The organism is Micromonospora sp. NPDC093243 (assembly GCF_044753725.1).
Lineage (GTDB): Bacteria > Actinomycetota > Actinomycetes > Mycobacteriales > Micromonosporaceae > Micromonospora.
Genome location: NZ_JBIVNT010000014.1, coordinates 1 through 56,510 on the forward strand (window position 1 = coordinate 1; position 56,510 = coordinate 56,510).

At 69.7% G+C, this 56,510-nt stretch carries 52 protein-coding genes and 9 pseudogenes; 34 read left to right on the forward strand and 27 right to left on the reverse strand.

Annotation, left to right across the window (positions count from 1 at the left end; genetic code table 11):
* Both ACIP9D_RS31825 and ACIP9D_RS31830 read right to left on the reverse strand, forming a co-directional pair.
* Nucleotides 1-243: pseudogene (locus ACIP9D_RS31825) on the reverse strand (hypothetical protein); the annotation flags it as partial.
* A 450-nt stretch (nt 244-693) separates the two neighbouring features.
* Nucleotides 694-1,998 (reverse strand): hypothetical protein, encoded by a 1,305-nt coding sequence (locus ACIP9D_RS31830; RefSeq protein WP_350877087.1) that lies wholly within the window; start codon nt 1,996-1,998, stop codon nt 694-696.
* A 474-nt stretch (nt 1,999-2,472) separates the two neighbouring features.
* Here ACIP9D_RS31830 and ACIP9D_RS31835 point away from each other — a divergent pair, with 474 nt between their 5' ends.
* A complete protein-coding gene (locus ACIP9D_RS31835) occupies nt 2,473-2,640 on the forward strand; it encodes a hypothetical protein (RefSeq protein WP_350877085.1) in 168 nt (55 codons plus the stop codon).
* Here ACIP9D_RS31835 and ACIP9D_RS31840 read toward each other — a convergent pair whose 3' ends face one another.
* The 3 genes from ACIP9D_RS31840 to ACIP9D_RS31850 form a co-directional block, all read right to left on the reverse strand.
* On the reverse strand, nt 2,641-2,862 hold the full coding sequence (locus ACIP9D_RS31840; RefSeq protein WP_350877083.1) for a hypothetical protein: 222 nt from the start codon (nt 2,860-2,862) through the stop codon (nt 2,641-2,643).
* Nucleotides 2,863-3,096: 234 nt separating this feature from the next.
* A complete protein-coding gene (locus ACIP9D_RS31845; protein ID WP_350877081.1) occupies nt 3,097-4,131 on the reverse strand; it encodes a CU044_5270 family protein in 1,035 nt (344 codons plus the stop codon).
* The gene (locus ACIP9D_RS31850) at nt 4,131-4,685 is read right to left on the reverse strand and encodes a sigma-70 family RNA polymerase sigma factor (RefSeq protein WP_350877079.1); all 555 of its coding nucleotides are present in this window, start codon (nt 4,683-4,685) and stop codon (nt 4,131-4,133) included. The genes ACIP9D_RS31845 and ACIP9D_RS31850 overlap by 1 nt, the downstream gene beginning before the upstream one ends.
* Nucleotides 4,686-4,960: 275 nt before the next feature.
* On the opposite strand from ACIP9D_RS31850, the gene ACIP9D_RS31855 reads away from it, so the two are divergent.
* On the forward strand, nt 4,961-5,272 hold the full coding sequence (locus ACIP9D_RS31855) for a hypothetical protein (protein WP_350877077.1): 312 nt from the start codon (nt 4,961-4,963) through the stop codon (nt 5,270-5,272).
* Here the strand turns inward: ACIP9D_RS31855 and ACIP9D_RS31860 are convergent.
* The 3 genes and pseudogenes from ACIP9D_RS31860 to ACIP9D_RS31870 all read right to left on the reverse strand — a co-directional run.
* Nucleotides 5,269-5,667 (reverse strand): hypothetical protein, encoded by a 399-nt coding sequence (locus ACIP9D_RS31860; protein ID WP_350877075.1) that lies wholly within the window; start codon nt 5,665-5,667, stop codon nt 5,269-5,271. The two genes, ACIP9D_RS31855 and ACIP9D_RS31860, sit on opposite strands and share 4 nt — an antisense overlap.
* Before the next feature lie 319 nt (nt 5,668-5,986).
* Nucleotides 5,987-6,529 carry a SigE family RNA polymerase sigma factor gene (locus ACIP9D_RS31865; protein WP_350877103.1) on the reverse strand — a complete coding sequence of 181 codons (543 nt, stop codon included), beginning with the start codon at nt 6,527-6,529 and terminating at the stop codon, nt 5,987-5,989.
* Between the two features lie 160 nt (nt 6,530-6,689).
* Nucleotides 6,690-6,952: pseudogene (locus tag ACIP9D_RS31870) on the reverse strand (NlpC/P60 family protein); the annotation flags it as partial.
* On the opposite strand from ACIP9D_RS31870, the gene ACIP9D_RS31875 reads away from it, so the two are divergent.
* Nucleotides 6,860-7,195: a Mu transposase domain-containing protein gene (locus tag ACIP9D_RS31875; RefSeq protein ID WP_350877107.1), complete on the forward strand. Its 336-nt coding sequence runs from the start codon at nt 6,860-6,862 to the stop codon at nt 7,193-7,195. The pseudogene ACIP9D_RS31870 and the gene ACIP9D_RS31875 sit on opposite strands and share 93 nt — an antisense overlap.
* A gap of 85 nt (nt 7,196-7,280) precedes the next feature.
* Here the strand turns inward: ACIP9D_RS31875 and ACIP9D_RS31880 are convergent, their stop codons facing one another.
* Nucleotides 7,281-8,597, reverse strand: coding sequence for a protoporphyrinogen/coproporphyrinogen oxidase (locus ACIP9D_RS31880; RefSeq protein ID WP_400451372.1), 1,317 nt, complete (start codon nt 8,595-8,597; stop codon nt 7,281-7,283).
* Complete coding sequence (locus ACIP9D_RS31885) at nt 8,558-10,075, reverse strand: MFS transporter (protein WP_350877100.1); 1,518 nt, start codon at nt 10,073-10,075, stop codon at nt 8,558-8,560. Before ACIP9D_RS31885 ends, ACIP9D_RS31880 begins: the two co-directional genes overlap by 40 nt.
* Before the next feature lie 792 nt (nt 10,076-10,867).
* Between ACIP9D_RS31885 and ACIP9D_RS31890 the strand changes: the two genes are divergently transcribed.
* Both ACIP9D_RS31890 and ACIP9D_RS31895 read left to right on the forward strand, forming a co-directional pair.
* Nucleotides 10,868-11,428 (forward strand): transposase family protein, encoded by a 561-nt coding sequence (locus tag ACIP9D_RS31890; RefSeq protein ID WP_350877073.1) that lies wholly within the window; start codon nt 10,868-10,870, stop codon nt 11,426-11,428.
* A complete protein-coding gene (locus ACIP9D_RS31895; RefSeq protein ID WP_350877071.1) occupies nt 11,428-11,703 on the forward strand; it encodes a hypothetical protein in 276 nt (91 codons plus the stop codon). The genes ACIP9D_RS31890 and ACIP9D_RS31895 overlap by 1 nt, the downstream gene beginning before the upstream one ends.
* Nucleotides 11,704-11,937: 234 nt before the next feature.
* On the opposite strand, the gene ACIP9D_RS31900 is transcribed toward ACIP9D_RS31895, so the two are convergent.
* The 7 genes and pseudogenes from ACIP9D_RS31900 to ACIP9D_RS31930 all read right to left on the reverse strand — a co-directional run bounded on the left by ACIP9D_RS31900 (nt 11,938) and on the right by ACIP9D_RS31930 (nt 18,085).
* Nucleotides 11,938-12,519: a septum formation initiator family protein gene (locus ACIP9D_RS31900; RefSeq protein ID WP_350877098.1), complete on the reverse strand. Its 582-nt coding sequence runs from the start codon at nt 12,517-12,519 to the stop codon at nt 11,938-11,940.
* Nucleotides 12,520-12,570: 51 nt separating this feature from the next.
* Complete coding sequence (locus ACIP9D_RS31905; RefSeq protein ID WP_350877069.1) at nt 12,571-12,936, reverse strand: transposase; 366 nt, start codon at nt 12,934-12,936, stop codon at nt 12,571-12,573.
* A gap of 466 nt (nt 12,937-13,402) precedes the next feature.
* A complete protein-coding gene (locus ACIP9D_RS31910; protein ID WP_350877066.1) occupies nt 13,403-14,539 on the reverse strand; it encodes a tyrosine-type recombinase/integrase in 1,137 nt (378 codons plus the stop codon).
* Between the two features lie 46 nt (nt 14,540-14,585).
* Complete coding sequence (locus ACIP9D_RS31915; RefSeq protein WP_350877063.1) at nt 14,586-14,912, reverse strand: helix-turn-helix domain-containing protein; 327 nt, start codon at nt 14,910-14,912, stop codon at nt 14,586-14,588.
* A 117-nt stretch (nt 14,913-15,029) separates the two neighbouring features.
* Nucleotides 15,030-15,956: a DNA methyltransferase gene (locus tag ACIP9D_RS31920; RefSeq protein ID WP_350877096.1), complete on the reverse strand. Its 927-nt coding sequence runs from the start codon at nt 15,954-15,956 to the stop codon at nt 15,030-15,032.
* A gap of 55 nt (nt 15,957-16,011) precedes the next feature.
* Nucleotides 16,012-16,917 carry a hypothetical protein gene (locus tag ACIP9D_RS31925; RefSeq protein ID WP_350877060.1) on the reverse strand — a complete coding sequence of 302 codons (906 nt, stop codon included), beginning with the start codon at nt 16,915-16,917 and terminating at the stop codon, nt 16,012-16,014.
* Between the two features lie 239 nt (nt 16,918-17,156).
* Nucleotides 17,157-18,085: pseudogene (locus ACIP9D_RS31930) on the reverse strand (IS5 family transposase).
* A 534-nt stretch (nt 18,086-18,619) separates the two neighbouring features.
* Between ACIP9D_RS31930 and ACIP9D_RS31935 the strand changes: the two are divergent.
* Nucleotides 18,620-19,489: a hypothetical protein gene (locus ACIP9D_RS31935; RefSeq protein ID WP_350877058.1), complete on the forward strand. Its 870-nt coding sequence runs from the start codon at nt 18,620-18,622 to the stop codon at nt 19,487-19,489.
* A 219-nt stretch (nt 19,490-19,708) separates the two neighbouring features.
* Here ACIP9D_RS31935 and ACIP9D_RS31940 read toward each other — a convergent pair whose 3' ends face one another.
* Nucleotides 19,709-20,797: a hypothetical protein gene (locus ACIP9D_RS31940; protein ID WP_350877056.1), complete on the reverse strand. Its 1,089-nt coding sequence runs from the start codon at nt 20,795-20,797 to the stop codon at nt 19,709-19,711.
* 489 nt (nt 20,798-21,286) lie between these two features.
* Between ACIP9D_RS31940 and ACIP9D_RS31945 the strand changes: the two genes are divergently transcribed.
* The 25 genes from ACIP9D_RS31945 (at nt 21,287) to ACIP9D_RS32065 (ending at nt 46,147) form a co-directional block, all read left to right on the forward strand.
* A complete protein-coding gene (locus ACIP9D_RS31945; RefSeq protein WP_350877094.1) occupies nt 21,287-21,664 on the forward strand; it encodes a pilin in 378 nt (125 codons plus the stop codon).
* 2 nt (nt 21,665-21,666) lie between these two features.
* Nucleotides 21,667-22,584, forward strand: a complete 918-nt coding sequence (locus ACIP9D_RS31950; RefSeq protein WP_350877054.1) for a conjugal transfer protein TrbL family protein — start codon at nt 21,667-21,669, stop codon at nt 22,582-22,584.
* A 35-nt stretch (nt 22,585-22,619) separates the two neighbouring features.
* Entirely contained in the window at nt 22,620-23,543 is a 924-nt protein-coding gene (locus tag ACIP9D_RS31955) for a PrgI family protein (protein ID WP_350877092.1), read from the forward strand.
* On the forward strand, nt 23,540-25,336 hold the full coding sequence (locus ACIP9D_RS31960) for a helicase HerA domain-containing protein (RefSeq protein ID WP_350877052.1): 1,797 nt from the start codon (nt 23,540-23,542) through the stop codon (nt 25,334-25,336). The genes ACIP9D_RS31955 and ACIP9D_RS31960 overlap by 4 nt, the downstream gene beginning before the upstream one ends.
* Nucleotides 25,333-27,858, forward strand: a complete 2,526-nt coding sequence (locus tag ACIP9D_RS31965) for a helicase HerA domain-containing protein (protein WP_350877050.1) — start codon at nt 25,333-25,335, stop codon at nt 27,856-27,858. Before ACIP9D_RS31960 ends, ACIP9D_RS31965 begins: the two co-directional genes overlap by 4 nt.
* 330 nt (nt 27,859-28,188) lie before the next feature.
* Complete coding sequence (locus tag ACIP9D_RS31970; protein ID WP_400451373.1) at nt 28,189-29,073, forward strand: replication-relaxation family protein; 885 nt, start codon at nt 28,189-28,191, stop codon at nt 29,071-29,073.
* A gap of 498 nt (nt 29,074-29,571) precedes the next feature.
* Nucleotides 29,572-30,390, forward strand: a complete 819-nt coding sequence (locus tag ACIP9D_RS31975) for a hypothetical protein (RefSeq protein ID WP_350877048.1) — start codon at nt 29,572-29,574, stop codon at nt 30,388-30,390.
* 124 nt (nt 30,391-30,514) lie between these two features.
* The gene (locus ACIP9D_RS31980; RefSeq protein WP_350877046.1) at nt 30,515-31,093 is read left to right on the forward strand and encodes a hypothetical protein; all 579 of its coding nucleotides are present in this window, start codon (nt 30,515-30,517) and stop codon (nt 31,091-31,093) included.
* 375 nt (nt 31,094-31,468) lie between these two features.
* Nucleotides 31,469-32,383 carry a hypothetical protein gene (locus ACIP9D_RS31985; protein ID WP_350877044.1) on the forward strand — a complete coding sequence of 305 codons (915 nt, stop codon included), beginning with the start codon at nt 31,469-31,471 and terminating at the stop codon, nt 32,381-32,383.
* A 78-nt stretch (nt 32,384-32,461) separates the two neighbouring features.
* The gene (locus tag ACIP9D_RS31990; RefSeq protein ID WP_350877042.1) at nt 32,462-33,277 is read left to right on the forward strand and encodes a MarR family transcriptional regulator; all 816 of its coding nucleotides are present in this window, start codon (nt 32,462-32,464) and stop codon (nt 33,275-33,277) included.
* Nucleotides 33,278-33,370: 93 nt separating this feature from the next.
* Nucleotides 33,371-33,997 (forward strand): GGDEF domain-containing protein, encoded by a 627-nt coding sequence (locus ACIP9D_RS31995; protein ID WP_350877040.1) that lies wholly within the window; start codon nt 33,371-33,373, stop codon nt 33,995-33,997.
* A gap of 78 nt (nt 33,998-34,075) precedes the next feature.
* Complete coding sequence (locus tag ACIP9D_RS32000) at nt 34,076-34,657, forward strand: hypothetical protein (RefSeq protein ID WP_350877038.1); 582 nt, start codon at nt 34,076-34,078, stop codon at nt 34,655-34,657.
* Nucleotides 34,654-34,917: a hypothetical protein gene (locus ACIP9D_RS32005; RefSeq protein WP_350877037.1), complete on the forward strand. Its 264-nt coding sequence runs from the start codon at nt 34,654-34,656 to the stop codon at nt 34,915-34,917. The genes ACIP9D_RS32000 and ACIP9D_RS32005 overlap by 4 nt, the downstream gene beginning before the upstream one ends.
* Nucleotides 34,914-35,471, forward strand: coding sequence for a hypothetical protein (locus ACIP9D_RS32010; RefSeq protein WP_350877035.1), 558 nt, complete (start codon nt 34,914-34,916; stop codon nt 35,469-35,471). The genes ACIP9D_RS32005 and ACIP9D_RS32010 overlap by 4 nt, the downstream gene beginning before the upstream one ends.
* The gene (locus ACIP9D_RS32015; protein WP_350877033.1) at nt 35,468-36,574 is read left to right on the forward strand and encodes a C40 family peptidase; all 1,107 of its coding nucleotides are present in this window, start codon (nt 35,468-35,470) and stop codon (nt 36,572-36,574) included. The genes ACIP9D_RS32010 and ACIP9D_RS32015 overlap by 4 nt, the downstream gene beginning before the upstream one ends.
* 26 nt (nt 36,575-36,600) lie before the next feature.
* Nucleotides 36,601-37,272 (forward strand): hypothetical protein, encoded by a 672-nt coding sequence (locus ACIP9D_RS32020; RefSeq protein ID WP_350877031.1) that lies wholly within the window; start codon nt 36,601-36,603, stop codon nt 37,270-37,272.
* Nucleotides 37,259-38,473: a hypothetical protein gene (locus ACIP9D_RS32025; protein WP_350877029.1), complete on the forward strand. Its 1,215-nt coding sequence runs from the start codon at nt 37,259-37,261 to the stop codon at nt 38,471-38,473. The genes ACIP9D_RS32020 and ACIP9D_RS32025 overlap by 14 nt, the downstream gene beginning before the upstream one ends.
* Before the next feature lie 136 nt (nt 38,474-38,609).
* Nucleotides 38,610-38,909 carry a hypothetical protein gene (locus tag ACIP9D_RS32030; protein ID WP_350877027.1) on the forward strand — a complete coding sequence of 100 codons (300 nt, stop codon included), beginning with the start codon at nt 38,610-38,612 and terminating at the stop codon, nt 38,907-38,909.
* Nucleotides 38,910-39,177: 268 nt separating this feature from the next.
* Complete coding sequence (locus tag ACIP9D_RS32035) at nt 39,178-40,299, forward strand: AAA family ATPase (RefSeq protein WP_350877025.1); 1,122 nt, start codon at nt 39,178-39,180, stop codon at nt 40,297-40,299.
* A gap of 22 nt (nt 40,300-40,321) precedes the next feature.
* The gene (locus ACIP9D_RS32040; protein WP_350877023.1) at nt 40,322-41,917 is read left to right on the forward strand and encodes a VWA domain-containing protein; all 1,596 of its coding nucleotides are present in this window, start codon (nt 40,322-40,324) and stop codon (nt 41,915-41,917) included.
* Nucleotides 41,918-42,132: 215 nt separating this feature from the next.
* Nucleotides 42,133-43,311 carry an FAD-dependent monooxygenase gene (locus ACIP9D_RS32045; protein ID WP_350877022.1) on the forward strand — a complete coding sequence of 393 codons (1,179 nt, stop codon included), beginning with the start codon at nt 42,133-42,135 and terminating at the stop codon, nt 43,309-43,311.
* 585 nt (nt 43,312-43,896) lie between these two features.
* Nucleotides 43,897-44,436: a hypothetical protein gene (locus tag ACIP9D_RS32050; RefSeq protein ID WP_350877020.1), complete on the forward strand. Its 540-nt coding sequence runs from the start codon at nt 43,897-43,899 to the stop codon at nt 44,434-44,436.
* A gap of 331 nt (nt 44,437-44,767) precedes the next feature.
* Nucleotides 44,768-44,911 carry a hypothetical protein gene (locus ACIP9D_RS32055; protein WP_350877019.1) on the forward strand — a complete coding sequence of 48 codons (144 nt, stop codon included), beginning with the start codon at nt 44,768-44,770 and terminating at the stop codon, nt 44,909-44,911.
* Between the two features lie 56 nt (nt 44,912-44,967).
* Nucleotides 44,968-45,789 carry a hypothetical protein gene (locus tag ACIP9D_RS32060; RefSeq protein WP_350877017.1) on the forward strand — a complete coding sequence of 274 codons (822 nt, stop codon included), beginning with the start codon at nt 44,968-44,970 and terminating at the stop codon, nt 45,787-45,789.
* On the forward strand, nt 45,758-46,147 hold the full coding sequence (locus ACIP9D_RS32065) for a hypothetical protein (RefSeq protein WP_350877015.1): 390 nt from the start codon (nt 45,758-45,760) through the stop codon (nt 46,145-46,147). The genes ACIP9D_RS32060 and ACIP9D_RS32065 overlap by 32 nt, the downstream gene beginning before the upstream one ends.
* Before the next feature lie 148 nt (nt 46,148-46,295).
* Here the strand turns inward: ACIP9D_RS32065 and ACIP9D_RS32070 are convergent, their stop codons facing one another.
* A complete protein-coding gene (locus ACIP9D_RS32070; RefSeq protein WP_350877013.1) occupies nt 46,296-46,511 on the reverse strand; it encodes a hypothetical protein in 216 nt (71 codons plus the stop codon).
* Nucleotides 46,512-46,736: 225 nt separating this feature from the next.
* On the opposite strand from ACIP9D_RS32070, the pseudogene ACIP9D_RS32075 reads away from it, so the two are divergent.
* Together ACIP9D_RS32075 and ACIP9D_RS32080 are read left to right on the forward strand one after the other, a co-directional pair.
* Nucleotides 46,737-47,361 (forward strand): annotated as a pseudogene (locus ACIP9D_RS32075) (transposase).
* A gap of 800 nt (nt 47,362-48,161) precedes the next feature.
* On the forward strand, nt 48,162-48,728 hold the full coding sequence (locus ACIP9D_RS32080; protein WP_350877010.1) for a hypothetical protein: 567 nt from the start codon (nt 48,162-48,164) through the stop codon (nt 48,726-48,728).
* A 364-nt stretch (nt 48,729-49,092) separates the two neighbouring features.
* Here ACIP9D_RS32080 and ACIP9D_RS32085 read toward each other — a convergent pair.
* The 4 genes and pseudogenes from ACIP9D_RS32085 to ACIP9D_RS32100 all read right to left on the reverse strand — a co-directional run.
* Nucleotides 49,093-49,408: pseudogene (locus tag ACIP9D_RS32085) on the reverse strand (PadR family transcriptional regulator).
* A gap of 847 nt (nt 49,409-50,255) precedes the next feature.
* Nucleotides 50,256-51,632 carry an ATP-binding protein gene (locus ACIP9D_RS32090; protein WP_350877008.1) on the reverse strand — a complete coding sequence of 459 codons (1,377 nt, stop codon included), beginning with the start codon at nt 51,630-51,632 and terminating at the stop codon, nt 50,256-50,258.
* 210 nt (nt 51,633-51,842) lie between these two features.
* Nucleotides 51,843-52,142, reverse strand: a pseudogene (locus ACIP9D_RS32095) (IS5/IS1182 family transposase); the annotation flags it as partial.
* Nucleotides 52,106-52,255, reverse strand: a pseudogene (locus ACIP9D_RS32100) (IS256 family transposase); the annotation flags it as partial. The pseudogenes ACIP9D_RS32095 and ACIP9D_RS32100, both read right to left, overlap by 37 nt.
* 156 nt (nt 52,256-52,411) lie before the next feature.
* Between ACIP9D_RS32100 and ACIP9D_RS32105 the strand changes: the two are divergent.
* Entirely contained in the window at nt 52,412-52,900 is a 489-nt protein-coding gene (locus ACIP9D_RS32105; protein WP_350877005.1) for a hypothetical protein, read from the forward strand.
* A 276-nt stretch (nt 52,901-53,176) separates the two neighbouring features.
* Here the strand turns inward: ACIP9D_RS32105 and ACIP9D_RS32110 are convergent, their stop codons facing one another.
* The 4 genes and pseudogenes from ACIP9D_RS32110 to ACIP9D_RS32125 form a co-directional block, all read right to left on the reverse strand.
* Nucleotides 53,177-53,632 (reverse strand): transposase, encoded by a 456-nt coding sequence (locus ACIP9D_RS32110; protein WP_400451374.1) that lies wholly within the window; start codon nt 53,630-53,632, stop codon nt 53,177-53,179.
* Between the two features lie 43 nt (nt 53,633-53,675).
* Entirely contained in the window at nt 53,676-54,896 is a 1,221-nt protein-coding gene (locus tag ACIP9D_RS32115; protein ID WP_400451375.1) for an IS30 family transposase, read from the reverse strand.
* A gap of 51 nt (nt 54,897-54,947) precedes the next feature.
* Nucleotides 54,948-55,607 (reverse strand): annotated as a pseudogene (locus ACIP9D_RS32120) (helix-turn-helix domain-containing protein); the annotation flags it as partial.
* Nucleotides 55,608-55,761: 154 nt separating this feature from the next.
* Nucleotides 55,762-56,373, reverse strand: a pseudogene (locus ACIP9D_RS32125) (MFS transporter); the annotation flags it as partial.
* Nucleotides 56,374-56,510: the final 137 nt, after the last annotated feature.

Consider the following 56,510-nt stretch of genomic DNA (forward strand, 5'->3'; position numbering starts at 1 on the left):
GCCAAACTCCGCTGCCCGCCCCGCCGCACCACCACGAACCGCCAGGCCGTCCTTATCCCCCATCACGAACAGACCAGCCAAAACCCACGACGAAAGACGGTCATTCATGACGGCGTGGGCGCCCAGGGCGTTGACGTCTCGCATCTGCCGTGCCAATCGAGCAATGGTGACCAGGGCTTTCGTCGGAATGCACGTGACGTTGATGCAGCTGCCGCCGGTCATGCCCCGCTCGACCATCGCCACGGTCGCACCCATCCGAGTGAACTCGTGGCAGGGGTCATGCCTGCCTTCCCATCGTCGACCACCAAGAGGTCGACTTGTTCCACCGCATCGACCACCTGCCCACCCCTCCCCTCCGCCGCAATCCGGGTGCCCCATCCCCGGAGCCATGGCACCGGGGGATCACCGGCGCATTGCCGCTGGTGACAGGGGCTTTGTTGGGCTCCCGAATGAGTCGATGAACGCGACGATCAGGCGCATGCACCAGTGCGTGATAGCGGGCGCGCCACAACACCACCCGTCGTCCACCCGCCGGCGACCACCACCCTGCCGACGAACCGGCGCGGGCGGGATCAACGCCGCCGCGCTCCCCCACAAATCATCCAGCGCCCAGGTACAGACCATGGCCTCACCCACGAAAGCAGATCATGACCACAAGTCAACAACCGTCCAAAAGAGACACGCGCTAAGGCATCACCATCGCCAGGCCTTCGGATCAACCCGCGCGTGCAGCCTTCGGACGGAAGCGCGAGCGCGTTGCGTCAGGCGCACTATCAGCGGTGCGGCAAGCCATAGCAGGACTGCTGCGTGCAGCGCTAGTTGGAGTTGCTGGCTAGGACTCAGGTCCGGCTGTTCGACCAGCGGGTACCACAGCGGGCTGAACTCTGGGGTGAAGTGGCACAGCGCTTCCAGCCGGTATCCGTCCTGATAGCAGGTCCATGCCCAAAGGTCGCCGAAAGCAAGGCCGCTACCGGCCGCCCATACCGACAGCGCCAACACGACCAGGGTAATGACGGTCCGGACCGGACTGGCCTGCGCATCGCCCAACCAGACAGCAAGACCAAGCGCCGCCGGCAAAATTGCGATCAGGAAGAAGCGAGGCCCCCAGTACATTCCGCCGTACCATGCCCACCACCGCGCGTATACAACAATTAGACCAACCGTAAACGTCGTCCACAACAGCCACGCGTGCCCAAGGTCGAAGGCCGAGCCGGTCCTGGACGCCGCAGATAATCGCCGCCGGACCGGCAGGAACAGACCGGGAATGAACCACAGCAAACCCTTCCCAAAGGAGAACACGATCGCTAGCACGCCGAGGATCAACGGATAAGAGAAACCGGAGAGCCCGGAGTACGGCATAACAGTCTCGGCACCGTGGTTGTCGGTGTATCCAGTGACGAATGGACCGCCTCGCCGAAGCCAGGCCTCACCGGCAATGAGAGCCGCCGCCGCTACAACGGACACCAGCGGGCCGATGCGTCGGCGGCGGACAGCTTCGAGGCAAGCTACGAACGCTAACCCGACTATGGAGGCAGGAGTGTTTGCCACCCCGAGCACGATCAGTGCCCACGCTCCCGTCCGAGCGCCTTTCGGCGGACGACGCGATGCTAGGGTCAACATTCCGACGCCCAGCGTGCTCAGAGTGAACGTCTCCCCATAAAAGTCCGCCAAATGCGGAGCAATCACACTGCCGGCAATTAGGATGAGGAGAAATCTGCGCAGCAAACCCGCTTCAATATGGCGACGCAGCATCAGGTAAAAGGCGGCGAGCATCAGACAGAACAAGAGCGAGTTGTAGTTGCCGAGCAATCTTTCAGGGTTACCGGCATGTTGACTAAGCCACCACAGTGGTGCGGCGAAGACAGGGCCGATCAAGGAATACGCGGTGTCGGGAATTCGCCGGTGGCCCAACAGATCGATAAGCGCCTGGTAGCGTGCCAATCCGTCGCCCATCATCCGGTGCTCCTGAGTTACCAACAGGACCGCGAGCCCGAGCATGAGCAGGCTAGCCTCGATAATTCTTCTGGCTTTGTAGATCCAGTCGCGGAGTGTCCGCCGTGACCTCGATTGAAGCCGACAAGAGTGGGCGCCTCTGCTCGGATCGACGCCATCGGGCCGCTGTCCATCGATACGCGGCTCTTGAATCTGCTTCGGCGTGAAAACTGACACGAAGCTATGCCTTCCCGGGTAGCCTGGTACGACGTGGAGGTCTTCGGAATCAGCCGCTTAACCAACCTTGCTGGGCAGTACAACTAGCTCCACCGCGACACGCATGCGTTTCAGCTGGCCCACCCCAACGGCGTACACCGATCACCGAACTCATCATCGGCAACGACGAGGCCGGCTGTGCCGAGGCGATTGAGTGGGCCGCTCGGCTGACGCCGGGCCCGCGGGTGTTCTTCGCGTTGGAGTGCTCCCTCCCGCTCCTACGGGATCGGCCCGGCTCGGGCATTGTCCGCAGCCTGGCTGCTCGTGGTCGAGATCGTCCGCCCGCCGCGGCAAGGCATGACTGACCAGATCGACGTCGCCTGGCTGTGCCTGCGGCGCTTCACCCTGGACGCCGACCGACTACCGACAGCTCGCGCCGATGAGGACAGGGAGGCGCTAACGCATCCGGCTCGATGCTCGGCGATGAGCTGACTACCACCCCCGCACAAGGCAAGTTGATTGGCTGCGCGCCTGCTTCTCACCGGTGATGACAGCGATCGGCAGTTGGCCGGTGCTTTCACCGTCGTGCGGCTGGAGGCCGTTGTCCGCCACCGCGGCCGTCGAACCGACAGCCGCGAGCAGCAGGTTCGTCGGGCCGAGGCGCGACGGTTGGCCCATACGGTCCGCCGTGCAGACGTTGAGCTGGCCCGACAACGCTTCTGATCGGAACAGTTGGTGGCCAGACCGGTGCCGGCACCTTGAGGACGAGTCCAAACGTAGGCACGTGAGGCGGGCCAGAGTTCTTCCGAGTCACTCAAGACGCCGAACACCGATCATGCCTGCCGGCCCCGTTCAAGGCCGCAGCCGCAGCCTCACAGAGTTCTAGTCCATCTGGCGGCATCGCGCTGCGCCCGGGCCGCCCAATCGGAACGGCCCGGGCGCTGTCGATCAGCCGAGTTGGTCGCTCCAAGCCGTGTCGAGGATTACCTGGTACGCGCTGATCCGTACGGGTGAGAGCGTAAGCCACTCGTGGGCGAGCAGCGCGCCGGTGTTCGGGTCGAAGATCAGCAGCGACTGGCCGTCATGCTCGCGATCATCAAAGGTGACGGCTACGCCCTTGCGGCCGGCTCGGTCGGTCACCTCGCCGCGCCACACAAAGCCCGGTACGTCCGCGAGGATCCGCAGAACCTCCGCCCGGGTTTCACGCGGAAGGACGTACTGCGCGTACACCGTGCCGACCTCTTTGCTTAGCGCGCTCGCGCCATGGCGGACCTTGAGCATCTCGCTCAGGCCCGCGCGATTCGACGGCAGTGGCGGTCGGCCGTCCGGTGGCAGCGGATAGCTGTCGCCGGGCCGGGCGGTGGCGCCGGGGGAAGCGGCGGCCTTCGGTTGACTGCCCTGCCATTCGCGCTGCCAGTAGGCCTGCGACTCCCGGTCTGGGTACTGCACACCGAGTAGAGTAGTGGCCTGCTTACCGGTCCCGTCGGCTGCCCGCCAGAGCTTCGTCTCGCTCGCGAAGGAGGCATGGTAGCGATCGTCGGGAGATCTCATCACCGCATCACCCCACGCTCTTGTGCGGTGGTACATGTACCGGCCCGTGCGGTTGTCGTACTCCGCATCGGCAAGCCTGCCCGCCAACGCACGCAGTTGGCTCCCAGCATCACGGGTGCCAGAGCCGTACGCCACCGGCACGAGCACCACCCCCGGATCCGCCCCGGGCGGGCTGGCGACCTCTGAGGTGTCCGGGCTGGACGGGCCGAACGTTTGGGCGACTGCTGCGGCGCCGACTGCTGCGGCCAGCGTCCCGGCCGTCAAAACCAGCCTTCGCGTCGGGCGTGCCCGGCGGCGATGGTCGACCGGATCGGGGACAGCCTCAGCGCGGACGATCAGGTCGTGCGCCGAAAGCCGCGGCGGTGCGATGGTGCTGTACCGGGCCGGGTCAGCCGGACCGAGGAGGGTACGCGTTCGCTCTTCTCCGAACATCACATGACCTTTCGAGTGCTCGCCAACACCGGCTGCTGCGCCGGCGGTATAGCTCGGTACGACATCGCTTCGTTGAGGCGCCTACGGGCCCGGTGCAGACGCACCGCAGCGGTGGTACGGGTACAGCCGAGGACCTGAGCGGCCTCGGAAACCGTCAACTCCTCCCAACCGACCAACCGGAGGATCTCCCGATCGAGGTCGCCGAGGGTGGCTAAAGCGGCCTGGAGATCGGCGATGCCCACGCTCGCGTCGGCGCCGGACGAACCCGGCGTCTGCAACAGGCCAGCCTCGGTAATCGGTAGCACATACGGCGCAGCTCTCCGAGCCCGCCACTCGTTCGCAAGCAGGCGACGAGCCACTCCGTACAGCCAGGGCAGGCTGCGGTCCGGGACCTCGCGGCGGCGCCGCCAAGCGATGACGAACACCTCCTGAGCGAGTTCAGCCGCCGCTTCCATATCGGCAAGCCGGCGCTGGCCGTACTTCACAAGATGTCCGTAATCGGCCGCGTAGACACTGGTGAACCAATCCTCATCGCGTTTGCCCGGTGGACCCATCCAAGACTCCCGCCTGGTTGACGAACTCTCACCCTGACTTGTGTCATCTCCGGCCGGGTGATTACCGCCAGCCACCTGCCAACACTTCACGCCGCGGTAAAGCTGCCACCGGAGGCAACGGCTCCGCCAGGTGAAACCGTCGACGCCCCACACGCTCAGGTCTGCTTCCGATGCTTACAGCTCAAGTCCCTGCAGGCTTAACGGATCTCCTCGTCGACCAGTCCGTCCGTCCGGCCTTCCCGAACGGAGGCCATGGAAAGCGCTCTATCGGACGAATGACCACGACCACCCTGCTCAGCGCCTACATGACCGCCGCGGTCCGGCACGTCTTCGCCGACCAGTGCTTCACTGGACGACTCGTCGGCTGGACCCACGACACCGTACGCAGCACACGGGAGATCGCCCGGAAACCCACCGACGAGCGTGGCTTCGCTGTCCATCCACCCCGCGAGGGTGTGGAACACATCCTGGTCTGGCTCACCATCGGCCGCCGTGAGCTGTTGCCCGAGACCATCAGCGCCGTTGCGGGTTTCGTGTCCGACCTCAAGCCGGCCAAGCCCTGGCACCGGCTTCAGCACGGGCCTTAGTCGGCGTCGATCTCGCCGATCGTCGAGGGGTCCGGGTTATGGTAGGGCGGCTCGGTCGCCTGCGGCGGCAGCGGCCCACAGCAGCCCTGCTTGCTGTCGGGACGCTCGACCGCATCGACGCCGGGCAAGCCGGCAACGGCAGTGGCAACCCGGTCGTAGGCCTGCGTCGTGTCGAGGAGGACGAAGAAGAACTGGGGCGTCGTCTTGTCGAAGATCGGCCCGGAACCCGATGACGCGACAATGATCCCACTCCCGTCGGTGGCACAGGTGTCCCGAATTGCCGACTCGAAGTTCTTCGCCGCCGATTCGCTGAGGAACTGCACACCCTTGACACCGACGATCGTCTCCCAGACCGCATCACGCTGGGCGGCGGTGGCGTCGGGACGCAGAGCCACGAGCGCGCTATAAGGATCTAGCGTCACTTCACAATGTGTGGGCCGCGCCGTCACCGCTGCCGAAGGCCGGACCCCTGGACCGGAACCGGCGGAAGGCCCGGCGCTGGGGCCGGCAGCCGGAGCCCACGCCCTGGGGCCCGAGCCGAAGTCCACTGACCAGACGGGTCCGGCCGCGACGACCATCGCCGAAACAGCCGCGACTGCTCCGACGGCTACGCCAGCCTGCCGGCGGCGGCGGCGTTGGCTGCCCCGGGCCCGGACCGCCGATGCCGGCGAAAGCTTTACCTGAGTGAGCGCCATCCCGAGGTCGGACTCCAGCTTACGAAAATGCGAGTGCTTCATCACCGCTCCTTTCCTCCGGCCCGTCCATTTCACCAAGCGCCACCGCCAAGCGGGCCCGTGCCCGGTGTAGATATGCTTTGACACTGCCCACGGGCATGCCAGTACTGTCGGCGATCTCCGCCACGGGATACCCGTAGAGGTAATGCAAGACCACTACCTGCCGCTGCTTGACCGGAAGCTGTCGCAGCGCCCCCATGATCGCTACCCGGTCCGGCCCCGGCCCCGGCGTTGGAGGCGGCTCACCGTGTCGCACCCAGGCCCTCACCCGGCGACGCGCGCTACGCCAACGGTTCGCCGCCAGCCTCCACGCCACCACCCGCACCCACGCCTCCGGGGCGGCGTAAGTACTCACCTTGTGCCAGTGCTGCCATGCCTTCGCGTAGGCTTCCTGAACCACATCCTGAGCCTCGGCCAGGTCGCCATAAACAGCGAACACCTGGCCAACGACGCGGACCGCCGTGACCGTGTAGAACGCATCGAACTCGGCCGTCTCGCGCCCACGTGCCCTTGCCTCGTGCACTTCCACCTCCTTTGCGATCTCCGGTATGAACACACCGCAGCAACCCGGTCGGTTACACCCATTGTCGGACCTAGTTGACATGCCTCGCGGAGCACGAATACCGCGACCACCCATGTCAACAGGTACACAGATGCCTAGATCAGCGCCGAACCTGCGGGCCTTCCCACTTGGCGTAGGCGCCGGGGTAGTCGACGCGTTGGACCGGCTTCGCGGCAGCGGTCAACGCCATGGCCTGCCACCCGTCGACCGCGAGGAGTGCGATGTAGAACTTCCCGGTGGCCTAGCGAGGGCTCTCAGGTTGGGCGGGCGTGCCCAGCCTTAGGAGGGGCGTTGCTGGAGCAGGCCGACGGAGTCGCGGTCTCCGCTGGGAAGGTCGCGCAGGGTGAATTCCTGCATGGCGGTGGCCAGGGCGATGACCCACCCGCTACCGAAGGAATCCCGAACGGTCCGTCGCGGCTCGCACCTGTTCGCCTGTTCGGCCAGCAGGTCAATGTCCATCTGCAAGCCTCTGACCTTGTCGTCTTCGACGGCCGCACCGAGGTGGCCCGGCATGAACGGCTGATGGCCAAGGCCCGATCCAGGCTGAACCTGGACCACTATCTAGGTGTGCGACGGATGGTGATCGTTTACGGCTGGTTCGTGGTCTTCTGCTTGAGCCGTTCGTAGCCCAGAGGGCCGCAGCGGAGCCACTATGTACGGTCGGGCTTGTTGGCCGGTATCGCTGCTCTCGCCCTCCGCCGCCTTCGCGGAGTTAGCGGGAGAGCAGATGGTCGGCGGCCCACCGGCCGTTGAAGGCGGCCGAATCTGTCCATGGGAAGCCAAGGTAATCACCAGCCAGCACTACGGGATCCGTCGGTCGGATACCCCGACGATATGCGGTCACGGCCGCGACGTGTCCGGTCGGCACTGCGGGCATCGCCTGCTCCCATCGAACGATGTGCGCGCCTGTCACCCGATCCTTTAGCTCGGGCAGCAGGGGGGAGAGGGCAGCGACCGCGACACCGTGCAAATCCCTGTCGCTGGCGGACCACCACTGATCGACCGCCGACGGACGAAGCATCACGGTAAGCAGGTCGCCGCTGCTGCCAGCATCGGCGCGCGAACGAACCGCGACTGCGGCCAGCGGAGTGGTGTCGCCGGGGCTGGCCAGAACCCCATACGCGTCACCGACTTCTCCTGCAGCGAGCTGCTCACCCAACGCGAGCCCGATCAACAGGCCGCGGCTGTACGGGACGGACAGGACGGCGGCTTCTTGCGGGGTGGGTTCGGCGAGCATCTCGGTCGTCGGTTTTGCGGGCGTGGCCAGGACGACGGAGGCAGCACGGCGGCGGCCTCGATTGGTGGCAAGGACGGCCCCGCCGGTGCCATCCCGCCAGACCCGTTCGACGCGAACGCCGTACTCCACGTTTAGTGGTCTAGCAAGGGCGACGGCGAGGCGGCCCAAGCCGCCGCGGACGGTGACCGCCTTGGCCCGGCGCGCCTGGAAGGCCGCTAGAGCGCCTGGGATGGCGCCGCTATTGGCGGACAGAGTGAGGAAGTAGAGCCCCAGAACGGTCGGGTTGAGCAGTCGGGCAGTCAGGCCTGTTCCGAACACGGCGGTAGACCAAGATTGCCCATCGATCTGATCGAGGTCCGCCCACTGTCCAATGTCCGCTATGTCCCGGTGAGCCAGCCGGCGAGCGCGCATCATGCCGCGCAGCGCGGGCAGAGCGTCGCGGGCCCGCACGGTACCTCCGCGGACCAGAGTCCCCGGCCGCATTGTGTCGAACGCATGAGAACGACCGCCAAGCAGGACCATCGAACGACCTGACACCGGGACCACTTGATCAGCGAGCCCGGCGACCGACACCAGCTCTGGTATTACGGTGTACCCGGTCGATAGGAACTGGGCACCCCGCTCCATCGGCCCCCCACTTGTTTCCAACGTGGACAGGCGGCCACCCGGTCGAACTTCGGCTTCTAGCACCACAACATCGAGGCCAGCAGATGTGAGGCGGTGTGCGGCTGCTAGCCCGGCGACCCCAGCCCCTACCACCAACGCCTCTGCGTCGTCGTGTTTATCGGCCACCGGCGTCCACCTCCCTGGCGTTGAATAACATGCTTCGACGCGGCCTCAGAATCCAACTCCTCCGGTACCGCTGTAACATCGAGGTCATGCTCCGCTAGCTTTCGCGGAAGTGTCAGCGCAAGTACGGCGGCGACTGCAGCGGCACCGGCGCCAATCCATAGTGCCGCGCTCAAGCCGTCCGCAATGGTCTTCGCGTCGTGGTCTCCGCCGTGGGCGGCAAAGGCGGCGCCTAGGATCGCAATGCCAAGGGTGGTGCCGAGCTGACGGAATGTTGTTCCCACGCCTGCGGCGATACCTTCCCACTCGGCGGGCACCGACTCCAGGATGACCTTAGAAATCTGGCCGAAGAACATGCCAATAGCCACGCCGACGGTCAGCAGACTCGGCAGGATACGTATATAGCTGGCGCCTGGCGCTACGGCCAAGCTGAGCCAACCGAGCCCGATAGCTTGCAGTGCAAGACCCGCGAAAAGCGCTGAAGAAGAGCCGTAGCGCCGGGCAACCAGGCCAGAAAGCGGCGCGACCAGAACTGGCATTGTCGCGGCCGGAACCATCGCCAATCCGGCCTGCATCGGTGTATAACCGAGGGCATTCTGGAAATATTGACTGATCAGGAACAGTGCGCCGAATAGGCCAAAGGTCATCAGTAGGTATAGCACGATCGACGTAGCAAAGGCGCGGCGGCCCATCAGGCGTAGCGGCAGCATCGGCTGTTCCGTCCGGGCCTGCGTGAGAACGAACGACGCCAACAGCGCCACGAACCCGAGGCCAGCGCCCACGATACGCGGATGAGTCCAGCCGAGGTCGTTCCCATTGATAAGCGCGTATAGCAGCATGGCGAACGCGGCACTGCTGAATATCACGCCCAGAACGTCGAACCGGCGGCGCGGGCCGCAGGATTCCTTGATCTTGACCCGGATCAGCGGAAGGATCACCAATCCTACCGGCAGGTTCACGAGGAAGATCCAGTGCCAGGATGCCAAATCCACAAGGACACCACCGACGATGGGCCCAATCGCAATGCCAATGCCGACGATTCCGCTCCACGCTGCTAGGACCATCGCGCGACGTGATCGTGGGGTTGCGTGGGCGATGATTGCCAGCGCTAGCGGGGAAACCATGGCGGCACCCAGTCCTTGCACGGCGCGGGCGCCGATTAGGAGCTGGATTGTCGGTGCCGTGGCTGCGACGCCGGACCCGACGACGAATAGGATGAGCCCGGTGATGAAGACTCGTCGCCTACCGAACCGGTCGCCGGCGGCAGCGCTGGCAAGTTGGAAGACTGCGTAGGTGAGCGTGTAGGCGCTGACAGTCCACTGGAGGCCTTTGATATCCGCACCGAAGGCATGGCCGATCACCGGCAGGGCGGTGACCACCACGAGATTGTCGATGGCCACCATGAAAGCGGACGCCGCAGTGAGCGCGAACGTTGGCGACCAGACGCTTACCCGGTCCTGGTGCTGCGACTTCGTGATCATCACCTGGTTCCACCACGACGAGGCAGCTCTATCGGGTCGTGGGCTTCGATAATCTGCACACGTCCATCTTGACCGGTTCGTAGCTTCCGCATTCGAGCCAGATTGGCGTGTTGAGACGAACGGCCGAAATGCACCAGGTTCCCGAGGACGTGCAGCCCGAGGGGACAGTGTGGTCGGACCGGATTGATCTCACCGTCAAAGAGATAGGCGTCCGCTTTTATCCCTCCACCTTCGGTTACCGCGTCTGGGCTCGGGTAGTCGCGGATCACATCGAACTCTGGGGCAGGAGGCTGGCAGAGACATCTTGAGTGTCCGTCGTATCCACACGACCTCGCCCCGGCGACCGGAAACAGCAACCGCTTCATAGGAGCAGCACCTCCTGATGTATCCGGGATGTGCCTGCGGTGGGTCGTCGTCCACACCCCCCGACCGATGCCAGCACAGCATTCCCGTATTCGACCGACCGGTCGGTCGTTTAGGCGGCTTTGACCGTAGCACGGACTCCTTGGCCCAGGCAATCGCCCTGCAGACCCGTCAGCGCCCCGGTCGTGCCGGCCGCTGCGATCCCCGCGGACTCCCGCCGCCGGCCAGCGCCACAAGTCCGTTGACCCTCGGGCTGTACCCGATCTGCCTAACGACCTCGTGCATGGTTGTGGGTGCCTGGTGGATGGTCTTCCGGCGGTCGGGTCCACTGTGGCGTTTCGTCGTCGTGTCACGGGGTTGCCCGTCGAGGCCATCGCCGAGCTTGTGGCCGAGCTGAATCCGTTGTGGTAGGACCGGCAACAGACCCGGTTGACGGCCCGGACCCGGCAGCGGACGGTCGCTGCCGGCGCCCGCTACCGACTGGTCTTCGTCGACCGGCTGCTGGCCACCCTGGTCTGCCTGCGTCACGGCCGGACCCACGATGTGCTGGCCGCGTGGTTCGGGGTGGATCGCTCCACGATCACTCGGGCGGTGGGCGAGATCCGACCGCTGCTGGCCGAGCGGGGCTGCCGGGTGCCAGGCGGCATGCGGCTACGCACCCTGGCTGACGTGGTTGCCTACCTGGATCATATGCGGGCGCCGGCGTTGATGGACGCCACCGAGATCCGCGTCCGACGTCCCAGCGCCGGCCGGGCCGGCCGACAGCGATTCGTGTCCGGAAAGTCGCGCACCGACGCGATCAAGACCCTGGTCCTCAGCTACACGCAAGGCCGGCTGTTGTTCTGCGGCGTCGCCGCCCGCGGCAGCACCGCCGACATCACCCAAGCTCGCCAGGCCGGCCTGACGAACTGGCTGGCCCACACCGCCGGGGTGCGCATTCTCGCCGACGCCGGCTATCAGGGCCTGGGCGCACAACCGGCGGCCAGGTAATGACCCCGACGCTGCGACATCACAAGAAAGCCCTGGAACGCCCGCCCGGCATCGCGGAACTACGCCATGCCCAGCACCGCGAGCACGCCCGCCGCCGGGCACGCGTCGAACACGCCATCGCCCAGCTGAAGAACTGGCGCAGCCTGACCCGCCACCTCGGCCGCCGCGACAACCTCGACACCACCATCCGCGCCGTCGCCGGCCTACTGTCCGACCACCAACACATCGACCGCGGCAAACCCATCGCCGCCATCACCGCCGCCCCCGCCATGTGACCCCTACCCGGGGCTGGGGGGCCTCCATGCCGCAGGCAACCATGCACGAGGTCGTTAGTCTTACTGGTGGTGATGCCGATGGCTGGCACCTGCCTGGTACCGCTTCGCCGGGTCGGGATCGGCGGCGAGGCGAGCCTCGATCTGTAGCATCAGCTCGGCCGCCCGCCGCCCGGGTGCCGCGCGGCGGGCGGCCGAGCTGTGCCCGGCACCACGGTCGGCCGTGTAGCGGTTCCGTTACTTGTCGCTTACCGCGTCGGCGGCCTGGATGGAGGACCAGAGCGTGTCGTACCAGGGGTCGGCCGGCTGGCTCTTGCCCGTGTCGGCCGGCTTCCCCGCGTCGCGGGTGGCACCCTCGGCGTCGGTGACGACCACGAGCGGGACCTCGCCGGGGCGCACCATGAAGAAGCGCGTGCGGGCCTGGGTCTCGATGTACTTCTTGTCTTTCCAGAGGACCGCCCGCTCGCTCAGGTCGCTGATCTCCTGGCGTTGCTCGGCTTGGGCCTGCTCCATGCGCGCGATGTCAGACCGCTGGGTCAGGAAGACGCGCACCGGGTAGGTGTAGCCGAGCGCGAGCGCGACGAGCACCGCCAGCAGCACGGTGGCGCGGCCGGTGGAGTTGCGCAGCCGCGGCGCGTCGGTGCGGCGGACAGCCGCCCGGCGGGCGGCCCGGCGGTTGGCCCAGCGGCCGGTGTCGGTGCTGTCCTTGGCTTTGGCGCCCCGGGTCACCGGGTGTCCTGTCCGCGCCGGCGCGCCCCGGCGTCGCTGTGCCGGGCGCCGGGCGGGACCTTGCCCGCCCGGCGTAAGCCTTTGCGTCATCACGTCCTCCACGCGCCCCGGGGCCGCCCCGGCAAGGATCTTAGGGCTGTCTCATTTGGTGAGGCGTCGGTAGCAGATCAGGGTGCTGACGATGGTGGCGAAGGCTTCGTAGTGATCGCCTTTGCGGTCGTAGCGGCGGACGAGTCGCCGGTGCCGCATGAGCCAGGACATGCACGATCCGACGATCCACCGGGGGCGGCCCAGGCGGGTGGAGGACTCGACGCCCTTTCGTGCGATCCGTACCGCGATGCCGCGGCGTCGCACCTCGGCGCGTAGGCCACGGCTGTCGTAGGCCTTGTCGGCGTGCAGCTTGTCCGGCCGCCACCGGCGGCGTCCGGCCGGAGTGCGGATCGCGGGCGTGCTGTCGAGCATCGGGAGCAAGAGCCGGCTGTCGTGAACGTTCGCGGCGGTGACCATGACGGCCAGGGCAGACCGGCCCGGTCACAGACGACATGGATCTTGCTGCCCCATTTTGCCTCGGTCCACCGGGCTCGGGCCGGTCAGATCGCCCCCTTTCCGCCCGCACACTGATCGAGTCCACCACGGTCCTGGGCCAGTCGATCCGGGCGTCGGCGCCGAGCCGGTCCAGGGTCGCCTGGTGAAGCCGCAGCCAGAACCCGGACCGAGGGCAATCGCGCACCGGGACACCTGCGGGACTGGTCGTCCCCCGTCCACCTCCATCGACGCGCATCTGAGAACGGCTCGCCAGCGTCATGGCTCTACCTGGCCTCTGGCGGCTGCTCGATGGAGTGGCACGTCTCGTTGCTCGCCGTCGACAACCCCGTCCTACTCCACGACGCCGACGGTTGGGAACCCTCGCGGGGCCAGGGTCCCCACGACGGCCTGCGCCATGCGACCGCATCACTGCCGGCGAGGTCGTTGGTCAGGCGGTGTTGCGGAGGCGGCGAACGATTGTGTCCGGCCGATGGAACTGCGTACTTTCCCACCGCCGTTGTAGGGCGTCGACGAGCTTCTGTTGCATGGTCTCGGTGACGTGGCTGTAGATGCCGCGTACACCGGCGAGGCGGTGACCGAGGCGACGAGCCTGCGCGACCTCGGGAATTTCGTCCTCGATGAGCCAGGTCTTGTGGGTGTGCCGGAGGTCGTGGAAGTGCATACCGGTGAGGATCGGCTCGATGCCCCTGCCGGGGGCACCGCTCACGGCGGGGCTCCAGGCTCTGCGGTTGAAGTTGGAGCGGCGTTGGTAGGCGCCGCGCTCGCCGGGGAACACGGTCGCGTGATGGTGTTCGGTCAAGCCGACGGCGAGCAGGTTGACCAGAAAGCGGGGCAGCATTACGCGGCGTACGGAGTCGTTGGTCTTGGGTGGGCCGAGGAAGAGCTTGCCGTCGACCTCGTGCAAGGCGCCGACCTGGGGGTGGACGTAGATGGTGCCGGCGGTGAGGTCGAGGTTGTCGCGGGACAGTCCGGCGAGTTCGCCCCAGCGCATTCCGGTGTAGGCGGCGGTGAGGATCATCAGGCCGTCGCTGGGGCGGCGTTGGCGGGCGACAATGGCAGCGACCTGCTCGGCGGTGGCGTGGGGACGTTCGGGCTGGATGCCCTTGTGTAGTCGGAGCCCCCGGCAGGGGTTGAAGGGGATGCGCCGGTCTTCGACCGCCTCTTGCAGGACCATCGACAGCACCATGATCACGTCGGCGGTGGAGCGTGGGGCGAGGCGTTGTCCGAGCGTGACCGCGAGGGTTTTGATGTGTTGGCGGCGGATGTCGACCAGGGCGAGGTCGCCCAGGTTGGGCAGGATGTGTATCCGTAGGTGGCTTCGATAGGCCGACCAGGTGGATGGAGCGGCCTGGTGGGTCGCCTGCCAGATGTCGACCCATTCACGCAGCGGGATGCGGCCGTTGCGGGGGTCGATGAAGGTGTCCCGGGCAACGTCGACGTCGATTTCCTTCGCGCGGAGGACCGCGTCGGCGCGGCGGGGGTGGGTGGAGTCGGTGGTGACAGTACCGTCGGGCATGCGGAGCCGGACCCGGAACTTGGTGCCCCGCTTCTCTACCCAGGCCATGGTTACTCCGATCGGTTTGGCTGTTGGTGCGGTCGTGATTGACGCGTCACTTCGCGGGCGGGGGCAAGTCCGGGTCGCGAGGCGGGCGTGGACGTCGGCCCGGGTGCCGGCGGCCGGTGGACGGCTGAGCGGCGGTGGCGATGATGGCGGCGAGGTCGGCTTCGGAGAAGCGCAGGTGCTTGCCGAGGAAGGTGCAGGGGATTTGTCGGCGGCCGGCGCGGCGGCGTAGCCACGATTCCGGGACACGGAGCCGGGCGGCGGCTTCCGCCGGCCTGTACAGGCGCGGGTCCCGGGTGTCCGTCGAAGGGTCTGCGGGGTCGTGCGGGCCGGAGGGGCCGGTGGGTGGCTGGGATCGTCGCGGGTTGGTGGGCATCAGTGGGTTCCTTGCGCTGGTTCGGCTGGCTGGCGGTGATCGGGGTGGGCTCGTCGCGGGAGGGCGGGACCGGACCGGTGGGTGCGGGCCCGCCTCGGTGATGTCTGTTAGGCCCGCTCATGGGCGGCTGGGCCCGTCCGCGTGGCCCGCCTGAGGCCGCCGGAAGATCAACACGTCTTCGTGGATGATCAGGTGCAGTGGGGTGCTGGCAGCGCGGGCCTTGCGCACCCCTTGGAGTTGGAAGAATGATGGGCGGGCGATGAGCTGTCCGTCGCGGACGGCAGCGAGCAGGGCGACGCACCGTTCGGTCGGGGTGAGGCCGGCGCGGATGCCGGCGGCGATGACTGCCGAGGGCAGGTCGACGAGCTGGCCGTTCTTGCGCCACGGTCGTGCGGTGACCACGACAACGCCGCCGGGGCGCAGCAGCACCGCGCAGCCCGCGAGGATCTGCGCGAAGCCGTCGGCGAGGCCGGTCAGGTCCCGATAGGCGAGGTTGCCGCGGTCGGTGCCGTCGTTGTAGGCGTTGTCGAACTTCGCCACCCCGTCCGCGCCCGGGCGGACCAGCCCGTGCACGGTCGGTCCATAGGGCGGCGAAGTGACCACGAGGGCGACCTGCCCGGCGAGGGCGGCGGGCAGCAGCGAGCGCAGCCGGGTGGCGTCGCCGCGGACCACGGACGCCCGGCCGGTGGCACCTTGGGTTTGGGCGTGGGTGACGTTAGCGTCGGCGATGTCGGACCAGCGCGACTCGTACTCCACGCCGATGGCGTCGCGGCCGGCGTGGATGGCCTCGACAAGGGTGGTGCCGATCCCGCACATCGGGTCCAGAACCAGGTCGCCGGGCTGGGTGTAGGCGTCGACGGCGTGCGCGGCGATCGCCGGGAGCATCCGCGCCGGGTGCTTGACTGACTCGGCCACATACCGTCCGCGGCGCTGCACCGGCCCGGTCCGCTGGGCGGTCGCCCACACCGACAGTCCCTGCGTCCCGTCCGACGCCTCATAGCGTGCCGTGGCGTCGCGGTGGCGTCGCTCGTCGGCGCGAGGCAGGCCGCGGGCGCTGTCCCCGCCGGCCGGCTCATCGGGCCTCCGCGGGCTTAAGAAGTCAGCCACGGTGGTCACCGCCCTCCCGCCGTCGCCGAGCGGTGGACGGTGGCGGGGCTGCGCTGAATACGAGGACGTCCGCGTGCACCCGAAGGTGCGCCACCGCCCACTGATGCTCGCTGGCCTGCTGAGCGAGAGTGAGCAGTTCCTCGTCACTGACGTGATAGACGAACGTGTCGGCGTTGGTGTCGGCGGCGACCGCGACGATGTGCTGCAGGTAGCCCAGACCGACTGCTGCGGCAGCGGTGGCGATGGGGGTGAAGTCCTCCGGTTCGACCGCACTGGCGGCGGTGACGATGAGGACGAGGCAGCCGCCGGGGCGCAGCAGTCGCGCGCAGGCGCTCAGCAGCCACGCCAGGCGGACCCTGTTGGTCGCGTCGGCGGGGTCGAGGGGCCAGCAGGCTACGACCAGGCTGGTCGGCGGCTGCGGTGACGTGCCCTCGCGGGCCGGGGTGGCCGAGTCGGCCGGCAGGCCGGGGTCGGGGTCGGGGTCGGTGAGGTCGTCGCCGAACCAGACGCGCATGTCTGGCAGGTCGCTGTCGTCGTCGGGCAGTGGGGTCGGGTCGGGGCGGGTCGACGGGGTGGCCGCTGTGATGATCAGGCTGGAGGCGTCGGTGAACCAGCCTGGGTGGTGCTGGCGGCCGCCTGCGGCGCAGACGGCGGCCAGGGCGTGGTCGCCGGTGAGGTCGACGACGACCTCGCCGGGGCGGCTGTAGGCGGCGACGAGCCGGTAGGCGAGCCGGGCTCCGATGCGGTGCCCGGCGTCCGCGGCGGTGCGGGCGGTGCGCCACACGGTGACCGGCACCGGCGGGTCGCCGGCGACCAGGTCGATCAGTGTCGGGTCGACGCTCTGCGGGTCGACCGGGCGGGCAGGGTCTTGGTGGTGCTGCGGCGGGTGCTCACTCATGTGGTGTCGGCTCCGCGCCGCGCTGTGGTGCGCTGACGCCCTCAAACCGGCGTCTGTCAGCTGCGACGGACATCCCCTGGTCTGGCAGACGTCTGACAGTGCTGTTCGCCGAGCACCGTCACGGTCCGCAAGGCAGGCCGCCCCTGGCGCTGTCAGAGCGGCGCCGCCCGCCGTGGTCGTCGCTGCCGGCACGGCATGACGAAGATTCGTGGCCATGTCGCCGGCGGCTGTCGATGACATCAGCGTGTGGCCGGCACTGCCAGGCCGGCACCGCGCTGTGACAGGACTCGCGTGTCCGCCCTAGGCGGTGTCTTCAAAGGCTCCAGCCATTGCAGTAGCGCGGCGATGGTGACCGTGGCCTGGTACGACGTGGCGGTCTTGTCGTAGCGGGTGGCGACACTGCGGCACTGCTTGACGGTTGAAGCAGCGCTCGACGACGTTGCGGCGCTTGTAGAGGTGCTTGTCGAACACCGGTGGCCGGCCGCCCCGGTAGCCTCGCCGACGGCGGTTGGCCTGCTGGTCTGCGCGTTCGGGGATGGTGTGCCCAATGCCTCGCCGGCGCAGCTCGGCGCGGATGGCCTTCGAGCTGTAGCCCTTGTCGGCGATAACGTGGTCCGGGCGGACCCGAGGGCGGCGGGACCTGAGCGCTCGACACGGATGGCAGTCATGACGTGGGTGAAGCGGGCGCAGTCGTTGACGTTGCCACCGGAGAGCACGAAGGCGAGGGTCCGTCCGAGTCCGTCGCAGGCGAGGTGAATTTTGGTGGTCAGTCCACCTCGAGATCGACCGAGGGCGTGATCTTGTGGTTCGTCCGTTTCTCGGCGCCCCCTTTAGCGCCGGCGGCGTGCTGGTGGGCTCGCACGATCGTGGAGTCGACCGACACCAGCCAGTCGATGTCCCCAACGGCGTCCGCGTCGGCCTGCACCCCGGCGAGCATCCGCTCGAACGTGCCGTCTAGAGCCCACCTGCGGAAACGGGTGTAGATCGACTGCCAGGACCCGTACCGGGCGGGCAAGTCCCGCCAGGCCGCTCCCGCCCGAATCTTCCACACGATCCCGTTGAGCACCCGCCGGTCATCGACCCGCAGCCGGCCACCGGTCACCATCGACGGCAGGTACCTCGACAGCGCATCCCACTCGACGTCAGACAGCTCGTAGCGACGACCCACGCGCTACATCATCCGACACCAAGATCCTTTGAAGACACTCCCTAGGGCGGCGGCGGTGACGGCGCCCTGGGGCCGTGTCATCCGGCCGGTGTCGCTGTCAGATCGTGGTCGGCCGCCGCCGGAGTACTCGGTGGCCGGCAGGATGCCACGGCGGCGCTGTCAGAAGCGGCGCCTGACAGCGGGCCCATGCCAGGCACCGGTGTGACGGCACGGCGGTTTGTCAGACGCTGTCAGACGCCTGCGGCGAGCTCGGACAGGATGTCAGTCACGGCGGCGTGGCGTCGTCGTGGGCGACGTCCCAGTGTCAACGCGCAGGTCGCGATGCGTTTGTCAGACCGCTGTCAGGGGTCGGTGTCTGTTGTCATCGCGTGTTGTGAGGCCGGCGCGCCGGCGCGGGCGCGGTGTCATCCGGACCTGGCCTGGGCTGTCAGAGGTCTGTGAGGTCGCCGTGGCGCAATCGGGGTCCATCGCGCCAGGTGTGACACACCGCCTCGGCGTGTCATCGACGACCTTTCCGAGATGGAGTGTGTGGACATGATTGGGTCCCGCCCGGACTGGCCTGATTCGCCGCTGGACGCCGTTGACGCCGCCTTCGCGGCGCTGACGTGCGACCCCGACCCGATGACACTCGATTTGGACACCCTCGGACCTGACACCGGCCTACCGGGCGGTGTCATGGCACTCCCGGCGCTGCGGGACTGGCTGCTGCGTCACCCACGCGCCTACACGGCGCGTGACGCCGTGTGGCGGCACCTGGTCCGCCGCGCCCGCCTCGACGGCCCGTCCTGGGTCATCGCGGCGGTGGCGATGGCGATGCCCGCCCTGCGCCGCCACGCCGGCCGGCTGCACACCGGCTGGTCCGGTGACGCCGCCGACCTCGACGCCGAGATCCTCACCGGCTTCCTCACCGCACTGCGTGACCGCGTCGACCTGGCCAGACCCGCCCCGTACGCGGCATTGTGCATGGCCGCCTGGCGGGCCGGGTACCAGCTGCGCCAGCGCACCGGAACCACGGTGCCGGTGCAGGACGTCGACCACGTCACCGGCCCTCGCACCCCGCACGTCCCCTACGGCCACCCCGACCTGCTCGTTCGCCGCGCCGCGCGTCTCGGCCTGCTCGAGCACACCGACCTCGACCCCTACATCGACCTGCGACTGGGCCGCCGCGCGATCGAACCCATCGCCGCCCGAATGGGCATCACCGTCGACGCGCTGCGAAAGCGCATGAACGGCATTGACGCGCGCCTCGCCGACGCCCTCGCCAAGGGGCTACTCAGCAGCGTTGTGTCCCCGAAGGCCCGCGCGTACCTACAGGTCCAGTCCGCACACCGCACGCGCACACGTACTGGCCGTGCCACCAGCGGTGCGGGCCAACCGTCGTCTTCGGCGTCCGCCGTCGCCTGACCCGTGTGGGTCGCGCCGCGGGGTCCGACCGTGCCGGCCGGGCCCCGTCACTGGTCTCCGCCGACGTGCATGTCCGCCGAACCAGGGAGGCACCGGACGGCTGGTGTTGACCGCATCCCCACGGCCAGCACGGCAACCGTGCGATCTTCTCCGCGCCACGTGCCGGTCACAGGTAGTACTCTCCCGACTGCCAGGCAGGGTGCCTCTCGCGTGCCTGTCCTACGCGGTTTCCGTCTCTGCACGCCGGCCCAGCTGGTCATGTGACTGCTTTCCCGCGGAGCCGCCACGGTCATGAGGCACCAGCGTGGCGGGGCCTGGTTGATTTGGTACGTCACGGTTTTGACCGCCGGGAGAGCCATCCTCCCCCTGGTTCATGGCGGTGGCCGAGGGCATCGGCGGTGCCGCGAGGACAAGGGCGACGAGCAGCAGGGTCGCCAAAACGAGTTCGACGAAGACCGCCGCAACTATGATCAGTGGGGCGGGTTCTCGCCACCAGTGATCGCTCACGCTGGCGATGACGCCGGCAAGCACCGGGGTCAGCAGGCCATACGTGAGCATCCCGTACACCACGAACGTCAAAGACCTGACGCGCGAGTTTCGGGTCTTGCTCTCTACCGCATGCGGATGCGATTTGCGTCGCCGCCACCGGGCAAAGACCAGGACAGCGATCCTCACCAAGACCGCCACTGGCACGGCCCATACCGCCCATATCCAGACGGTGCTTGGCGCGTCCGCTAAGACAAGTCGCAGGTACCGGTCTGCCGTCATCGCCAAAAGCAGGCTGATTCCCACTGTCACGCCATAGACCATCCCGGCTGCGATGCGCGGCAGGTTGACGATCGCTGGGTCCCGCTGCGCCGCTTGGGTCCGCTGGTCCGTGGCCGTCTGCGCCTGCGCGTCCTTGTGTGACTGTTGGGTTGTCTCGTCTGTGCTTGCATTCTTTGGCGGTAGTTGCTCGGCGTGGGCGTCGAGGTGGGCTGCCAGCAGCCAGCAGATGCTGGACACGACGCCGGCGGCGCCGACGCCGAGCATGCCGCTGGCGAACATCCCGTCGGTCCAGACTCGGGCGCATTCGCCGTCGTTTCCGCTGCCGGTGACGTGGCTGAAGAGGTAGCTGTCGAAGCCGAGCACGATGAATGTCGGGCTCAGCACCGCCAACGCCTGGGTGTATCGACCGCCCCGCATGGCGAACAGCATCACGATGCCGGTGAAGACGAAACCGGCGAGGACGCCTGCGAACTGGGAGTTGGTGGAGGCCGAGGTGATGATGCTCCAACCATGACTTGCGCAAGCTTCGGCTGGATTCATACGGACAGGATCACGAACGAGACTCCCGGGGAGTAGTTGCCTGACCGCTACCTGACAGCCCACTTGGCCGCCTGCCCGCCAGCGGACGAACCTTCGTCGCTGCAAGGCCGTCTGACCGGTGTCAGACATCGTTGCTGCTGTCAGACCCGAGTCAGGTGCTGGGGTGTCCGCCCGAGCTGACAGACGCCGGTTTGAGTGTGCGGAAGTTCCCGTGGTGCGCTGCCGAAGGCGCTGCGGCTTCCGTTCCGCCGCTGGGTCCCGAGGTTGGGGCTGACGCGAGTCGGGCGCCTCGGGTGCCGCGCTGTTTCTGGTGCGCTGACACTCACCGATACCCGCCACACCCGACAGGGAGGACGTGCTCCTCCCGAGGGCCTGTCGCGGCTCGCTGACGCCCTGCCTACGGTGCCCGGCGGCGGCCCCCGTGACCACCGTTTCGACGCCCCCACCCCTCGCATCGACGAGGGGTGGGGGCCGGAGGTGAACCCGCCCGTGTACCGCATCCCCGCACGTCTTCGTGCCCTCACCCGCTCCCCCGGCGTCCGCCGCGCCGCCGCACTGACGGCCACCGTGCTCCTGGTGGTGGCGGCGCCGGCCGCCGCGCACGCCGACCCCGCTTCGTCGGAGGTGGTGGCAGCGAACTCCCTGCCGGTCGTCATCAACAACCTGCAGACGTGGCTGATCGGCATCCTCGCCGCCCTGGCCACCCTGTTCCTCGTCCTGGCCGGGGTCTATTGGGCGACCGCCGGCGGTGACCCCGCTCAGGTCGAGCGGGCCAAGGCCGCGCTGCGCAACGCCCTGGTCGGGTACGGCCTTGCCGTCCTCGCACCTGTCTTGTTGCAGGTCGTCCGCGGCATCGTCGGAGGCTGATCATGGGTTGGCTGTTCGATCAGATCCTGGATTGGCTGGCGGCGGCGATCCTCGCGACCTTGGACGCGCTGATCGGGGTGATCAGCAGTGCGTTGCTGGTCACGCCGAAGGTCACCGCCCTGCCGCAGGTGCAGGCGCTGACCGGCCGTTCGATCCTCGTCGTCGACACCGTCTTCGTCCTGGCTTTCGTTGCCGCCGGGGTGCTCACCATGACCTCCGGCGGTGACGAGCGTTCCCGCTACACCGTCAAGGACCTCATTCCGAGGCTGATCGTGGGGTTCGTCGCCGCGCACTTCTCCCAGTTGTGGTGTGGCATGCTCATCGACCTCGCCAACGCCCTCACCAGCGCCCTCACCACCGACGATGGGGACAGTGCGGGAGCGCTGCGGGCGGTCAAGACCCACGTCGCCGCGGGGCAGGACAAGACAGCGGTGCTGCTGTTCGTGGTGTGCGTGGCGATCATCGCGGTGCTTCTCGCCGGTACGGCGTTCAGCGTGATCGTCCGCTTCGCCGTCGTGCTCGTCCTGACCGCCTTCGCCCCCCTGGCGCTGGCGTGTCACGCGCTGCCGCACACCGACGCGCTCGCCCGCCTGTGGTGGAAGTCGTACGCCGGGGTGCTGGCGGTGCCGGTGGTGCAGGGCTTCACCCTCTACGCCGGGCAGTGGATGCTCACCGACCCGCACCATCTGCTGCCCGTGCTGGGCCTGCCGGTGGAGCCGGGCGGCGTGATCAACCTGTTCGTGGTGATGGTCATGCTCTGGACCACCCTGCGGGTGCCCACCTTGATGCGCCGCTTCGTCTCCGCCGGCACCGGCGGCGGTGCGAACATGATCGGCGCCGCGGCACGGGTGATCGTCGTGCAGCAGGTCACCCGCGCGGTTCCCGGCCTCGGCCGCGGCCTGAAGGCGGTGGGCCGATGACCTCCCGCGATCGGATGGAGGTGGGGCGGGCGCGGATGCCCGCCGATGTTGACGCCCCCGACAAGGTCGCCTACGGCCTGACGTTTCGGCAGCTGGCCGTCCTCGCCGTCGCCGCCCTCGCCTTCTACGGCGCCTGGCAGGCCCTGCACCGGGTCGTGCCGGCGCCGGTTCTCGTCGGCGCCGCCGTGATCCTCGGCGGGCTCGTCTTCGGCATCGCGGTCGGCCGGCGCGACGGCCTGCCCCTGGACGTGTGGCTGCTCGCCGCCGTGCGCCACGCGCGGGCACCGCAAGCGTTGTCGACCACGGACACCACGTCGAAGACCCCCAACTGGGTGCAGGCCCCACCGTCGAAGGTGATGCTGCCGGCGCCGTTGACGCTGCCCGCCGACGCGATCGACGACAGCGGGGAGATCTGCCTCGGTGGGGCGAGGGCGGCGATGGTCGCCGCTACGAACGTCAACCTCGCCCTGCGCACCGCCGACGAGCAGGCTGCCTTGGTCGACACGTTCGGCCGCTGGCTCAACAGCCTGTCGACACCGACGCAGATCGTGGTGTCTGCGCAGCCGGTGGACCTGCACTCCCACGCCCGGACGCTCGCCGCGGCGGCGGGCGGACTGGGGCATCCAGCTTTGGGCGACGCGGCCGCAGATCACGCCCGGTTCCTCGACGAACTCGCCACCCGCCGAGATCCGCTGCGCCGGCAGGTCCTCATCGTCACCCGCACCACCACGGCGGGCGAGCACGCGGCGCGGCGCCGCGCTGACGACACCGTCCGCGCATTGTCCGCTCTCGGTGTCACCACCCGCGCCCTCGATGGGGCGGCGGTCACCGCGGCGATCGCCGCCGCCGCCGACCCGTACCGGCCCGCCCGCCCGGGCGGGCTGGCCGCCCCCGACACCGTCATCACCGCCTCAACACCCCGCGAGCCCGGCCCGCCCGGAAGGAGCCGACAGACATGAGACTGCCCTACCAATCCCGCCCCATCGAGCAGCGCCGGCGGACGCGCGGGGTGGCGGCGAGCGTCGCCCCGGCCGCGGTGGAGGTGACCCCGCGGATGCTGCGCGTCGGCGATGGCTACGCCGCCACTCTCGTGGTGACCGGCTACCCGGCCGAGGTCGGTCCCGCCTGGCTGGAACCGCTGCTGTCCTGGCCGGGCCGCCTCGACCTGGCCCTGCATATCGACCCGCTGCCGGCCCCGCTCGCCGCCTCCCGGTTACGCAACCAGCGTGCCCGCTTCGAGTCGTCGCGACGCGCGGACGCCGACGCGGGGAAGCTGGCCGACCCCTATGTGGAGGCGGCGGCCGAGGACGCCGCCGACCTCGCGCACCGCCTCGCCCGCGGTGTCGCGAAGCTGTTCCGCGTCGGCCTCTACCTGACCGTGCACGCCCGCAGCGAAGACGAACTCCTCGAAGCATGCGCGCAGGTGAAAGCCGCTGCCGCGTCCACGCTGATCGAGGTGCAGCCGGCCACCTGGCGCCACCTCGCCGGGTGGACCACCAGCCTGCCGCTGGCCACTGACTCGCTGCAGATGCGCCGCACCATGGACACCGCCGCGCTCGCCGCGGCGTTCCCCCTCGCCTCCGCCGACCTGCCCGCGCCGCTGCCCGGCGACCCGCCCGCCGAAGGCGGCGTGCTGTACGGGGTCAATCCCGACTCGCAGGGCATCGTGTGGTGGGACCGGTGGGCGCAGGAAAACCACAACTCTGTGGTGCTGGCCCGATCGGGCGCCGGCAAGTCGTACTTCGTCAAGTTGGAGATCCTGCGCAACCTCTACCAGCAGGTGCAGATCTCGGTCATCGACCCCGAAGACGAGTACCTGCGCCTGGCCGATGCGGTCGGCGGATCGGTGCTCCGGCTGGGGGTGGCCGGGGTGAAGGTCAACCCGTTCGACCTGCCCGCCGGGGACACGCGCCCCGACGTGCTCACCCGGCGCGGGCTGTTCCTGCACACCCTCATCAGCGTGCTGTTGGGTCAGCAGCCGTCCGCGGCGGAGCGGGCCGCGCTGGACCGGGCGATCCTCGCCACCTACCGCAGTGCGGGCATCACCGCGGATCCGGCCACCCATCACCGCCCCGCACCCCTCCTACGGGATCTCGCTGCCTGCCTGCACGGCGACGGCGATCCGGCGGCCGCGCAGCTGGCCGCCCGCCTTGCCCCCTGGGTGCAGGGGTCGTTCTCGGAGCTGTTCGACGGGCCTAGCACCACCCGCGCCGACGGGCACCTGGTGGTGTGGTCGCTGCGGCACCTGCCCGACGAGCTGCGCACCGTCGGCACGCTGCTCGCGTTGGATGCGATCTGGCGGCAGGTCGACGCCCCCGGCCGAGCCGGGCTGGCCGTGCGGCGGCTGGTGGTGGTGGACGAGGCGTGGCTGCTGATGCGCGACGGCGAGGGCGCTCGGTTCCTGTTCCGCATGTCCAAGGCCGCCCGCAAGCGCAACGCCGGCCTGACCGTGATCACCCAGGACGTCGCCGACGTCCTCGGCACCGACCTCGGGCAGGCCGTCGTAGCGAACGCCGCCACCCAGGTGCTGCTCAAGCAGGCGCCGCAGGCCATCGACGCCGTCGGCGACGCGTTCGGCCTCACCGCGGGCGAGCGGCGGCTGCTGCTCGCGGCGCGGGTCGGCACCGGCCTGCTGATCTCCGGCACCAACCGGAGCAGCTTCGAGGCCATCGCCTCCGACGCCGAGCACCTGCTCTGCACGACAAGCCCCGGCGACCTCGCCGACCTCGACGACGAGGGAGACGACCTGTGACCCCCCACGCCATCGCCATCGCCATCGCGGCTCTCCAACCACCCACGCCGGCGCCCAGCCCAACCGGGCCGGGCGTCGGCGTTGTCGTACCACCGGCCGACCCGACCCGCCGGGTCCTCGACACGGCAGCCTGGGCGGGGCAGCGGCCGTCGCTGCTCGCCGTGGCCGCCGCTGCCCTGCTCGCCGTCGCCGGCGGGCGTAACCTCCTCGCGCTGTGGCGGCACCGCCGGCACGGCGACGGCGCCCGTCTCGTGACGATCGCCCCGCCACCCGAGGTCGACCCGCACAGCGCGCAGGCGTTGTGGGCGAACCTCGCCGGCACCCTCACCCCCTCCCGACGCCGCCGCTGGATCTACGGCAGCCCGCACGTGGTGTGGCAGTACACCTGGACCGGCCGGCGACTGTTGATCTCCATGTGGGTGCCCGGCACGGTGCCACCCGGCTCGGTCGAGGCAGCCGTCCGCGCCGCGTGGCCCGGCGCCATATGCACGACAGACGACGCTCCCGGCGCGCCGATCCCACTCGGCGCGGCGGCGGCGGTGGGAGGGCATCTGCTTCCCACCGCCGCGGAATGGCTGCCCCTGCACACCGACCACGACAGCGACCCGCTGCGGGCGCTGATGTCCGCCGGCTCCGGGCTTCGAGCGGACGAGCACGCCTGCGTGCAGGTCCTCGCCCGCCCCGCCACAGCCCGCCGCGCCCTCCGCGCCCGGCGGGCCGCCGCGCGGCTGCGCGACGGCAAGACCGCCATCCCCGCCGTCAACCCGGCCGCGCCGCTGCTCTGGCTCATCGAGCTGTTCCTGCCCGCACGCACCGCCGGCACCACCCGGCCCGCCGCCGTACGCCGGCGGGACCCGGGAGTGGAACGCGACGTGCGCGCGATCCTCGACAAGTGCACCCACCCGCTGTGGGATACCGCGATCCGCTACGCCGTCGCCAAGGACAGCCAGCGCGCCACCACCGACCCGCGGCCCCGGCTGCGGGGCATCGCCGACACCATCGCCTCGTCCTTCGCCGTGTACTCCGGCCGTAACCGCCTCACCCACCGGGCCCGCATGTCGGCACCCGCCGCCGTGCTGGCATCCCGGCGACTCGGCGCCGGGTTCCTCACCTCCACGCCCGAGCTGGCAGCGCTCGCCGCGCTGCCGCGGGACCTGGCAGTGCCCGGCCTTGACCGGGCCCGGGCCAAGTCCATGCCCACTCCCGTCGCCGTGCCCACCGGTGGGCGCGGCACGAAGGTGATCGGCGACGCGCAGGTCGGCGGTCACGGCGTCGCCCTGTCCGTTCCCGACGCCCGCTACCACCTGCACGTGGTCGGCTCCACCGGCAGCGGGAAGACCACGCTGCTGGTCAACATGGCCGTCGACGACATCAAGGCCGGCCGCGGCACCGTCGTCATCGATCCGCACGGCGACATGGTCCTCGACATCCTCGACCGGCTCCCCGCGTCCGTCGCCGACCGCCTCGTCATCTTCGACCCGGACCAACCGAACCCGCCGAACATCAACCCGCTCGCCGGCGACGACCCCGACCTGGTCGTGGACAACCTCGTGTCGATCTTCGGGAACATCTTCGCCAAAGCTTGGGGACCACGAATGGATGACGTGATGCGGGTGGCCTGCCTGACCCTGCTGCGCCACGCCAACGTCACCCTGCAACACATCCCACCCCTGCTGAACTCGGCGCAGTTCCGCTCGGCGATGACCGTCCACCTCGACGACCCGGCCGGGCTGGCGGGGTTCTGGCAGTGGTACGACGAGCTCAACCCCGGCCTGCGCTCGCAGGTCATCGGCCCGGTCCTGGCCCGGCTGCGGGCGTTCCTGCTGCGCGACTTCGTCAAACGCACCATGCGCTACCCGACATCCAGCTTCGACATGGGCAAGGTCCTCGACGGCGGCGCCCTACTCGTCCGGATCCCCAAGGGCCAATTGGGTGAGGACACCAGCAAACTGCTCGGTTCCCTGGTCCTGGCGCAGGTGTGGCAAGCCGCCACCGCCCGCGCGAAGGTCGCCCCGGAGAAGCGGCGGGACGCCACCCTGATCATCGACGAGGCGCAGAACTTCCTGACCCTGGCCAACAGCCTCGACACGATGCTCGCCGAAGCCCGCAAATACCGGCTGTCCCTGGTGCTGTCCCACCAAGACCTCGCGCAGTTCCCCAAGGACCTGCTCGCCGCGGCGTCGGCGAACGCCCGCAACAAGATCTACTTCTCGTGCGCGCCCGAGGACGCCCGCGTTCTGGCCCGGCACACCCTGCCGGAGCTCGACGAGCACGACCTGACCCACCTCGACGCCTACACCGCCGCCGCCCGCCTCATCGTGGACGGCCGGCAACTACCTGCGTTCACGCTGCGCACCCGCCCACCAAAGCCGGTCATGGGTGAGGCCACCGCGATCCGGGAGACGGTCGCACGCGGCGTCAAGGCCCAGAACAGCAGCGCCATCGACGCTCTCGTCGAGCGTTGGTCCCAGGCCCGCGACGACACAGGCGGGAGGGCCCGGGGCGGCAAGGGCCGCTCCTGACGGGCCCAGAAGCCGAGATAGGAACGCGACGCTGGCGCGTCAGCGTCTGTCAGCGTCACAAGATCGACCCTGCTCTGCACCTTCGGTCAGCTCTTCGTCGCCTCTTCACCACCGGTCAGCCCGTGCTGCGGGAAGGATGCCGCGGCGCGGGCCTGTCAGTGCTGCACAGCCGACGTGACCGGCCACGGTCAGGGCGGTCACTGATTCCAGACACCCCTCCCCTGGGAGGGGCCCCTCCTGCTTGCCCTGAAAGGGAACCGCATGTCCTCCGCACTCCCCAATCCGCAGCCTCCTGACTCCACCGAGCCCCCGCCCGAGCCCGTCGCACCCGTGCGCTCAATATCGTCTCGGCGTCTGTCCCGCCAGGAACGGCTCGAGCTTCTGCGGCGGCTGACCCTGCGCGACCGTGAGCTGCTCGCCTGGCTCGCCGAGCACTACCTGCTGTCCACCGACCAGATCGCCCAAGCCCTGTTCCCCTCCCGGCGAGCGGCGCTGCTGCGCCTGGCCACGCTGCGTTCCATCGAGGCGGTCACCCGGTTCGTCGACGTCACCACCGGCACCAGCCAGCACCTCTACGCCCTCGGACCCCTCGGCGCCGTCCTGCACCCCACCGCCTACACCGACCCCGACCGGCCCGCCGCGCGGCCGCCGCGCAGCAACGTCGAGCGCACCGAACGCATCGTCGGCAGCTCGAAACTGCGCCACCTGCTCGGCGTCAATCAACTCTTCGTCGACCTGCACGCCTGCACCCGCACCGACCCGAACACCCGGCTGCTGCGCTGGTGGTCCGAGCAGCACGCGACCGCCGCCTACGCCGCCGCCGACATCCGCCCCGATGCCCACGGCGTCTGGTCCGCCGGCGCCCGCACTGTCGGGTTCTTCCTCGAACACGACAACAACACCGAAAACCTGGGCAGGGTGCTGCGCAAGCTGCGCGCCTACGAACGCCTCGCCGAGTTCGGACCCCGCTACCCCGTGCTGCTGCGCGTGCGCGGCCGCCGCCGGGAGGCGAATCTCCTGCGCGCCCTGGCCGGTCTGCCCAGCGCCATGCCCGTCGCCACCGGCGTCCACGGCGAGCACCCCGCCGGCCCGGCCTGGACCCTGACCACTGACCCCGGGCTACGCCGCTGGCTGCACGAGCTGCCCAGCGACCACGGCCCCGACAACGCCGCCACCAACCCGCACCGCTTCACCGACCCCGACACCGACGACTGATCCTGGGTGTCGCTAGCCGCCCGCCCCTGTCTGACGGCGCAGGCCACGACCCGTCTCGCGGCGCGCGGCGAGTGGCGGTGCAGGTGCGGCTGTTAGACGGGGCCTCGCCCTGACAGATCCGTCGACTCCGACAGGCGACGACCCCGACACCGCACCGGCCGGACCGAGCGGCTGACAGTGCTGGTCAAGGCCGGTCTCCCCCCACGAGGCGGACGACCGGCGCTGACAGAGCCTCCCGCTACCGTTTGCGGCAACACCACACCCCACACAGCGCTTCACCCGGTTCGGTCCCACTGCAAGGGATCTCCCCGCCGCACCCCAGCGGTATGCGACGCTCACCCGCCTCTGGCCGGTCGGCACGCGCCCCACGCGGCGAGATCCTGACAGTCGCACCAACCACCACTCCACGTCCTGCGCGCCTTGACCCGACCCATGCACCCGGTGGGCCGGTCAGTCCTGCGTGCCCACACGCACCCAGTCTGAGGAAGGACCGTGCTTATGTCCGCTGTCAACGGCACCCCGCTAACCCGCCACGGCAGCCGCGTGCCCGCCATCCCGCCACGACCCGCCGCCACGAAGGCCACCCCGGCACCCCAGCCGGCCCGTGCCCGAGCCACCACCACCGCGTCGCGGCCGACCGTCACGCCGGTGCCGAGCATCAACACGATGATCGTGTGCCTGCCCGACGAGCTGCCGGCCGAGGCGCTCACCAGCCAGCACCTCGCCACCCACTTCGGGGTCACCGGCACCCTGACGGCCCTGTTCTGGGCGGCACCGCGGCTGCGGCTGTGGCAACGCCAGCAGATGATCGGCCTGCGCAGGGGCCGCCCCGCGCCGTGTGCGGGCGGGCCGGTGCGGCTTCTCGACCTGCCCGGCATGCGCCACGCCGCCGCCGTCGGCGCCGGCATCCGCCATCAGATCTGGCAGCAGGTCGTGCACGGCACTCGAGCGGCGATCCCCTGGCCGGTGTTCGCCACCCGGCATCTCAGCGAACCCGACCGCTACCCCTACGACACCGCCGTGGCCGACTTCCACGCGCAGCCCCGCGTCAACGCCATGCGCATGCACGCCGCCGCCACCCCCGGCCCGGGCCAGCCCGCCGTGGGTGAGCTGGAGATGTACCAGGCAGGCCAGATGGCATACCAGCACTACCGCGCTGCCAGCGCCGTCGCCGGTGACGCCCTGCTCACCGTCGACGGCCGCGAACTGGCACCGGCCAGCGACGCCCTCGCCCACCGGGTGACCTACCTGGAGCAGGCCCTGGCCCACCTCGACTCCGTCGACGCGGACCAGCGGCTACTCGCGGTCGCCCTGTAACACCCCTAGGCGGCAAGCCGGACGGACGAAAAGCCCTGATCCCTGCCCCAGGGACACCAGCCACGTCGTCCAGCCGCCGCGTCCGCCCAGACGCAAACCCCTCAACACCAGGAGGTATCCACTGATGAGATCACGACAGCGCGCCGGCGCCATCCGCGCGGCGCTCACCGCCATCGAAGACGACGCCGACAGCCGAGGCTGGGACAACCTGCCCGCCCTGCTCGGTCTGTTCGACGCCACCACCCACCGCCAAGAGCCCCGCCTCGAGATCGACGAACTCGCCGTCGACCCCGCGTTCTGGTGGCTGCACGCGCAGACCGTTCCCGGCATGCGGCTGCCGTACTGGGTCGGCCTGAAGACCCTCACCGCCCGCCTCACCGCCGCCGACGCCCAGCCCTGGCTGGCACGGTGGGCGCACGCCGGGCAGCGGCGCCTCATCGGGCTGGCGTTCCTGGCCGAGGGCCTCGACACCAGCGACAGCGGCCGCCGCGACGCCGCCGCACACGGTCTTCCCGACGACCCGGACGGGGTGCCGGTGCGGGCGCTGACCGCCTGCGACATCGACGGTCGGCACTACCAGATCCTGCGGCTGCGCGGCACCGCCACCACCACGACCGTCGTGCTGGACGACCCGCCGGCCCGGGTGCGGGCCACCGTCATCCCGGCCTGCCTGCACCGCCTGCTCACCGCCGCACGCGCCTGACCGCGAGTCGACCACGAGGGGCGCCAACACTCGCCTCCGCGGTCGGGGCTGACCCGCCGGACGTCCAGGTAGACGCCTACGGTCTCGCCGCGTCCGCGTCGGCGGAAACCCACCCGTACGCGGCCCCTGTGGGGCATCTGTCTCATGCCACCGGCCCCAGCCATCCGCCGGACGCCGCCATTGTCTGCGGCCTCGGCTCGCGTCGGTGTGCGCCCGCGTCAGCGTCCGGCCGGACCGACCCCACGACCCGCCGCGTGGCGTGCAGGCCCCCCGGCCGGGCGCCCCGGGCCGGGGGGCCGCACCGAGCCCGGCCAGCACCAGGCCGTCCTTTCCTCTTCCACCCCCTATCTCGACTGATCGGGAGGCCCACCTGTCATGTCCAAACGACTGTGGTTCCGCGTCGAGGACGTGCTACCCCTGGCAGAACACGCCCTCGCCTGCCCTACTCACCGCCTCACCCGTACCCAACTGGCCGCAGGCAAGTCCAACGGCCCGGCGTTGACGCTCACCCGCACCGGTGCCCGCGGGGTGCTGCGGTCCAACGGCGTCCCGGCCTGGCACACCCCACAGGGCGACGAGCAGGTCGCCGTCAGCACCTTCTGGCGCCCCAGCGGCCCCAGTTCGGGCAACGAGCCGGCAGATGACGTCTACCTGCCTGTCGGGCCCGCGGGTCCGGCCGGTCGGCGGGTGATCGACGTCCTGCGCGCCGGACGCGACCTCGAGCAGCCGTGGCTGGCCATCACACCCAGCAGCAGGCACGGCGACCCTCTCGACGTCACGTACGTTCAGGTCCTTGACCGGCGCGCGGACGTTGCCCCGCTCGGCGTGCTCTGGCGACCCGCCATGGTCACCTCACCGCAGGTCGCCGGCCGGTCCTATCCCGCGCTGGTGGCCGACGGCTACAGCACCGACGTTGGCGGCCTGATCTGCCGCTTCGACCCGCACACCGCCCGGCTCATCGCCTCTGACCTTGGCGGCGGGTGGCGGCTGGGCACCATGCCCGGGGAGTACCCGCTGCTGCGCTTCACCGGCGGCACCCTTCTGCTGCTCGAGGAACGCGACACCGGCGGTGAGACCCTCCTCGACGTCGACGACCGCTGCTACCCCGACCGGGACGGCTACTACAGCATCGGCGCCTACCGGTGGCTCTGGCACACCGACACCACCTCGGCGCTCCCTCTGCGCGCCCGGCTGCGCCTGCACCTGGCCGCCTTGGCCGCGCGTACCCGCGCGGTCACCGCCACCCGCCGGCAGCGTCCACGGACCGCTCCCGCCGCGCCCCCGCTCTAGAACCGGCCGCTCGACTTGATCAGCGCCACGTTCGAAGCGTGGATCAGTGCTGACCTCCACAACCGGAAAGGAATGCCCATGACCGACACACCGGGGCCAACGCCGGCGCACACCACGTGCAAGGTCCTCGCCGCGCTCGGCGAACTTGGAGAAGCCACCGCGTCGGCGGTGGCTGAGCGCGCCGGCCTCGGCTACTCCACCACCACGGCGAAGCTGCGCGCCTGGGAGCAGACCGGGCAGACCGAGAAGCTGCCCGCCGACGGCAACCGCACCGTGTGGCGGCTGACCGCCGCCGGCCGCACCACCACCGCCACCTCGGGCCTGCCACCCTTGCCAGACGCGGTGGCCGACACACCCGTGGACGAGCCCGCGCTGAGCACGGCGGACCCCGGCGTGCCGGTCGACGCCGGCCCAGCCCTCGATCAGGACGGCGAGCGGCCGGTGCCGCCGGGCGAGCCCGCAGACGACGAGCTTCCGGGTCCCACCAGCGATGCTTGCGCCGCGCCGTCCACGTCGCGCGGCGACGGCGAACAACCGCCGCCAGCGCAGGCGGATCAGGACGGTCAGCAGGCCGACCCCGGTCCGGGCGACACCGGCGCCGCGGCAGACGCCGACCCCGTCAGCGAGGTCCCGTGGATGGGGAACGGCCGGCGGGCGAAGGGGTCCCTGCGGGCAGCGGTGCTGGACATTCTCGAAGCCCACCCGGACCGGCAGTACAAGACCGGTGAGCTGAGCAAGCTGATCGACGCCGCGAACGCCGGCACGAGCGCGAGGAAGGCCAGCGCGGGTGCGGTGCACAACGCGGCGGTCAAGCTGGTCGCCGCCGGTACGGCGGTGCAGACCGTGGAGCGCCCGGCCACCTTCCAACTCGCCCCCGCCGCCGACGGCCGATAGCCGCCACATGTCAGGTAGCCCAGGGGCGGACGTTCAAGTTTGGCGGCTTCACGTCCGCCCCCGGTGCTCCTTCTACGAAAAGGAGCGATCTCAGTGTCTCCCATCGTGCACGCCATCGTCACTGCCGTCGGCGGGATCCTCGCCGGCCTCGCCCTCGCCGCGGCCCTGCTGTGGCGGCAGCAGCAAGCCCTCCAGGTGGCTCGCTACCAGGCCAGCCACGACGATGTCACCGGCCTGCCCAACCGGCGGCTGTTCCTCACTCGGCTCCGCGCCGCGCTCAGCGAGGGCGCGCCGTGCGGGGTGGTGCTGCTGGACCTCGACCGGTTCAAGACCGTGAACGACACCTTCGGCCACGACACCGGCAACCTGTTGCTGCACCACGTCGGGCGGCTCCTCGCCGGCCTCGACGCGCCCGTCGAGATCGTCGCCCGACTCTCCGGCGACGAGTTCGCGCTGCTGGTGCGCGGCGACCGCGACGAGGTGGCCGCCGTGGCCCGGGCTGCCTGCCAGGTGATCGGCGGTGCTCCCCTGCGCAGCCGGACCCACGAGATCGGTGTCCGCGCGTCCGTCGGCTACACCCACACCCGCGTGCCCGCCCCACCCCGCCAGCTGCTCGCCGAGGCAGACGCGGCCATGTACCAGGCAAAACGCGACCGGTCCGGGGTGCACGGCCATCACCCGTTGGCCCCGTCCGGCGGACGCAGCCGCGACCGCCACTGACCTTCCGATGCCTGAAGGACCCCGCAGCCGCCGGCTGCGGGGTCCTTTTCCTTTCCCGCCCCTGACAAGGGAGACCCTGTGTTGTCCTTCACCGACGTGCACGGTCTCGCCGGTTGCCTCCTGGCCGCCGACGCTGACGCCGAGATGCTGGGCTGGGGCCAGCCCGCGACGCTGCTGTTCCTGCACGGCCTGCCCTCCATCGGGGGCACGACGCGGATGTGCGCGATGCGCAGTGTGCAGTTCCCGCTGCACCGCGACGACCTGCTCACCGACCCGGCGGGGCTGCCCGCGCTGCTGCACCGCCTCGCCGCCGACCTGCACGACCCGGACACGCCTACGCCCTACCGGGCCACCTTCGACACCATCCTCCGGCTGATCCGCGCGGGCACGCCGGACGCGCGGGTGCTGGCCTGGGCCGCCTGCTACGACACCATCCACACGCTCGATGGCCAGCCCCGGCAGGCCCGCCGCATCGACGCCGTCGACACCGACGGCCGCGTCTACCAGCTCACCCACCTACATGGCGAGGACCATGCGCTGCTCGGTGTCGACGACACCCCCGACCCGAGCGACACCCCCTACACCAGGCCCGGCCTGCGCTCACTGCTGATCGCCACCGCCCGCTACACCCAGGCCAGCACGGGTGTGGGCACGGCATGACCAGAGCGCAGACACCCTCGACCGACCCCGACGAGCCGATCTTCGGCGTGTGCGGGCCCGACGGCGCGTCCATCTGCTGCCGGATCTGTGGCGCCGTCGACGAGGTCACCGTCCACGAGGTGCCGTCCATGGCCGGCTACGGCGAGGACACCTCGATGACGTGTAAGCGCTGCGGATCGGTCGAGACCACCGACCCGATCTTCGGTTGGCGCGCCACACCCGCCACCTGGCCGCCCACCCCGGATCACGAGCAGCCATGACGACCATCCCCGACCGCATCCGCCTGTCGCTGAAGGAGTCCTCTCCCGTGAGCACCCACTGCTACATCGGCGTCATCACACCCGACAATCCGCGGCTCGTGCACGCCCGCTTCGTGCTCTTCGACGGCCAGCCGAGCGTCGTGCTGCCGACCCTGGCCGCGATCTGGGCCGGCCACGCCCGGTACGACACCCCGGCGCTGATCACCGCGATTCTCGCCGGCGACTGGGAGTACCTCGACCCGGACATCACCGCCACCACCGGCTCCGGGATCGCCCGGCAGCACCCGGTCCCGGGCGTCGGCATGACCCTGGCCTGCATCAACGACGGCACAGTGGACGGGGCGGAACCCGTCACCGTGTTCCCGCTGTGCCACGCCGCGCACCTCGACGCCGAGCGGATCTACCTCGTCGAGGCCGGCACCGCCACGATCGGCGTACACACCGGCGACGGCAGCCTCGTCGCCGGCTACCAGCTCAGCGACTGCCTGCCCCCGCCCACCGAGAACCGACGCCCGCCCACTGGTCCGCGACCGACGGTGGGAGCGCCGCGGTGAGCGCCCGCGCCCTTGCCGGGGTCAGCGTCGGGGTGATCGTCGTGCTGGTGCTGTGCGCGGGCGGTATCGGCGCCCTGTTCACTGGCGGTGGTACCGCTTCGGCCGCCTGCTACAGCGCGGTCGGCCCGGACGGGCAACCGCTGCTGCCCACCCTCACCGTGTCCCCACCCGCCGGTGGCGCCGGCGGGTGGACCAGCGAACAGACGGCCTACGCCGCCGCGATCGTCGCCGCCGGCGCGGAGCTGACGGTGCCGCCTCGGGGTTGGGTGATAGCCCTGGCCACCGCCATGCAGGAATCCACGCTGCGCAACCTGTCCGGCGGGGACCGCGATTCCGTCGGCTTGTTCCAGCAACGCCCCTCCCAAGGCTGGGGCCTACCTGTCCAGCTGCGGGACCCCCGCTACGCGGCCGGGAAGTTCTACCAGGCGTTGCTGGCCGTCGACGGGTGGCAGGCGATGGCGCTGACCGACGCCGCCCAGGCGGTGCAGCGCTCGGCCTACCCGGGCGCCTATGCGAAGTGGGAGGACGATGCGATCGCCCTGGTTCGCGTCCTGACCGGGGGCACCCCTGCCGGGCCCGTCGCGGCTGATCTGGAGCAGGCGATGAGCAACCCGCTGTGCCTGTTCGACGGCGGCGACGGGCAACCCGGCGCCGAACAGGTGCCTCTGCCGGACGGATTCACTCTCCCACTCGGTACCCCACCGCAGATTGTGACCGCCATCGGGTGGGCCCTCGGTCAGGTCGGCACCCCGTACACCTTCGGCGGGGACTGCACCGCACCTCGCTCCGGCGTCCCGGCTCGCCAGTGCGACTGTTCATCCCTCATGCAGCAGGCCTACCGGGCCGCCGGGATCTCCCTGCCCCGTGTCACCCGCGACCAGGTCCGCGCCGGCCAGCCGGTCACCAACTACCGGGACCTGCGTCCGGGAGACCTGTTGTTCATTCCCGGCGGCCGCGGCAGCGCCACCCGCCCCGGCCATGTCGGCCTTTACCTCGGCCGCGGGCTCATCGTGCAAGCCCCGCACAGCGGCGACGTCGTCAAGATCGTCCGCTTGTCCGCGTGGGCCGACCAACTTGCCGCCGTACGCCGAGTCATCACCTAGCCCGGAACCCATTAGGAGACACTCTGATGGCACATCACCTCTTGGCGGTTCTCGTGCGCGCCACCGCCACCGTCACCACCATCGACGCCCACCTCGCCCGGCCGATGCGTCTGCTCACGCGCTTGCACCCGATCGATGGCTACCGGCTGGGTGGGCAGGTCACCGGAGCGTGGAACCCCGACTACGATCCCGCCACCGACCCGAACAACTGGCACACCTGCGAAGCCTGTCGCGGCACCACCCGCATCAACGGCGCCGCATGCCGCCAATGCAGCGACGCCGTCGAGGCCGGCCGACCGACCGGCACGGTGGTGCCCTGGAGCTACACCGACTGGACGCGGTACCCCGGCGACATCGTGGCGCTGCCACGGCTGATGCATCCCGGCTGGCGGTTCGCGCCGGGCCGCACCCCCATCGCCTGGGTCGACCTGGCCGGCGTCGTGTGGATCGGCACCGGCGAGGCCATACTCACCGGCACCGACACCGGCGACATCCCGCCGCCGTTGCGGGCGGTGTTCCGGGATCTGATAGCCGGGCGTCGAAACCCTGACCCTGCGGCGGCGGCCGCGGCGGCGCGGCATAGGCCCACCCCGGCCGACTGGTCCGCGCCGTGGCGGCACCCCGGCCGCTCACGGCGGGACCGGACCCGGTTCAAACCGGCGGACTGGTCGGTGGCGGTCGTCGATGCCCACTCCTGACTACCTGCCGGCGCGCGGCAGCACCGCCGTGTTCTCCGGGCCATGGCTGCGCTACGCGCCGATCCACGGCGCCCACCGCTACTACGAGGGCTACGTCGCCACGGTGCTCGGCTGGTGGAACGGCGTCTGCGAGCTCAGCATCGACGCAGAGACGGCGAGCGCCCTCGCCAAGACGTTCACCGCGATGGCCGACTACGTGGGCGGCGACTGGCGCACGGTCGACTTCGACGGACACGTCCTCACCGTCGCCCGCCCGCCGTCCCTCGGCGGCGGCGTCCACCGCGTCGAACCGGCCAACGGGCGCTATCGCATCGGCTGGGGCCTGCCCTGGCTATCCGTCAACCCCCAGAACTGCGACCACGTCTTCGGGACATCCAGCAAGGTCGGCCGCGTGCGCCGCGCCCCCGCCGCGGACGCCGACGCGGGCTGGGGGCCTGTGCTCGCCGCGCTGCACGCTGCCGGCGCCACTGACGGGCGAGACGCCGCCGCCCGGTGGGCCCAGCACGCCCTCGACGCCCGGCGAGGCAGTGATGCCACCAAGACGGCGCGGCAGGTGTTGGCCGAAGCCAGCGACATCGACGCGCCGATCCTCGACGGGCTTCCCACCGCTGACCGGTACCGCCTGATCGAGGACTCCGACCGGTACGCCGAGCACGCCCCACCCGGAGCCCCTGCGTGGAAGCAGTTGACCGCGCGGCAGTGCGACCAGGCGCGGTGGACGTGGTGCGACGGGTACGACGACGCCGCGCACGCCGAGGCAGCCCGCCGGTGCCGCATGTTCCTACACCCCGACGGCGACGACCGGGACCTCAGCCACGTGCACCCCGACCAGGTGCGTCTGGGTGGACCGGGAGTGTTCGCCGGGGACTGGGCGTGGACACCCAACCCGAACGGTGAGCTGCGCATCCCGGTCGGGTTCGCCGGCACCCTGGTCGACACGTGGAACGGGTGGGCGGTGTTCACCTGCACCCGAGAGGTCGCCGAGGCAATCGTCGCCGACCAGCAGGAGGCCCGCGACCGCTACCGGCAGCACCTCACGCGGGCGGTGTCACCGGCGAGCGCCTGGAGCAGGCGGTCGACGAGTCCATGGCACGGCTGTGGTTCGACGGCACCGCGATCGTCGTCGACGAGACACGGGTGCACGGCGACTCCGACGCCATCGAACGGATCGCCCCTGACGCGGACGGCCGGTACACCGTGATGGGCCGCGCGTGGACCTGGACGGCGGTGCACCCCTACGACTGCGACCGCATCGCCGGCATCATCCTCGACCCGCCCGCCGTCGAGGCCTAACCCCTCGTGCATCACCATTCCCGACTGCGAAAGGAACTACGCCTGTGCTCGATGACGGCGACGAGTTCGGCGAGTACGCCCACGAAGAGCTGCTGCAAGCCCTCGTGGCGCGGCTGCTCACCGGCAGTGATCTGGACCAGCTCTGCGACGACGCCGACCTGCCTCATCTCGTCGGAGACGACGGCACGCCCGTGGTGATCACGTCCGCCCGCGTCTACCGCGACGCCGGCGTCCTGACCCTCGACCGGGGCGTCTGGCTGGAACTGTCCGACGGCAGCGTCTTCGGCCTTACCGTACAGATATCCCGCCGCCCCCACGGCGAGGTCACCCTCCACCGCCCGTAGCCCAGTAGCCCCGCAGCACCACAACGGCTTGATCAATCCGGTGCCGGGTGCGTTCCTTGTCGTCGTCCGCCGGCCGGTGACGGCGACACCTGACCAGCAGCCCTAGCGCCAATCTTGTTTGCTGCACACATTTCGCGGAGGTCGCTGGCCGCCCTTGTCACAGGGCCGCGTCCGCCACCGCCGTCTCCGCCGCGCGGACACCGCACCACGCCTGCCCGCGCACCCGGAGACGGGATGCGCGGGCCCAACCCTGATGACAGGAGATTCCGTGGACCCTGCACCCTCACCCGCCAGCACCGCGCCCGCCGACGCGGGCGGCGGGCGCCGCCCCGGCTACCTCTACCGCCTGGTCGCCGCCCACCTCGCCGCCCACCCCGACCAGGTCCTCAAGGTCGGCGAGATCACCACCGCACTCTCCGTGCCCTCGACCGGCGCGGTGTTCGACGCATTGAAGAAGATGGCCGCAGCTGGCTACGCCACCCACCACACCAAACCGCACCGCTTCCAGATCACGCAGGCGGGCATCGACGCCGCCGGCACCATGCCGCCACCCGCGCCCCGCTCCCCCGGCAACGGTGGCCCGCGGTCAACGCGACGGCAGCCCGTGGCCCGACCCAACGGGGACCTGTACTTCCCGCGCAAGCTCGCCGGGGCCACCGACGTGGACGTGCTGCGCCGGCTGCGCGACAAGCGCATCCCGGTGCTGCTCTACGGCCCGCCCGGCACCGGCAAGACCGCCCTCGTCGAAGCCGCGTTCCCGGACCTGCTCACCGTCGCCGGCACCGGCGACACGGTGGTGGAGGACTTCCTCGGCAGCTTCATCCCTCTGCCCGACGGCGGGTTCGAATTCGTCTACGGGCCCCTCGTTGTAGCGATGCGGGAAGGGCGGGCGTTGCTGGTCGACGACGCCACCCTCATCCCACCGAAGGTCCTCGCCGTCCTGTACCCGGCCATGGACGGCCGGCGGGTCATCACCATCCCCGGCTACCGCAACGAACGCGTCGAGGCCGTCGACGGGTTCTACGTCATCGCCGGGCACAACCCCGGCGTACACGGCGCCATCCTGACCGAGGCCCTCGCGTCGCGGTTCGACGTGCACATCGAGGTCACCACCGACTGGGACCTAGCCCGCCACCTCGGCGTCCCCACCGCCGCCGTCCAAGCGGCCGTCGACCTGAACCAGGACCTGGCGGCAGGGCGGATCTCGTGGGCGCCGCAGCTGCGCGAACTGCTCGGCTTCACCCGCGTCCGCAAAACCCTCGGACTGCCCGCCGCGGTCGCGAACCTGGCCGGCCGCGCCCCGGACGAGGACCGCGAGCAGGTCACCGCCGCCCTGCGACACCACTTCGGCACCGAGATCACCGCACTCACCCTCGGCAAGCAGCGCTAACCGCCTTCTGGAAGGAGCACCGATGCCTCACCCTCATCATCTGCAACCACGGGCTGCCGCCCTCGCCGCGAGCGACCCTGCCTGGCGGGACTGGAGCGACGCCTGGACCCGACACATCGCGGTCCTGACCGGACACGCCGACCTGACCGTCACCGTCGCCCCCGGCGCGGGCGGCGGCGCACCGGCCTGCTTCTACCCCCACGCCCGCCGCATCGAAGTCGACGCCACCCACATCGGCGCACCCGACATCGCCAACCCCCGCCGGCCCGGCCACAAGCGGCTCGTGCCGACCGCGTACGGGCTGCTCGTGCACGAAGCCGCGCACGCCGCCCATAGCCTGTGGGCGGCACCGCCCGGCACCCCGCCAGTCGTGGCTCACGTCGCCGACCTGTTGGAGGAGTCCCGCGCGGAGCACCGGCAGCGCGGCAGACGGCGCGGCGACCGCCGGTGGCTGCGCCACACCGTCACCACCCTGCTCGACCCCGGCGACGCCGGAGTGGACGACGCCTGGCACGCCGGCGCCCTCGCCGCGCTGCTCCTCGCGCGGGTCGACGCCCGGATCGTCACCGCGAAGGACATCAAGGGTGTTCGCGCCGCCGTCACCACGATCCTCGGCCGCAAGCGGCTGCTGCAGCTTCGTGACGTGTGGCGACAGGCGCACCTGACCGCGGACACCGACGCCGAGCAGATGCTCGACCTGGCGTGGCGGTGGTGCCGGATCCTCGGCATCGACCCGCATCGGCAGCCGCACCCGCCGGCCCCGGACCCCGGAGTGTTCGCCGGCCTGCTCGCCCAAGCCCTCGCCGACTACCTGGCCCACACCGCCGGCCTGACCCCGGCCCAGTACCGCGACCAGGAGATCACCGCCCGTCACTCGGCGCCGACGACGTGGACCCGCCGCGAACCCACCGACGGCGAACGCGCCGCCGCCCGCGACCTCGCCGCGCGGCTGGCCCGGGCCCGCACCCACTCCCCCGAACCCGACACCCGGCCCAGCACGGTTCCGCCCGGACGGCTGCGCACCCGCCACGCCATCACCTCCCGAGCGCAGATCGCCGCCGGGGCGATGCCCACCGCCACCCCGTGGCAGCGCCGCACCCAGGTGCCGCCACCCAAGCCGGCCCTGCACCTCGGGGTCATCGTCGACGCCTCCTTCTCCATGCACCCGTGGGCGGCACCGATGTCCTCGGCCGGGTGGATCCTCGCCCACGCCGCCCGCCGCAACCGCGCCGTCACCGCCACGATCGCCTTCGGCAGCGACGTCACCCTGCTCGTCGGAGCTCGGCAGCAGCCCACCCACGTACTCGAGCTTGCCGCGACCGGCGGCAGCAGCGGATTCACCGACGCGGTGAAACTCGCCGATCAGCTGCTGCAGCTGCGCCAGCCCGGCAGGCTGCGGATGCTCGCCGTCGTCTCCGACGGCGACCTGCCCGACATCGAACCCGCGCAGCGGCTCATCACGACCCTGCACCACGCCGGGTGTCCGGTGCTGTGGCTGCGCCCCGCAGACCTCGACGGGCACACCTTCACCGACACCACCACGCTGCTGGTCGCCGACCCGGTTCAGGCCATCGGCCACATCGCCGACGCCGCCACCACCGCCCTCGAACAAGCCTGACCCGCACTCAACCTTTACCGCTGGCCTCCCAGTGCGGCGGTGCCACAACCGCTGCGATCACCACCTTCTCCGCGCGTTGAGAGACCCGCCTCTGCCGCGCTTGTCCTTGCTCGCACCGCCATCGGCCGTTGCCCGGTCACCGCGCGCTCCCCTGCGCACCCCCGGGCACGGCCGAGAAGGCCGTGCCCGGGTTCCCACCACCGAAGGGAACCCCCATGACCAACACCGCCCATGCCTACACCGTCACCCGCCCTGCGCGCGGCAGCCGCCAACCGAGGATCGCCGTGATCGGCGGATCCCTCACGGGGCCCGTCGCCGCGCTCCTGCTGCTGCACGCCGGCTTCGACCACGTCGCCGTCTATGAAGCCGCGCCCGCCACCGCCAATCTCGGCGGCGGGCTGATCGGTCTCGAACACGCCGCCCTGGACGTGCTGGACCGCCTCGGCGTCAGCCAGGACGAGTTCGTCGCCCACGACTCGGAAACCATCTGGCAAATCCCCATCCGCGACCGCCGCGAAGCCGCCGGGCGGCGGCGGGTCTACCCGGGACGCAACACCACCTGGACCTTGCTGCACACCGCTCTTGCCCGCCGCCTACCCGCCGGGCTGCTGCACACCTCGCACCGTCTCACCGGCCTCGACGCCAGCACCGGCCAGCCGACGCTGCAGTTCACGAACGGCCACAGCGCCGCCTGCGACCTGGTGGTGTTCGCCGACGGACGGTCCTCCACGGGCCGGCGGCTGCTCGACCCCGACCGCGCCCTGCGCTACGCCGGCTACGTCGCCCACCGCGGCCACGCCCACACCCCGCCCCCAGGGCTGCGCGACTTCCTGCGCCTCGAACCGGGCCCCGGCTGCCAGTACAACGTCGCCCCGGTCCCCGGCGGCCTGGACTGGACCCTCTACCTCAACGCCAGCCCCACCGAGTACAGCGACCGGTTCGGGGCCCCGCCCACCCGCCGCCTGTTCGCCCTGCCGCAGCACGTCAGCCCCGCCGCCCGCGCCCACGTCGATACCCGGGCCGAGCAGCTCCTGCCGGCCGAGCACGCCGCCACCGTGCACGCCACCACCACACGCATGGCCGTTCCCGTCATGGACATCGACCCGCCCACTCGCATGGTGTGGCCCCTCGGCGGCGGGCACGCCGTGCTGCTCGGCGACGCCCTCGCCCCGGTGCGCCCCCACACCGCCCGCGGCGCGAACAACGGGATCGAGCAAGCCGCCGGGCTCGTCGCGGCCCTCGCCCAACACCGCAAGTACCGCGCCGACCTCGACGCGGCCCTGCACGGCTGGCAACGGCGCCACCTGCCCGCCGCCATCGCCGCCGTCCACCGGGGACCCGCCATCGGCGCGCGACTCGGTCTCGGCGACACAGCCCCTGGCACCGTCCGCTGACCGGCCCAAGCCCCCCTGCTCACGGCCGCCCCACCCCGTGCACGGCGACTTGATCGGTTCGGAAAGTCGAGCGTCACTGCACCCGGCCGCCGCCCCGGCGAACCCGACAGCGGCATCCCCACACCCGCTGGCCGGGGCGGCGGCCACCCGACGCCGACGAAAGGCAACGCGAATGGTCCAACCGCACCGCCGTGCGGTACCCCGCACCGTCACCGACGTCCCGCTGTGGCTCCTCGCAGCCGACGTGACCGCCGCCCACCCACCCCACCCCGAACGACCGGGCCGGTGCGCGAACCTGCGATGCGTCGGCGAGGCATACCCGTGCCGGCCCGCACGTGACGCCCAGCGCGCCTACGCGGCTGCCAACCGCCCCGTCCTACTGGCCCGCGGCCGAGCCCGGCTGGCGGCGCCGATCGCCGCCGCGGCCACCCGATTCGTCGGCTGGTTCCATCCCAGCGCTCCGACGCCCGCGCCACCGCAACCGCGCACGACCCCGTCATTGCGCGCCGCGTAACGCCAGCCCCCGCCGCCCTATGCACCGGCGGCCGGTCGGGCCGCCGGATCCCCACCAACCTTGGAGCAAGCATGAGTTTCCGGGCCGAGAAGACCCTCACCGGCTATGCCCGTGCCGCGGTCGACCTGCGCCTGCAGATGAGCGAATACTGCCGCAGCCGGTTCGCCGGACAGTACCTGAGGGCGTGGCTGGAATCCCACGTCAGCGACGACGGCGGCCACAGTCCCGCCGTGCTCGACGCGTTCAGCCGCATCGTGCACCAGCCTTGGCGTGACGGCCAACCGTATGTCCTCGCCCCGGCTATGACCGCGATCATCGCCGCCGCCGCTCAAGCCCTCGACCTGACCGGCGACACCATCGGCAACGACATGGCCCCCAGCGACGCCGGGGTGCTGTTCCTACCCGAGCCGATCTACGAACGCGGCGTCCACGGCCACGTGACCTCCATCGGCGCGATCACCTGGGCCAAGGTCCACAACCGCGACACCGGACGCACCGGCTGGTGGATCACCGGCTGGGCCGACCGCGACGACCCCCTCGACCCCGCCGCCGCCCGCCGCCGCGACCAGGTGGCCGAAGCGCCGCACCTCGCCGCCCAGTTCGGCCCCTAAGTGCTGAACACTTTCGCCGACATCTCCATCGGCGTCCCGATCCCGACGCGCGACGACCTACCCGACACCACCAAAGAGGACTGGGCATCCGCGCCTGACGGCCGGTTCTGCATCGATGAGTCCGCCATGCGCACACGTGCAGTCGCGGCGATCTGTTACGCGTTCTGGCGCATCCAAGAACAACCCATCGCCACCGTCGCCAACCCGCCTCTGGACCGACCCGCGCGCCGACGTGCCCTGCGCGCCAGCCTGCGCCACGACACCCGCGTGGTCATTGCGACGCACCAAACCCGTCGCCGAACCCACCGGAGAGGCGAAATGGCACTACCGGGTGAGGTTCATCGTGCGCGGGCACTGGCGGCGCCTCGTCAACGCCGACGGTCAGCCCTACCGCATCTGGATCCACTCCCACATCAAAGGCCCCGACGGTGCGCCCCTGCTGCTCGGCGAAACCGTCTCCGTTTTCGCCCGATGACCCCTTCAACCGCAAAGCGCGGCCACGGGCGCGCTCGCTACTCAGGAGAACCTGCCATGCCGGACTCCGGATACCCCTTCGACACCCGCAACCGCGCCTACCAGCGGTTCCTCACCTTCGCCGGCGAGCATTTCGAAGTCGTGAGCTGGGACAGCGCCATCACCGGCCGACCGGCCATGATCACTTTGATCGACATCGGCAGTCGCGACGCCTTCAGCTTCGCCCTGGTCGATAGCGCCGAGGACCGCCGACCCCACGCGCTGCTCGCCGTCACCACCACGGCCGCCCTGACCTTGCACGGGCCGATACCCGGCCGCTCTGCCACCGCCGACTACGCCCCCCATCTGGCCATACGCGACGCCGACATCGCCGCCACCACACCCGTGGCCCTCCACGACCCCACCGAGGCGCACATCAGCGACGACGAGTGGACAGCTGTTCCCTCCGACATCGCAGCAGCAGCCCGCACCACCACCCTCGACACGACCGGCGTCGCACTGGCTTTGCTGGACCGTGACCGTGCCCACCTCACCGTCGTCGGCCCCTTCCCGAGCGTCGCCGCTGCCGACGCCTGGCAGCCCGCCGGCGACGGCTGGCCGCGGTCGACCGGCTCCTCCTCCCCGTCCACACCCCCGCCCCGCCGGCGTAACCGCTCCCAGCGGACGACCATCACGCACGCGCCCGGCGCCGCTGTTGACGCCATCAACGGACGCCCGCCCGATCCCTGCCTCCCCGGTTGCCAGCCACCTCGGCACCCGTGCACTCAGCGCAGCTCCGCAATCCGGAACACCAGCGAGGGTCTTCGCCGAACGGCGGCAACCCTCGCTGATTCAGGAGGACAACACGATGCAGCCTGTACCCCCACCCGACGAGCCTGACGAGACCGACGTCCGCCAACCCCTCAGCGTCGGTGACCCGGCCCTCGGCAAGTCACGGCTACTGTCGCGGCAGTGCGACACGTGCATCTTCGCCCCGGGCAATCGGATGCACCTCACCGCCGGGCGGCTGCGTGACCTCGTCACCGAAACCCGCGAACGGGAGTCCTTCGTCGTCTGTCACGACACACTCCCGCACTACAAGTACCCCAACGCCAAGCCGGCGATTTGCCGCGGCTTCGCCGACCGCTACCGCACCCAAGGCCTGCAACTCATCGAGCGTCTCTTCGGCTTCGTCGAGGTCGACCCGCCGCAGCCACCCCAGCCCGACACTCCACCGCCGCAGGGAGGTGACTCGTGACGGCAGGGAGGAGCTCATGCGCCGCGAGAGCGAAAAGACCAGCTCGACCGGCTGGTCGTCGCCTCATCCGGCCCGCCGACCGTGGTTCAGCCTGGCTGACACCACATCCATTTTCTCTTCCGGGCCGGTAAGGCCGTCATCTCCTCCTTCAAGGAACTCGACTGGGCGCGGGCGATGCTGCACGGGTCAGCTGCCGGATCGGCTGGTTCGTCAGCGTCCGCAACGCCAACAGGTCCCGCCCGGCCGGTCCCGACCGCAGCGCCCGGGCCGCACCGGGCCGCCGCATCCACCGCACCCGCAAGGGCAGCCAGCCCAACAGCACCACCCCGAGCGGAAACACCAGCAGGGCCAGCGACAGCGCCAACGACAGATCCCCGACCAACTCCTGCTGGCCCCGGCCCGCCCCGCCTCGGCCATCGCCCGCGCCGCTCCGGCGGCCCGCTCGAACGGCTAGGTCACCTCGTCACCCACCACCGACACCCGGCCGACCTTGCCACCGGCGGCCGGCGTGGCCCAAACACTACTTAGGGTGCATCTCATTTGGATGATCGTTGACCTGTGGTCATGATCTGCTTTCGTGGGTGAGGCCATGGTCTGTACCGGGGCGCTGGATGATTTGTGGGGGAGCGCGGTGCCGTTGATCCCGCCCGCGCCGGTTCGTCGGCAGGTGGTGGTCGCCGGCGGGTGGACGACCGGGCGGTGTTGGCCGCGATCGTGTACGTGACTCAGGTCGGTTCGTTCCCTGGGGGAAGCTGCTCGAGGCGTCGTTCGGAGTCGCCAGGGCCAACGCGTGCCGAAGGTTCAGGCGGTGGACCGCCGGCTGGGTTCTGGCTGCGGCTGCAGGTGGCGATGCTGGACCGGCTCGGCGCCGCCCGCCGTATCGATTGGTCATGGGCGGTGGCCGACTCATAGCGCGCGGGCGGAAAAGGGGGCGATCTGACCGGACCGAACCCGGTCGACCGTGGCAAGGCAGGCAGCAAACTCCATGTCATCTGCGACCGCGACGGGCTCCCCCTGGCCGTGCTAACCACCGCCGCAAGGACATCCAGTCCTCCCAACGCCTGGACCGCCACCGCTGGATCGTCGACGCTTGCATGTCCTGGCTCATGCGCCACCGGCGCCTCATCCGCCGCCACGACCGCAAGGGCGAGCACTTCGAAGCCTTCGCCACCACCGCAAACACCCTGATCTGCTACCACCGCCTCACCAAATGAGACGCACCCTCGACTGCCGCGGATAAGGCGCGGGGCCAGCTCAGTCAGGGTGTCAGCTAGCCGTCGACCGGCGTAGGCGCAGCGCCGACGACCGTCCCGGAGCGCCCCGCTCCGGGACCGCCTCCACGAGCAGGGCCCGACCCGGAGACGTAGCTGGTCCGGCCGATCGCGCCCCTCGGACCGGTCGGCCGTCTGCGCACGACCACGGCCGCACCAACCGGACGCCCGCGTTCCACAGGTCACGCGTTTGCCAAGGCGGTTCGCGTACTGCCCGTCCGGTTTCGCGTTCTCCCAGCTCACGTGCCATGTGTGGGGCGGGGCGGGTTGAACCCGCGACCGCGGGATTTTGAGATCAAACTGCTTGTCTCGTCGACTTGGGTACATGGCGGTCTAGCAGCGGAAGTCCCTCTCGACATCTCACACCACCCCCCTGTCGCCCTCCGGGGTCTTGCGGACTTGATGCAGAGTGCGGGGTCAGGCGGGCATGGAGCGTCAGTTTGGAAGAGCGTGCTCAAGCGGTCGTGTTGCCCGACTCGCCTACGGGCGGCGGCCAGCCCGTTGCGTCTCGTGCCCGCTCGTGTCCGCCTTCGCGCCACGGTTGCAGGCCCACGCGGGCCTTTGGATTAAAAGAAGAACATCAGGGGTGGCTGGCCCGGCCTTGCACGCCTGGGCAGCCCGTCCGTCGTTGTCGGGCTTGGTCGGCATCTGCGGATGGACTTGGTTGCACGGGCGGTTGTGAGGCCAGCGGACCTGCTGGTGTGAAGAGGCCCTAGGCTGACGCCCATGTCGCGGAGCATGCAGTGATCGACCTGGACGAGCACAATCACCAGCCGTCGGGTACCACCGCCCATGACCGCCTCGTGGTCAGGCAGAAGATGACCCTGTGGCTCGTCGCTGCCTTCGTGGTCGGCATCGTGCTTGGCGGCTTCGGTGTCAGCCAACTGCTCGACTCGCGTGACCAGCGGGAGCGGAACGCCATGGTCGCACTCGTGGCCTTCCCCCAATCGGCCAGCTTGGGAAGCTCGGCCTCCGAGGGATCTGTTCAACTGTCCGGGTATTTAGCGTTGGCCAACGCCGGCCCCGCCCCGATCACCGTCCGTGGGGTTCACGCAGAAAGGCCGGGCGTCGTGATACGCACCATCGGACATCCCCGGCTGCTACCCCCTGGCAGCACCGGTCAGCTCGCGGTCGAGCTGCGGTTCGAGTGCTCGGTCGCACGCATCCAGCGAGAGCCGCTGCCGCTAGGGTTATCAGTCGAGACCGATGATGAGCAAGGCAGAGAGGTTAGCTACCCCGTCGCTCTCGTAGGAAGCGACTGGGAGCGCGATGCTCTGAGCAGCTGCGCACGCATAGCCACTGCTGGCTGACACGTAACAGGCCAAGGCCAAGCGCTGAAGAGGATCTCCTCGGCGGGCAGTCATAGACGGCCCAGCGCACGGTCACCAGGCGTCGTAGAACGGCGTTTGCTGCCCTGCGTCATGGCCTCGCCGCTGCCCTCTACCACCCACAGGTGCTGCCGCAACCCGCCTGCGGCACAGTCAACGACGTTGGCGACCGAGGGCCATCGCCGGCCGGGCTCGGCCAGGTCCAGGTACGTTCCGACGATCTCCGCGCCCCGCGCCCGCCGGTACTCGCATGGGTAGCAGAGCAACAGGCGCAGATACCGCCGTTCCAAGTCGCTCATGCCATCACCCCGCTCAGCCGTTGCGCACCCGAACGCGCATCACGAGGCTAAGCCCGCAACCGCCTCGTAGCCGCCTCGACGTTGCGGCGCATCCCGCTCCGACTCGGCTATCAGTACGCCGTAACCTTGCTCGGAGAGCCGGTAGTAGCGGCGCAGCCCACCATCTACGACCTCCTCACGATCCACAGCGACCAGACTGGCGTCACCCAGCCGGTCCATCGCGCCGTAGAGCGTACCGGGTCTCAGGGAGATCCGACCCTGCGACTGCCTGGCCATTTCGGCAATGAGCCCGTCGCCATGTAGCGGCTCACCGGCCAGCGCCGCCAGGATAAGGAACGTTGGCTCTCGTAGCGGCGTCTCCACCCGCCCAATATCGGCTCCGAAGGTATAGGGGTACCGGCCGAACCGGCTAGTCGGCGAGGCGATCGCAGCTCAGGAGAAGGAGCAGGCCGGCGTCCGGCCGAAGGAAAGCTCCGACAGCCTTATACGCGCAAGGCACGAGCTCCAGGCCCGCAGGGACTCCGGACTGGCGTTGCTCAACCAGCAGGCCCAGTTGGCCACCAAGCCGCCGCGCAACATGACCGCCGCGCTTGTGCTGCCGTTGTCGATAGTCGATGCCGAGATCCCCGCCGACGCCCCGATCCACGCCAAGGAGACCAAGGCCGTCGAACGGCGTGGCGTCGAGCTGGTGCTCGCCACCGAGCGTGCGCTCGGCCGGGAGCCCCGGGAGCAGGCCCTCAGCAACCCCGGCTACAACATCCTGTCCATCCCCCACCGGCGGCGGCCCCTCGAGCCGTATCGAAGACAAGGCACGCATCGAGGGTGCCGAGGACTTCTACGCCACCCACAACGAGGTCGTAACCGGCAAGAATCGTCCCCCACTACCGGCTCGCCCTGGTCACCGTCAGCGGAGCTGGCCCCAAGTTCGACCAGGTACGGTACGTCGCCGACCCGTGCGCTGGCGTCGACTTCGGCGACCTCGCCGCGCCAGCATCATCAGCCAGCCACCCCGGACGCGTAGACTTCACGGACTTCGCTGAAGTTCAGCGTGAGTGGGTGCATCCATTAAGGGCCTGATCTACCCGCGACCCCTTCACCCTGACCGGCGTGGGTGCCCTGATTAAGCAGCTCAAGTAGCACTCGCGGGGCTGGCGCTGCGGCTACGCTCTGACGCTCGCACCACGAAGCCCCGACGCTGCGTCCGAGGCGATCAGATGCTTTCGTCGGTCACCTCGATCCTGTTCGCCTCGGCCCACTTCACAATCTCGGGCTGCCGGGTGGAACTCCAGTACCGTCGGCGGATCCGACCGTCCCGCGTTAGCTGGCCCATCTCAGCTACGCCGAACGCCTGGCCCAGCTCGTCCAGAAGCAGCGCCGCGGCTTCGATGAGAGTCGGACCGGGGTGTGCCAGGTCGTCGACAGCGGCAGCCGCTTCGGCAGGGTCGGCAACGACCTGGTACTGCTCACCGGAGCGGGACTCCCCCAAGCCGTAGAAGCGCGTGTGACCGATCGTGGCTGGCTGCGTCCCTCGCACCGGGTACAACTGGGCCCGGATCAAGGCGTTGCCGCCAGCCGCCGCTCGGTCCCGTGCGTGCCGGCCGAGCTGGAGGAGTCCGGAGACAATGCCCGAGGCGATCCCCTCATCGGAGAGCAGCCGGACCCGCGAGTTCTGCGCGCCCTCCTCGTCGCGCCTCCGCCGGTTCAGGTTGGCGACCCCCAACGCGAAGGTCCCCGAACCGTCCGTATGAAGCTCCATTGAGACCCACCGAGACTGCGCCGCGTAGTTGCTCGTCCCGTCGGCAAGGAGTCGCCGACGTCCCACACGCGTCCGGTTGATACCGACGCCCTCGTTGGTCAGGGTCGGCCGCCCGCGCCTAACCTCCATCTCCCAGTCCTTGAACGCGTCCTGGGTAAGAATCATCTCGCCGGGCAGGTCGGGCACCAGCGATACGATCACCCAGCCGTACTCGTCGTCCGTGGCGAGCCTGCTAATCGCCTCATTCTCGATCTCAACGATCCGCTGGCCTTGCCGCTGCGCGCTGGCGAACCGGTTGCGATAGGCGGTGGCGACCTCGGGCTCGGAGAGGTAGCGAGTCGTGGCACCGTTGCGCACGGGGTAGCGCAGGCCGTCGTTGATCAGGACGGCGTGCGGCGCTCCCGGGCTGCGGGGTACTGCCACAACGATGAAGCCCTGCTGGGTACCGTCCTCGACGGCGTCGGTCGCCGGCTCGGGCACGGTAAGAATGTCGACCACCGGCATCGGCGCGACGAGTGACGCGATCACCTGACGCATCCGAGCCACCTCGGCATCGGAGATGGCGACGCCCGGCGCGTTCGTGGCGCACGCCTGGTCGTCTTCCTCGACCCCCAGGACGATCACCCCTCCCCCGGTGTTTGCCAGGGCGGCGACGTCGCCGGCCAGCGCCCGCTTCTCCTGGTCCTTGCCGCCGTACAGGGTCTGCTTGTAATCCAGGTCGAAGGCCTCCTGCACGCTCGCAGTCAACAGTGCGTGAATGTGGTGTGAGGCGAGGGTGTCCAGCGAGGTACCGAAGATGGATTCCAGTCGTCGAGATCGAAGCGAAACCATGTGTACTTCCTACCGGAGATTGGTTAGGGGACTGCGAGTTATTCTGCCTGGCCGCCGACGCAGGTAACGTCGGCGCGCTCGGCAATCAGGCGAGTGGCGGGGTACCGGGCGGACCAAGGTGTCCACGGTGGCGTCGTGCAGGGCCGCGCTGTACGGAGTGGCCAGGATGCGGTGGACGGTCTCGGCGGCCCGGCGCGCGAACCCAGCCCGGCGGGTACTGGCGTCAATGGCGACCTGAAGCTTCGTCGAGTACCGGTAGTTCTTGCTCCGGGCGGCCAGGCGGTGATAGCGGGTAAGGATCAGGGTGTCATCGACGACGGCGATCTGCTCGACCGGCCGCCGGCGCACCGGCTCGACGGCCAGCATCAGGCCGAGGGTGTCGGCGCGGTGGGCGGCGGAGTGCGACACCCCGAACGGCGGGCCGATCTGCAGCATGGTCAGATTGATGCGCCAGTACGCGGCGGAGAGCAGGGGCGTGTCAGCTGCTTGAGCAGCCCGTCCGGGCCGGTCAACGACAGGCCCTGCTCCTTCGCGGCCCGGACCAGCTCGGCCGCGGCTTTCGCCTCCGCCGAAGGCTCGGGCCGCTTCCTACGTCCGGTCTGGTCGTTCAGTGTCGCGGTCATCACGGCACCCTCCTCACCAGGCACAACGCCCGGCAGGTCAGGCCGGTAACACCGTTAGATCCACAGACCCCATCGGGATGGCAACAGCGCGCGGTCTGTGGCGTGCCCGACGCAATAGGGGGTGCGTCATCACCGCCGGTCAGCCAGCATGACAGGGTGCCTGACCTTGTGTGGGACGACGTTAAGAACTTCTTCGACCCGAATCTGATGGGTGCGTTGCCGGACGTGCGTGTCGAAGATGCTTCGGTGGAGGACTGGCAGGCGGTGTTCGACCTGGTCCAGACGCAGGACTGGAAGTGGGAGTACTCGGTGGGTGACGCGGTCGTACCACTTCCTCCAGCAACCGATGTGCTGGCGCGAACTGCTGACGATGAGCTGCCGATCTTGCGGGTGTGGCCGGCCCCTGGCGTCCTGGTCAACTTCTGGCCATACTCGGCGGTCGAGATCGACTTCGACATCGACCTGCGGGAGCTGCAAGGTCAGCAGCGGCTGGACATGTTGTGCGGGTTTTTTGCAGTGATCGGGCGCAGGCTGGGCAAGCCGGTCTTGATGGCTCCCGAGGGCGACTACCAGCGTCCGGTGCTCGGCTTTGATGTCGAAGCCGGCCGTGTCCTGCTGCTGGCCGATCCACGTTTGGCCGGCTAGGCACAGTGCTGTCCGTTGGCGGGTGACTAACTGGGTGACGATCGGTGCGGACAGTCGAGGACGCCTACGGACGCCGACGGATTAGCGCGGGATCTTGCCGAGCAGCCATGCGAGCAGCCAAACCGGCGGAGGAGAGCGGACGATCGCGGACCTGGACACAACGCCGGGCACGAGGAGCGGAGGGCCTACCAGCGCCCTGCGACCGACTCGTAATGCGCAGGTCGTTGGGTCAGTGTCGGGCACACAGGAGGCAAAGACACTGTCAAACGTCGTAAATCAGCCATCAACGATGGCGGCCCAAAACGCCGCGTGAGCAGGTGTCGCGGGCCGTTCATGCTGGTGGCGGGACGGCGGCTCTATGTTCCGCTTCAACGTCTGAGTCAGGAGTTCCTGGGAGCCAGCGCTCCAGTTCCCCTCGCCCGGTTGCGATGAGAGCGGCGGGCGTCTGGAACTGGCTGATGAGCACGAGCGGTCCGCGGTTGGTGAAGTCGAGCGCGCGCTCCAGGGCCGGGAAGATGCCGAGCAGCCGTACCCGTAGCCGGTTGATGGTGCGGGTGCGATCGCCCGCAAGGCCGGCGCGGTGGGCATGCGAGGTTCAGCGAGAAGGGTATCGTCGAGGTGCAGCTCACGCAGGTCACGGCGCATGCGTGCCTGGTCAGCGATGACTGCGGCGTCCTTGGCGTCGGTCTTGCCCTCGCCGCGGTAGGCACCGGCGATGCGATTGACTGCCACACCTGGCAGGGGCGGTTTCCAGGAGTCGTCGCAACAGGGCTGGTCAGCGTGCTGTTGGTGTGAGCCTAGCGAGGCGTTGGGCCGGCGTTGACCAGCCCAGGCAGCGGCGGGGCCGGCTGTTGAGTTGCTCGGCGACCTGGGCGAGGTGCTCGGCGTTGTAGGAGCTGAGATCGGTCCCCTTCGGGAAGTACTGGCGCAGCAGGCCGTTGAGGTTTTCGTTGGCGCCGCGCTGCCAGGGACTGCCCGGCTGGCAGAAGTAGACCGGAACTGCCGTAGCAGCTGTGAATTCGTGATGACGGCCCATCTCCCCACCCTGATCCCAGGTCAGCGAACGGGCAAGGTCGCCGGGCAGTGCGGCAAACGCGGTGATGAGCGCATCGCGGACCTGGGCGGCGCTGTGACCGTCAGGCAGGTGAAGCAGCATCACGTATCGGGTAGCGCGTTCGATGAGAGTGCCGATGGCGGACTTGTTGAACTTGCCCAGGACGAGGTCACCTTCCCAGTGGCCGGGCACGCTCCGGTCGGCAGCTTCGGCGGGACGCCGACTGATCGAGTGCCCAGGCTGGATGAAGTGAGTGGTGCGCTGATCACCTCGCCGGCGGCGTTTGCGCCGGATCCGTCCGCTGCGCAGCGGACGCTTCGGTGCGGCACGCAACAGCAGATGATACGGCGAGTAGAGGGCCTGGTAGATGGTCTCGTGGCAGACCCGCATCGCCGGCTGGTCCGGGAATGCGGAGGGCAGTACCTTGCTGATCTGCTCCGGGCTCCAGCGTTCGTGCAGGCAGTGCTGCACGAACGTGCGTAACGCCTCGTCGGCGGCCAGCTTTCCAGCCTTGGGCCGGGCGCGGCGATCTCGAGCGCGTTGCCCAGCGCCGAACGGGTGGTACTTGCCGGTCGTAGGGTCGCTGTTGCGCTGAATCTCGCGGCTGATTGTCGACGGACTGCGACCCAGCTCGGCAGCGATCCCGCGGACGCTGCATCCTGCTGCCCGGCGATCGGCGGTGCTGACCCGCTCATCCTCGGACAGGAACCGCTCAGAGATCTGCACGGACGCCATGATCGGCGCGTAATGCCGTGAGCTACCGTCGGGGTTCGTCACGGTGCGGCCGTATCGCCAGCGGACGCCGGTGCCGCGACCGACACCCACGATCCCGCAGGCTTCCGCGTTGTTCATGCCTTGCGCCATCAGACGCAGATAGTGATCACGCGTTTCGGTCAGCGGCAACGAGCCGGGCAACCCCAGCGGACGACGTGGTGAAACCAATGCAACTCCTGGAAACGGCAGGTGTTGCAACCACCCCTAGAAACCGCCGTTGATGCCATGGGCCGCGAACCAGACCTTGGCCCGTGCCACGAACGCGGCTGCGGTAGCTCCCTTCTCGTCGATGAGCGGCTCGGTGTACGCGAGTCGCGAGAACCCCTCGATGATGGAGTGCAAGTACACGTAGCCGCTCTTCGCGCCTGCGGACTTGGCCTGCTGGCTGTCGCGGCCGTGGATGCGCCAGCCGCCGCCGTCGGGGATCCGGCCGACCTTCTGCACGTCCAGGTGCATCATGTGGCCGGGCCAGTGGGTGGTGATCTTCCCGGGCTTGCGGTTGTTTTCGCCGTTGGGATCGATGAACTTGCGCTTGCCGAGCCCAATCCGGGTCAGGTGTCTGGTGACGGTGCGGCGGTCGATGGTGAAACCGGGTCCGCCAACTCGTCGGTGATCCGCTGCGCGGACCACTTGTGCTCACGACGCCAGCTTTCGATCTTTCGATCACCCAGGCAGGGGTCGTGCTTGGACTGTGATGTGGTGCGGACATTCGGTCCTGCAACCCAGTGTCGCCGTAACGGCGCCAGCGGTTCACCCATTTCGAGGCGCAGGCGCGGGAGATGCCCATCTCAGCGGCGACGTGGGCGATGTCCGCTGCTGGCATCGCCGCACCAGGCGACGGCGTCCCTCGAGGCTGAGGGGTGAGTTGGCATGCGTCATCGTGCCTTCCTTCGCAGAAGGTGCGAACGGGCAGCTGCAGGAGGCGCGGTTCGGGGTAGGAGATACCGCTCGAACCGAGGCAGTCGCGAGCCTGCCCAGCGGACAGCTGGGTGTGTCCTGGGCCCGAATCGTTCGAGAGCCAGGTCGACGGGCGTCAGTTCGTGGCCACTGCGACGTCTTCGTGGTGGGTCCCTTGCAGGGAACCGGTAGCCATGACGGTCATGAGCAGGCCGCACATGGTCAAGCCCGCGGCTAGGAGGTAGATGGGCCTGGGACCAGCAGTCGAATCGGCGATGAGTCCGCCGAACAGGCCGGCGCAGGCAGCAGCGACCTGGTATCCGGACGCGTTGACGGCCATGGCCAGCGTGGGCGCTTCGGCGGCGGTCATCATCACGCGTGCTTGCATGCCGGGGATGATCGCGAAGCCGAGGAGGCCGATTGCCACGACCGCCACCGCGGTGAGTGTGGTTGAGACGGCGACGAACCAGGTGCCCACAAGGGTTGCGGCCAACAGCCCGAGGAGGGCTGGTTGGAAGAGCCGCGGGTTGCGGTCGTAGAGCGTGCCGCCGACGAGGTTGCCGATCGTCGCGCCGACGCCGTAGGCGAGGAGCAGGACCGGCAGCCGGGTGGCGGGGTGGCCGCCCAGATCCGTAAGCAGCGGGGCGAGGTAGTTGAACACCATGAGAACACCGACGTTGCCGACCGCAGTGATGGCCAGCGCCACCAGCACCGGCCGCTGTCGCAACACCAGCAACTCCGAGACCGCCGAGGTCCGACCCTCATTGAACCGCCCCGGGTTTGGTAGCGGCTAGATGGGTTGGGTTTCTGGCTGGGTCAGCCGGTGTTTGGTGGGATCGTAGAGGGCTTCGAACGCGGCTGGTGGCAGGTCTGCGGCGCCGCTGT

What these genes read in the sequence shown, in the direction of transcription:
- ACIP9D_RS31830 (WP_350877087.1), bottom strand. Translation starts at nt 1,998, where the DNA reads ATGCTCGGGCTCGCGGTCCTGTTGGTAACTCAGGAGCACCGGATGATG.
- ACIP9D_RS31845 (WP_350877081.1), bottom strand. Translation starts at nt 4,131, where the DNA reads ATGTTCGGAGAAGAGCGAACGCGTACCCTCCTCGGTCCGGCTGACCCG.
- ACIP9D_RS31850 (WP_350877079.1), bottom strand. Translation starts at nt 4,685, where the DNA reads ATGGGTCCACCGGGCAAACGCGATGAGGATTGGTTCACCAGTGTCTAC.
- ACIP9D_RS31855 (WP_350877077.1), top strand. Translation starts at nt 4,961, where the DNA reads ATGACCACGACCACCCTGCTCAGCGCCTACATGACCGCCGCGGTCCGG.
- ACIP9D_RS31885 (WP_350877100.1), bottom strand. Translation starts at nt 10,075, where the DNA reads ATGATCACGAAGTCGCAGCACCAGGACCGGGTAAGCGTCTGGTCGCCA.
- ACIP9D_RS31895 (WP_350877071.1), top strand. Translation starts at nt 11,428, where the DNA reads ATGACCCCGACGCTGCGACATCACAAGAAAGCCCTGGAACGCCCGCCC.
- ACIP9D_RS31900 (WP_350877098.1), bottom strand. Translation starts at nt 12,519, where the DNA reads ATGACGCAAAGGCTTACGCCGGGCGGGCAAGGTCCCGCCCGGCGCCCG.
- ACIP9D_RS31905 (WP_350877069.1), bottom strand. Translation starts at nt 12,936, where the DNA reads ATGGTCACCGCCGCGAACGTTCACGACAGCCGGCTCTTGCTCCCGATG.
- ACIP9D_RS31910 (WP_350877066.1), bottom strand. Translation starts at nt 14,539, where the DNA reads ATGGCCTGGGTAGAGAAGCGGGGCACCAAGTTCCGGGTCCGGCTCCGC.
- ACIP9D_RS31915 (WP_350877063.1), bottom strand. Translation starts at nt 14,912, where the DNA reads ATGCCCACCAACCCGCGACGATCCCAGCCACCCACCGGCCCCTCCGGC.
- ACIP9D_RS31925 (WP_350877060.1), bottom strand. Translation starts at nt 16,917, where the DNA reads ATGAGTGAGCACCCGCCGCAGCACCACCAAGACCCTGCCCGCCCGGTC.
- ACIP9D_RS31935 (WP_350877058.1), top strand. Translation starts at nt 18,620, where the DNA reads ATGATTGGGTCCCGCCCGGACTGGCCTGATTCGCCGCTGGACGCCGTT.
- ACIP9D_RS31940 (WP_350877056.1), bottom strand. Translation starts at nt 20,797, where the DNA reads ATGAATCCAGCCGAAGCTTGCGCAAGTCATGGTTGGAGCATCATCACC.
- ACIP9D_RS31950 (WP_350877054.1), top strand. Translation starts at nt 21,667, where the DNA reads ATGGGTTGGCTGTTCGATCAGATCCTGGATTGGCTGGCGGCGGCGATC.
- ACIP9D_RS31955 (WP_350877092.1), top strand. Translation starts at nt 22,620, where the DNA reads ATGCCCGCCGATGTTGACGCCCCCGACAAGGTCGCCTACGGCCTGACG.
- ACIP9D_RS31960 (WP_350877052.1), top strand. Translation starts at nt 23,540, where the DNA reads ATGAGACTGCCCTACCAATCCCGCCCCATCGAGCAGCGCCGGCGGACG.
- ACIP9D_RS31975 (WP_350877048.1), top strand. Translation starts at nt 29,572, where the DNA reads ATGTCCGCTGTCAACGGCACCCCGCTAACCCGCCACGGCAGCCGCGTG.
- ACIP9D_RS31980 (WP_350877046.1), top strand. Translation starts at nt 30,515, where the DNA reads ATGAGATCACGACAGCGCGCCGGCGCCATCCGCGCGGCGCTCACCGCC.
- ACIP9D_RS31985 (WP_350877044.1), top strand. Translation starts at nt 31,469, where the DNA reads ATGTCCAAACGACTGTGGTTCCGCGTCGAGGACGTGCTACCCCTGGCA.
- ACIP9D_RS31990 (WP_350877042.1), top strand. Translation starts at nt 32,462, where the DNA reads ATGACCGACACACCGGGGCCAACGCCGGCGCACACCACGTGCAAGGTC.
- ACIP9D_RS32005 (WP_350877037.1), top strand. Translation starts at nt 34,654, where the DNA reads ATGACCAGAGCGCAGACACCCTCGACCGACCCCGACGAGCCGATCTTC.
- ACIP9D_RS32010 (WP_350877035.1), top strand. Translation starts at nt 34,914, where the DNA reads ATGACGACCATCCCCGACCGCATCCGCCTGTCGCTGAAGGAGTCCTCT.
- ACIP9D_RS32020 (WP_350877031.1), top strand. Translation starts at nt 36,601, where the DNA reads ATGGCACATCACCTCTTGGCGGTTCTCGTGCGCGCCACCGCCACCGTC.
- ACIP9D_RS32025 (WP_350877029.1), top strand. Translation starts at nt 37,259, where the DNA reads ATGCCCACTCCTGACTACCTGCCGGCGCGCGGCAGCACCGCCGTGTTC.
- ACIP9D_RS32040 (WP_350877023.1), top strand. Translation starts at nt 40,322, where the DNA reads ATGCCTCACCCTCATCATCTGCAACCACGGGCTGCCGCCCTCGCCGCG.
- ACIP9D_RS32045 (WP_350877022.1), top strand. Translation starts at nt 42,133, where the DNA reads ATGACCAACACCGCCCATGCCTACACCGTCACCCGCCCTGCGCGCGGC.
- ACIP9D_RS32050 (WP_350877020.1), top strand. Translation starts at nt 43,897, where the DNA reads ATGAGTTTCCGGGCCGAGAAGACCCTCACCGGCTATGCCCGTGCCGCG.
- ACIP9D_RS32060 (WP_350877017.1), top strand. Translation starts at nt 44,968, where the DNA reads ATGCCGGACTCCGGATACCCCTTCGACACCCGCAACCGCGCCTACCAG.
- ACIP9D_RS32065 (WP_350877015.1), top strand. Translation starts at nt 45,758, where the DNA reads ATGCAGCCTGTACCCCCACCCGACGAGCCTGACGAGACCGACGTCCGC.
- ACIP9D_RS32090 (WP_350877008.1), bottom strand. Translation starts at nt 51,632, where the DNA reads ATGGTTTCGCTTCGATCTCGACGACTGGAATCCATCTTCGGTACCTCG.